Annotated in this window: 53 protein-coding genes and 1 tRNA gene; 18 read left to right on the top strand and 36 right to left on the bottom strand. The window is 45.9% G+C overall.

What is annotated here, in order from left to right; all coding sequences use genetic code 11:
* Positions 1 to 37: 37 nt before the first annotated feature.
* Positions 38 to 2,212, top strand: a complete 2,175-nt coding sequence (locus HMPREF3144_RS03545; RefSeq protein WP_070476444.1) for a malate synthase G — start codon at positions 38 to 40, stop codon at positions 2,210 to 2,212.
* Between the two features lie 678 nt (positions 2,213 to 2,890).
* Here the strand turns inward: HMPREF3144_RS03545 and phoU are convergent.
* The 11 genes from phoU to alr form a co-directional block, all read right to left on the bottom strand.
* On the bottom strand, positions 2,891 to 3,649 hold the full coding sequence (gene phoU / locus HMPREF3144_RS03540) for a phosphate signaling complex protein PhoU (protein ID WP_036558366.1): 759 nt from the start codon (positions 3,647 to 3,649) through the stop codon (positions 2,891 to 2,893).
* Positions 3,650 to 3,709: 60 nt separating this feature from the next.
* Positions 3,710 to 4,390 (bottom strand): ribose-5-phosphate isomerase RpiA, encoded by a 681-nt coding sequence (gene rpiA / locus HMPREF3144_RS03535; RefSeq protein WP_070476442.1) that lies wholly within the window; start codon positions 4,388 to 4,390, stop codon positions 3,710 to 3,712.
* Positions 4,387 to 4,734 (bottom strand): arsenate reductase family protein, encoded by a 348-nt coding sequence (locus HMPREF3144_RS03530; RefSeq protein WP_070476440.1) that lies wholly within the window; start codon positions 4,732 to 4,734, stop codon positions 4,387 to 4,389. The genes rpiA and HMPREF3144_RS03530 overlap by 4 nt, the downstream gene beginning before the upstream one ends.
* 120 nt (positions 4,735 to 4,854) lie before the next feature.
* Positions 4,855 to 5,655 carry an ABC transporter permease subunit gene (locus tag HMPREF3144_RS03525; protein WP_036558361.1) on the bottom strand — a complete coding sequence of 267 codons (801 nt, stop codon included), beginning with the start codon at positions 5,653 to 5,655 and terminating at the stop codon, positions 4,855 to 4,857.
* On the bottom strand, positions 5,655 to 6,566 hold the full coding sequence (locus HMPREF3144_RS03520) for an ABC transporter permease subunit (protein WP_018026169.1): 912 nt from the start codon (positions 6,564 to 6,566) through the stop codon (positions 5,655 to 5,657). The genes HMPREF3144_RS03525 and HMPREF3144_RS03520 overlap by 1 nt, the downstream gene beginning before the upstream one ends.
* Positions 6,563 to 7,684, bottom strand: a complete 1,122-nt coding sequence (locus HMPREF3144_RS03515; RefSeq protein ID WP_070476438.1) for an ABC transporter ATP-binding protein — start codon at positions 7,682 to 7,684, stop codon at positions 6,563 to 6,565. Before HMPREF3144_RS03515 ends, HMPREF3144_RS03520 begins: the two co-directional genes overlap by 4 nt.
* Positions 7,685 to 7,790: 106 nt before the next feature.
* Positions 7,791 to 8,888, bottom strand: coding sequence for a polyamine ABC transporter substrate-binding protein (locus HMPREF3144_RS03510; RefSeq protein ID WP_018026171.1), 1,098 nt, complete (start codon positions 8,886 to 8,888; stop codon positions 7,791 to 7,793).
* Between the two features lie 64 nt (positions 8,889 to 8,952).
* Entirely contained in the window at positions 8,953 to 9,720 is a 768-nt protein-coding gene (locus HMPREF3144_RS03505) for a 3-deoxy-D-manno-octulosonic acid kinase (protein WP_070476436.1), read from the bottom strand.
* Positions 9,721 to 9,791: 71 nt separating this feature from the next.
* A complete protein-coding gene (locus HMPREF3144_RS03500) occupies positions 9,792 to 10,562 on the bottom strand; it encodes a sulfite exporter TauE/SafE family protein (RefSeq protein WP_048767539.1) in 771 nt (256 codons plus the stop codon).
* A gap of 4 nt (positions 10,563 to 10,566) precedes the next feature.
* Positions 10,567 to 11,937: a DNA repair protein RadA gene (gene radA, locus HMPREF3144_RS03495; RefSeq protein WP_070476434.1), complete on the bottom strand. Its 1,371-nt coding sequence runs from the start codon at positions 11,935 to 11,937 to the stop codon at positions 10,567 to 10,569.
* A gap of 7 nt (positions 11,938 to 11,944) precedes the next feature.
* Positions 11,945 to 13,099: an alanine racemase gene (gene alr, locus HMPREF3144_RS03490; RefSeq protein WP_070476432.1), complete on the bottom strand. Its 1,155-nt coding sequence runs from the start codon at positions 13,097 to 13,099 to the stop codon at positions 11,945 to 11,947.
* Positions 13,100 to 13,308: 209 nt separating this feature from the next.
* Between alr and HMPREF3144_RS03485 the strand changes: the two genes are divergently transcribed.
* Positions 13,309 to 14,199 (top strand): squalene/phytoene synthase family protein, encoded by an 891-nt coding sequence (locus HMPREF3144_RS03485; RefSeq protein WP_018026176.1) that lies wholly within the window; start codon positions 13,309 to 13,311, stop codon positions 14,197 to 14,199.
* An 8-nt stretch (positions 14,200 to 14,207) separates the two neighbouring features.
* On the opposite strand, the gene HMPREF3144_RS03480 is transcribed toward HMPREF3144_RS03485, so the two are convergent.
* The 5 genes from HMPREF3144_RS03480 to alaC all read right to left on the bottom strand — a co-directional run bounded on the left by HMPREF3144_RS03480 (position 14,208) and on the right by alaC (position 19,271).
* Positions 14,208 to 14,837 (bottom strand): flavin reductase family protein, encoded by a 630-nt coding sequence (locus tag HMPREF3144_RS03480; RefSeq protein ID WP_018026177.1) that lies wholly within the window; start codon positions 14,835 to 14,837, stop codon positions 14,208 to 14,210.
* Between the two features lie 30 nt (positions 14,838 to 14,867).
* Positions 14,868 to 15,281: a hypothetical protein gene (locus HMPREF3144_RS03475; protein WP_018026178.1), complete on the bottom strand. Its 414-nt coding sequence runs from the start codon at positions 15,279 to 15,281 to the stop codon at positions 14,868 to 14,870.
* 78 nt (positions 15,282 to 15,359) lie between these two features.
* Positions 15,360 to 16,778, bottom strand: a complete 1,419-nt coding sequence (thrC, locus tag HMPREF3144_RS03470) for a threonine synthase (protein WP_070476430.1) — start codon at positions 16,776 to 16,778, stop codon at positions 15,360 to 15,362.
* The gene (locus tag HMPREF3144_RS03465; protein ID WP_026156796.1) at positions 16,775 to 18,100 is read right to left on the bottom strand and encodes a homoserine dehydrogenase; all 1,326 of its coding nucleotides are present in this window, start codon (positions 18,098 to 18,100) and stop codon (positions 16,775 to 16,777) included. Before HMPREF3144_RS03465 ends, thrC begins: the two co-directional genes overlap by 4 nt.
* On the bottom strand, positions 18,081 to 19,271 hold the full coding sequence (gene alaC / locus HMPREF3144_RS03460) for an alanine transaminase (RefSeq protein ID WP_018026181.1): 1,191 nt from the start codon (positions 19,269 to 19,271) through the stop codon (positions 18,081 to 18,083). The genes HMPREF3144_RS03465 and alaC overlap by 20 nt, the downstream gene beginning before the upstream one ends.
* Positions 19,272 to 19,458: 187 nt before the next feature.
* Here alaC and HMPREF3144_RS03455 point away from each other — a divergent pair, with 187 nt between their 5' ends.
* The 4 genes from HMPREF3144_RS03455 to HMPREF3144_RS03440 all read left to right on the top strand — a co-directional run bounded on the left by HMPREF3144_RS03455 (position 19,459) and on the right by HMPREF3144_RS03440 (position 23,271).
* Positions 19,459 to 19,905: an Mth938-like domain-containing protein gene (locus HMPREF3144_RS03455; RefSeq protein ID WP_018026182.1), complete on the top strand. Its 447-nt coding sequence runs from the start codon at positions 19,459 to 19,461 to the stop codon at positions 19,903 to 19,905.
* A gap of 57 nt (positions 19,906 to 19,962) precedes the next feature.
* Positions 19,963 to 20,433 carry a peroxiredoxin gene (locus HMPREF3144_RS03450; protein ID WP_018026183.1) on the top strand — a complete coding sequence of 157 codons (471 nt, stop codon included), beginning with the start codon at positions 19,963 to 19,965 and terminating at the stop codon, positions 20,431 to 20,433.
* A 52-nt stretch (positions 20,434 to 20,485) separates the two neighbouring features.
* Positions 20,486 to 22,198, top strand: coding sequence for a PhoH family protein (locus HMPREF3144_RS03445; RefSeq protein WP_070476428.1), 1,713 nt, complete (start codon positions 20,486 to 20,488; stop codon positions 22,196 to 22,198).
* Between the two features lie 68 nt (positions 22,199 to 22,266).
* Positions 22,267 to 23,271 (top strand): bile acid:sodium symporter family protein, encoded by a 1,005-nt coding sequence (locus tag HMPREF3144_RS03440; protein ID WP_070476426.1) that lies wholly within the window; start codon positions 22,267 to 22,269, stop codon positions 23,269 to 23,271.
* Positions 23,272 to 23,333: 62 nt separating this feature from the next.
* On the opposite strand, the gene HMPREF3144_RS03435 is transcribed toward HMPREF3144_RS03440, so the two are convergent.
* Positions 23,334 to 23,999, bottom strand: a complete 666-nt coding sequence (locus HMPREF3144_RS03435; protein WP_070476424.1) for an alpha/beta hydrolase family protein — start codon at positions 23,997 to 23,999, stop codon at positions 23,334 to 23,336.
* Positions 24,000 to 24,098: 99 nt separating this feature from the next.
* Between HMPREF3144_RS03435 and HMPREF3144_RS03430 the strand changes: the two genes are divergently transcribed.
* Entirely contained in the window at positions 24,099 to 24,560 is a 462-nt protein-coding gene (locus HMPREF3144_RS03430) for a GatB/YqeY domain-containing protein (RefSeq protein WP_070476422.1), read from the top strand.
* Positions 24,561 to 24,564: 4 nt separating this feature from the next.
* On the opposite strand, the gene dinB is transcribed toward HMPREF3144_RS03430, so the two are convergent.
* Positions 24,565 to 25,626, bottom strand: coding sequence for a DNA polymerase IV (dinB, locus tag HMPREF3144_RS03425; RefSeq protein ID WP_070476420.1), 1,062 nt, complete (start codon positions 25,624 to 25,626; stop codon positions 24,565 to 24,567).
* 79 nt (positions 25,627 to 25,705) lie between these two features.
* Here dinB and HMPREF3144_RS11655 point away from each other — a divergent pair, with 79 nt between their 5' ends.
* Both HMPREF3144_RS11655 and HMPREF3144_RS03420 read left to right on the top strand, forming a co-directional pair.
* Entirely contained in the window at positions 25,706 to 25,849 is a 144-nt protein-coding gene (locus tag HMPREF3144_RS11655; protein ID WP_168163049.1) for a hypothetical protein, read from the top strand.
* Between the two features lie 24 nt (positions 25,850 to 25,873).
* Positions 25,874 to 26,233 (top strand): hypothetical protein, encoded by a 360-nt coding sequence (locus HMPREF3144_RS03420; RefSeq protein ID WP_070476418.1) that lies wholly within the window; start codon positions 25,874 to 25,876, stop codon positions 26,231 to 26,233.
* A 61-nt stretch (positions 26,234 to 26,294) separates the two neighbouring features.
* On the opposite strand, the gene djlA is transcribed toward HMPREF3144_RS03420, so the two are convergent.
* The 3 genes from djlA to HMPREF3144_RS03405 form a co-directional block, all read right to left on the bottom strand.
* Positions 26,295 to 27,260 carry a co-chaperone DjlA gene (gene djlA, locus HMPREF3144_RS03415; protein WP_070476416.1) on the bottom strand — a complete coding sequence of 322 codons (966 nt, stop codon included), beginning with the start codon at positions 27,258 to 27,260 and terminating at the stop codon, positions 26,295 to 26,297.
* 38 nt (positions 27,261 to 27,298) lie between these two features.
* Positions 27,299 to 29,335, bottom strand: a complete 2,037-nt coding sequence (locus HMPREF3144_RS03410; protein WP_070476414.1) for a UvrD-helicase domain-containing protein — start codon at positions 29,333 to 29,335, stop codon at positions 27,299 to 27,301.
* 155 nt (positions 29,336 to 29,490) lie between these two features.
* Positions 29,491 to 29,871 (bottom strand): hypothetical protein, encoded by a 381-nt coding sequence (locus tag HMPREF3144_RS03405; RefSeq protein ID WP_070476412.1) that lies wholly within the window; start codon positions 29,869 to 29,871, stop codon positions 29,491 to 29,493.
* A 230-nt stretch (positions 29,872 to 30,101) separates the two neighbouring features.
* Here HMPREF3144_RS03405 and HMPREF3144_RS03400 point away from each other — a divergent pair, with 230 nt between their 5' ends.
* On the top strand, positions 30,102 to 30,359 hold the full coding sequence (locus HMPREF3144_RS03400) for a hypothetical protein (protein ID WP_018026194.1): 258 nt from the start codon (positions 30,102 to 30,104) through the stop codon (positions 30,357 to 30,359).
* A 107-nt stretch (positions 30,360 to 30,466) separates the two neighbouring features.
* Here HMPREF3144_RS03400 and HMPREF3144_RS03395 read toward each other — a convergent pair whose 3' ends face one another.
* The 14 genes from HMPREF3144_RS03395 to HMPREF3144_RS03330 form a co-directional block, all read right to left on the bottom strand.
* The gene (locus tag HMPREF3144_RS03395) at positions 30,467 to 31,081 is read right to left on the bottom strand and encodes an ABC-type transport auxiliary lipoprotein family protein (RefSeq protein WP_036558320.1); all 615 of its coding nucleotides are present in this window, start codon (positions 31,079 to 31,081) and stop codon (positions 30,467 to 30,469) included.
* Positions 31,075 to 32,013 carry an MlaD family protein gene (locus HMPREF3144_RS03390; RefSeq protein ID WP_018026196.1) on the bottom strand — a complete coding sequence of 313 codons (939 nt, stop codon included), beginning with the start codon at positions 32,011 to 32,013 and terminating at the stop codon, positions 31,075 to 31,077. The genes HMPREF3144_RS03395 and HMPREF3144_RS03390 overlap by 7 nt, the downstream gene beginning before the upstream one ends.
* Positions 32,014 to 32,030: 17 nt before the next feature.
* Positions 32,031 to 32,855, bottom strand: a complete 825-nt coding sequence (locus tag HMPREF3144_RS03385) for an ABC transporter ATP-binding protein (protein WP_036558315.1) — start codon at positions 32,853 to 32,855, stop codon at positions 32,031 to 32,033.
* Positions 32,856 to 32,857: 2 nt separating this feature from the next.
* A complete protein-coding gene (locus HMPREF3144_RS03380) occupies positions 32,858 to 33,988 on the bottom strand; it encodes an MlaE family lipid ABC transporter permease subunit (RefSeq protein ID WP_036558313.1) in 1,131 nt (376 codons plus the stop codon).
* A 250-nt stretch (positions 33,989 to 34,238) separates the two neighbouring features.
* Entirely contained in the window at positions 34,239 to 35,360 is a 1,122-nt protein-coding gene (locus tag HMPREF3144_RS03375; protein WP_070476410.1) for a high-affinity branched-chain amino acid ABC transporter substrate-binding protein, read from the bottom strand.
* 117 nt (positions 35,361 to 35,477) lie between these two features.
* Positions 35,478 to 36,071, bottom strand: coding sequence for a nitroreductase family protein (locus HMPREF3144_RS03370; RefSeq protein WP_070476407.1), 594 nt, complete (start codon positions 36,069 to 36,071; stop codon positions 35,478 to 35,480).
* Between the two features lie 18 nt (positions 36,072 to 36,089).
* A complete protein-coding gene (locus HMPREF3144_RS03365) occupies positions 36,090 to 36,848 on the bottom strand; it encodes a pyridoxine 5'-phosphate synthase (protein ID WP_070470550.1) in 759 nt (252 codons plus the stop codon).
* Between the two features lie 109 nt (positions 36,849 to 36,957).
* Complete coding sequence (locus tag HMPREF3144_RS03360) at positions 36,958 to 38,364, bottom strand: efflux transporter outer membrane subunit (protein ID WP_070476458.1); 1,407 nt, start codon at positions 38,362 to 38,364, stop codon at positions 36,958 to 36,960.
* 36 nt (positions 38,365 to 38,400) lie between these two features.
* Positions 38,401 to 41,676 (bottom strand): multidrug efflux RND transporter permease subunit, encoded by a 3,276-nt coding sequence (locus HMPREF3144_RS03355; protein WP_018026203.1) that lies wholly within the window; start codon positions 41,674 to 41,676, stop codon positions 38,401 to 38,403.
* Between the two features lie 11 nt (positions 41,677 to 41,687).
* Positions 41,688 to 42,950, bottom strand: coding sequence for an efflux RND transporter periplasmic adaptor subunit (locus HMPREF3144_RS03350; RefSeq protein ID WP_070476405.1), 1,263 nt, complete (start codon positions 42,948 to 42,950; stop codon positions 41,688 to 41,690).
* Positions 42,951 to 43,317: 367 nt separating this feature from the next.
* Complete coding sequence (locus tag HMPREF3144_RS03345) at positions 43,318 to 44,112, bottom strand: ABC transporter ATP-binding protein (RefSeq protein ID WP_018026205.1); 795 nt, start codon at positions 44,110 to 44,112, stop codon at positions 43,318 to 43,320.
* 7 nt (positions 44,113 to 44,119) lie between these two features.
* Positions 44,120 to 45,001, bottom strand: a complete 882-nt coding sequence (locus tag HMPREF3144_RS03340) for an ABC transporter permease (protein WP_036558293.1) — start codon at positions 44,999 to 45,001, stop codon at positions 44,120 to 44,122.
* Positions 45,002 to 45,119: 118 nt separating this feature from the next.
* The gene (locus HMPREF3144_RS03335) at positions 45,120 to 46,100 is read right to left on the bottom strand and encodes an ABC transporter substrate-binding protein (protein ID WP_018026207.1); all 981 of its coding nucleotides are present in this window, start codon (positions 46,098 to 46,100) and stop codon (positions 45,120 to 45,122) included.
* Positions 46,101 to 46,136: 36 nt separating this feature from the next.
* The gene (locus HMPREF3144_RS03330) at positions 46,137 to 46,928 is read right to left on the bottom strand and encodes a spermidine synthase (protein ID WP_070476403.1); all 792 of its coding nucleotides are present in this window, start codon (positions 46,926 to 46,928) and stop codon (positions 46,137 to 46,139) included.
* Between the two features lie 139 nt (positions 46,929 to 47,067).
* On the opposite strand from HMPREF3144_RS03330, the gene xth reads away from it, so the two are divergent.
* Positions 47,068 to 47,850 (top strand): exodeoxyribonuclease III, encoded by a 783-nt coding sequence (gene xth / locus HMPREF3144_RS03325; RefSeq protein WP_070476401.1) that lies wholly within the window; start codon positions 47,068 to 47,070, stop codon positions 47,848 to 47,850.
* Between the two features lie 44 nt (positions 47,851 to 47,894).
* Here xth and HMPREF3144_RS03320 read toward each other — a convergent pair whose 3' ends face one another.
* Positions 47,895 to 48,509, bottom strand: coding sequence for a transglycosylase SLT domain-containing protein (locus tag HMPREF3144_RS03320; RefSeq protein ID WP_070476399.1), 615 nt, complete (start codon positions 48,507 to 48,509; stop codon positions 47,895 to 47,897).
* A gap of 179 nt (positions 48,510 to 48,688) precedes the next feature.
* Here HMPREF3144_RS03320 and HMPREF3144_RS03315 point away from each other — a divergent pair, with 179 nt between their 5' ends.
* The 7 genes from HMPREF3144_RS03315 (at position 48,689) to HMPREF3144_RS03285 (ending at position 57,536) form a co-directional block, all read left to right on the top strand.
* The gene (locus HMPREF3144_RS03315) at positions 48,689 to 49,813 is read left to right on the top strand and encodes an AI-2E family transporter (protein ID WP_070476397.1); all 1,125 of its coding nucleotides are present in this window, start codon (positions 48,689 to 48,691) and stop codon (positions 49,811 to 49,813) included.
* A gap of 161 nt (positions 49,814 to 49,974) precedes the next feature.
* A tRNA-Leu gene (locus tag HMPREF3144_RS03310) sits at positions 49,975 to 50,059 on the top strand.
* 519 nt (positions 50,060 to 50,578) lie between these two features.
* Positions 50,579 to 51,499, top strand: a complete 921-nt coding sequence (prmB, locus tag HMPREF3144_RS03305; RefSeq protein ID WP_018026212.1) for a 50S ribosomal protein L3 N(5)-glutamine methyltransferase — start codon at positions 50,579 to 50,581, stop codon at positions 51,497 to 51,499.
* A gap of 215 nt (positions 51,500 to 51,714) precedes the next feature.
* Positions 51,715 to 53,649, top strand: a complete 1,935-nt coding sequence (locus HMPREF3144_RS03300) for an ABC-F family ATP-binding cassette domain-containing protein (protein ID WP_070476395.1) — start codon at positions 51,715 to 51,717, stop codon at positions 53,647 to 53,649.
* Between the two features lie 287 nt (positions 53,650 to 53,936).
* Positions 53,937 to 54,881 (top strand): TAXI family TRAP transporter solute-binding subunit, encoded by a 945-nt coding sequence (locus HMPREF3144_RS03295; protein WP_018026214.1) that lies wholly within the window; start codon positions 53,937 to 53,939, stop codon positions 54,879 to 54,881.
* A 59-nt stretch (positions 54,882 to 54,940) separates the two neighbouring features.
* The gene (locus tag HMPREF3144_RS03290) at positions 54,941 to 55,522 is read left to right on the top strand and encodes a DUF1850 domain-containing protein (RefSeq protein WP_018026215.1); all 582 of its coding nucleotides are present in this window, start codon (positions 54,941 to 54,943) and stop codon (positions 55,520 to 55,522) included.
* Entirely contained in the window at positions 55,491 to 57,536 is a 2,046-nt protein-coding gene (locus HMPREF3144_RS03285) for a TRAP transporter permease (protein WP_070476392.1), read from the top strand. Before HMPREF3144_RS03290 ends, HMPREF3144_RS03285 begins: the two co-directional genes overlap by 32 nt.
* The last annotated feature ends 135 nt before the right edge of the window (positions 57,537 to 57,671 follow it).

Here is a 57,671-nt window from a genome sequence, read left to right as displayed (position 1 = left end):
AAGCCAATTTCGTTTAACACTTTTTCTGGACGATGTTATGACTCAGTACAAGAAAATAGAATCTTTACAAGTTGAAGAGACACTTTTCAATTTGATTAATAATGATATCTTAGCCAATCACCCCCACAAGTTGGACCGTGATGAGTTTTGGAAAAACTTTTCCGATCTGGTAAAAGCACTAGCACCAAAAAACAAGGTCTTACTTGAAAAGCGTGATGCCTTACAAGCAAAAATCGATCAATGGTATCAGCAAAATCCTGGTCCTATTCAGGATATGGAGGCTTACAAAGCCTTTTTAAAAGAAATTGGCTACTTAATTGATGCACCGGCCGATTTTAAGATCAGCACAGAAAATGTTGACCGTGAAATCGCCGAACAAGCCGGTCCGCAACTCGTCGTACCCGCAACTAATGCCCGCTACTCCCTCAATGCGGCCAATGCACGCTGGGGCAGCCTGTACGATGCGCTTTACGGCACCGATGCCATTGATCAGGACGGTGAATTAGCGCCCACTGGCGAATATAATCCACAGCGCGGGGCTGAAGTCATCGCTTTCGGGCGTCGCTTCTTAGATGAGAGCATCCCGCTCGTTGAGGGTTCACACGCAGATGCCGTCGCTTACCGCATTGAAAATGGTGAGCTCAAAGTAAGACTAAACAATGACCATGAAACTACGCTAAAGCATAATGAGCTCTTCGTTGGTTTTAATGGCGATGCCGCCGCACCTAGCTCAATGGTTTTCTTACATAACGGCTTACATTTCGATATTCTCGTCGATAAAAATCACCCCATCGGCCAGCAAGATCCCGCCGGGATTAAGGATATTGTAATGGAAGCGGCACTATCCACCATTATTGACTTTGAAGATTCGGTAGCTGCTGTTGACGGTCCTGATAAAGCCTTAATTTATCGTAATTGGTTAGGCCTAATGACCGGTGAACTAAGCGAAGAAATTGCTAAAGACGGTAAAGTCTTTGTCCGTCGTTTAAACGAAGATCGCGAGTACTTATGTGCGAGCGAGCAAAAGCCTTTTAAACTACCAGGCCGCTCCCTATTGTTCTGCCGCAATGTGGGTCATTTGATGTCTACCCCTGCCGTGTTGGACGAAGCAGGCAATATGATCCCTGAGGGCATTTTAGATGCCGTCGTCACCGCCATTATTGCGGGCTACGATCAGGCACGCGATAGCAATAAAAACAGCCGCAATGGCAGTGTGTATATTGTTAAGCCTAAAATGCACGGCCCTGAGGAAGTGGCTTTTGCCAATGAGCTTTTTGCTGCGGCTGAGCGTGTAGCTAAGCTGCCTAAAAACACCCTCAAAATGGGGATTATGGATGAGGAGCGTCGCACCTCGGTTAACCTTAAAGCATGTATTTACGAGGCAAAAGAGCGTTGCGTGTTTATTAATACCGGTTTCTTAGACCGCACCGGTGACGAAATTCACACCTCAATGCTCGCTGGCCCAATGATCCGCAAAGGTGATATGAAAGCAACGCCATGGATCAAAGCCTATGAAGCCAATAACGTGCAGGTTGGTTTAGCATGCGGTCTGCAGGGCAAAGCACAAATCGGTAAGGGCATGTGGGCCATGCCTGATCTTATGAAAGCCATGCTAGCACAGAAAATCGCCCACCCACAATCTGGCGCTACCACCGCTTGGGTACCCTCACCTACCGGTGCGACTATCCACAGCTTGCATTATCACCAAGTGAATGTATTCGATGTACAAGCCGAAAAAGCAAAGGACAAGACGGACTATCTGGACGATTTATTAACGATTCCGGTCGCTACGGATACCTCATGGTCTGATGCTGAAAAGCAAGAAGAGTTGGATAACAACTGCCAAGGTATTTTAGGCTATGTGGTACGCTGGGTTGATCAGGGTGTAGGTTGCTCTAAAGTGCCTGATATTCACAATATCGGCTTGATGGAGGATCGTGCCACGCTACGCATCTCCAGTCAGCATATTTGCAACTGGTTAGCCCATGGCGTGGTCAGCAAAGCGGATGTGGACGCCGCACTTCGTCGCATGGCTAAAGTCGTTGACGAACAAAATGCTGGCGACCCTTTATATCGCCCCATGTCAGGCAATGAACAAAGTTCCGCTGCTTTCAAAGCGGCGAGTGACCTAATCTTTAAAGGTAAAGAACAGCCTAACGGCTACACTGAGCCTTTACTGCATTACTGGCGCGCTGAAGTTAAAAAGGCTTAATCACAGCATCGTTTTAACTAAGCAAGTCAATTAGCTCAAGCCCATGTGCGCAACAATGCACATGGGCTTTTTGCTGTCTTTATATCCTCTATTGAAGCTCCCAATACACTTTTCCACCAGTATCCGTTATTAACCACAAAAGTTGTGGATAACTTTGTGTATTGCTTGATGACTTCAAGCTATGTGATTGATTTATAAGCTTAAGTCACACTTGATTACATACTAAGCATGCGTACCGCTTGAGGCCGGTCGACAAGGCCAATGCGAGCCAGAGGTAAAAACAAAAAATCGTGATTAATCAATAAGCTAGCTATTTTTTGGATAACATTAAGGTGTCTAGCTAGCGCGACTGTGGTCGAGGCTCCTAAGGTTTTAAACCACGTATAAAGCGGCTAGCATGCCTTGATTTAATCACCATAGATTAACCACAAAAGCTGTGGATAACTTTGTGCATTAACTGATGAATGCGCTCTATCCCATTGATCTAGCAGCTGATATCAGCTTTGCTAAGATTTGAAGCAACACCGCGTAACTTGCTAGCGGTGAGCATAAGGCATACGCCATGGGTGTGAACTTATTTACACTCACAAAGCACATTATTAACAACAAAAAAAGACCTGGCGAAAAATTCAGCACAGGTCTTTGAGACATCAATGGAGGCCGTACGATGACGACAATTTAACTCTCAGCAGAGTCGCCCTCTTCCTCTTGCGTCTCATACGATGTATTAATACTGTCTCTACTAGCGACTTTCAGTACGTTTTTATTACCAGTGTGACGCACATCCTCACCCTGAACCGTATAAATCACACGCTCAGCCATGTTTTTAGCATGGTCGCCAATACGCTCTAAGGAACGTGCCATAAACATTAAATCGATAGCGGAGCTGATGGTACGTGGATCCTCAATCATAAAGCTACTGGTTTCACGTAACACGCTGCGCCACTCTTTATTAATCTTTTTATCACGACGCACCACTTCAGCAGCGGCGATAGGATCGAAACGAGCAAATGCATCCAGTACATCATGCAAGTTTTTGACCACCAGACTACCCATATAACTTAGGTCAACAATGGGCTCAAAACGAGCTTGTTGCTCGATCAGGCGTCTGGCCGTACGCGCCATTTTCTCGGACTCATCCCCAGAACGCTCCAAGTCGGTTAACATTTTAGTGACCGATAAAAGCAAACGTAAGTCAATCGCTGCCGGTTGTTGACGTGCAATCACCTGAGTAATCAAGGAGTCAATCTCAACTTCCAAGTTGTTTACTTCAATTTCATACTCCATGACGCGCTCAACTAATGCCGTGTTACCGGTGCTAAGCGTTTCAACTGCGTCATTAATCATGGACTCAACCAAGCCGCCCATGCGTAGAAACTGAGAACGAATTTGCTCTAAAGACTCGCCGTAACGGGTACTTGTGTGCTGTTCAATCATCTGACACTCCATATTGAAAATTATTACATTGTAATAGTAGATTATGACAACTCAATGACATTAGGCCGTGATAACTTTGACGCCCTGCGGTGCTGCCATTAAAACAACGCTGGCCGGACGCAGTGCAAATAAACCGCAAGTCACCACTCCCGGGATTTGATTAATCTGCTGCTCTAGTGCAGCCGCATCGGCTAATTGAAAGCCTGCCACATCTAAAATAGGATGGCCATTATCCGTAATGAAGCCGCTACGTTCTACCACCTCGCTCGCCCCCAAGGCTTTAAGCTGATTAGTAACGGCGTGCTTTGCCATCTGAATCACTTCTAGGGGAATCTTAAAACGACCTAAATGCGTAACCCACTTAGAATCATCTACAATACAAACAAAACGCTCGGCCACTGAGGCAACGATTTTCTCACGCGTTAGGGCACCACCACCCCCCTTAATCATCTGCAATTTGGGATTCACCTCATCCGCACCGTCCACATACACCGGCATCGAATCGATCTCATTTAACTCAAAGACCTGGATACCATGCGCTTGTAAACGTGCTGCCGTACGTTCTGAACTGGCCACGGTGCCCTTAAACTGATCCTTGTATGGTGCTAAGGCATCGATAAACTTGTCTGCGGTGGAACCGGTGCCCACACCAATCACGGCATCGGCCGTAAAAAACTCACGAATATAGGCTACGGCAGCCTCTGCTACTTGCTGCTTTAATTGATCCTGACTTAAACTCACGCCACGAACTCCTGATAAGAGGCTTCTGAAAAGCCTAATTTAAAACCACCCGGATAAATCAGTAAAGGCCGCTTCATCACGCTGGGATGGGCTTGGATTAAGGCAATGCGATCCGCCTCGCTATTCAACACTTTAGCGCTATCGTCTAATTGACGCCATGTCTGCGAGGCCTTATTAATCAGTTTATCCCAACCTAAGGCGGCTGCCCATGTTGTTAATTGTTCAGCACTCGGCACCTGCTCACGCACATCAATCATAAGCACCTCATGCCCCTGGGCTTCAAGCCACTTTTTTGCCTTAACACAGGTGCTACAACGCTTTAAACCAACTATTTGAAATGACATTCATATACCCTTGAATCTTTAATCGAATTGCCACGACTCAGACTATCTCGCTCAAACAATACCATGATCACCAGATAAACAAGTAATTAGCGGCCTGAAACGGCCGCTAATTACATCAGTTTAACTGTCAGTCTTTTTAAACTGTAAACGATTACCAATGATCACGCAAACACCAACGATAAATATCATGATCGTCGCCAAGGCATTGACCTCGGGTTTAATGCCTAAACGCACACGAGAAAACACCTCGACTGGCAAGGTGGTGTAGCCTGGTCCATTAAGGAAGGAGGCAATCACCACATCGTCCATCGATAAAGTAAAGGCCAGTAACCAAGCAGCCACCATCGCCGGTGCAATTAGGGGTAGCACAATGCTAAAAAATACCTTTAGCGGGGTCGCACCCAAATCCATCGCCGCTTCCTCAAGCGAACGATCCAGCTCCCGAATACGTGAGGCAACCACCACCGAGACATAGGCAACACACAGCACCACATGCCCAACCCAAATGGTAAACATGCCATTTTCTGCGGGGAAACCGACAATGGTTCTGAGCTCAATAATCATCAATAAAATTGACACACCCAAGATCACCTCCGGAATCACCAAGGGCGCATTCAACATACCGATAAAGAGCGGAAAACCTAAAAAAGGCCCTTTACGGACCAGGACATAAGCCGCCCAGGTGCCTACAATCACCGCTGCTGTGGCTGAAAGTACAGCAATCTTGATGGATAACCAAGCCGCTTTTAAAAGATTCGTATCCGCCATCAGGCTTTGATACCAACGCAAAGAAAAGCCCGTCCAAGTCGATTGCAGTGCGGAGTCATTAAAGGAAAAAACCACTAAAGACAGAATCGGTAAATATAAAAACCCGAAACCGACGATAAACACAAAGTATTTAAACAAGGTACTTAGTCTCATCAGTTTTGCTCCTTCAATTGCTTAGCCTGGTTAATCTGGAACAATACCAAAGGAATCAATAAAATCAATAGCATCACCACTGCAATGGCTGCTGCCATTGGCCAATTGGAGTTAGTAAAGTACTGATCCCACATTACTCGACCAATCATATAGGTATTGGTACCGCCTAATAACTCAGGAATCACATACTCACCTACTGAAGGAATAAAGACCAACATCGCACCCGCAATCACGCCAGAAATCGATAAAGGTAAGGTGATGGTAATAAATGCCTTAATCGGTCGCGCGCCCAGATCATAGGCCGCATCAATTAAACGCTGATCATGCTTTAATAGATTGGTATAGAGTGGCAAAATAAAAAACGGTAAATAGGTATAAACCAAACCGATATACACAGCAATATCCGTACGATAAAGCTCAATCGGCGTATCAATAACGCCAAGCCAAATTAAAAAGTTATTGAGCAAACCCTCATTGCGCAGAATGCCGGCCCATGCATAGACCCGCAACAGTAAGGAGGTCCAAAATGGCAAAATCACGCCCAGCAGTAATAAGTTCCGTGTTTTGGGATTGGCTTGGGCAATAAAATAAGCCATGGGATAGCCAATCAAAATACAACATAAGGTGGTGATTGCTGCCATTTTAATGGAGCGTATATACGCCTCTACAAAAATCGTATCAGTAAATAGCGTGATATAGCTTTCTAAATACAGCGAAAAGCGTAAAACAGCGGATTTATATTCAAATAATTGCGAATACGGCGGCTGCCCAAAAATAGACTCCGCAAAGCTGATTTTTAAGACAATTAAAAAAGGTATCAATAATGTCAAAATCAGCCAGACAAACGGCGGCACAATACTTAAGCGCTCACGCGTCGGCAACCAAGAAAATAAAGCAGCTAATCTCGTCATGATGATAATACCGTCCCACTATCCGGACCCCAGGTAATATACACCTCATCGTCAATGCTGGGTGCATCCTCTAAGGCCATACGCGCTGGCATACTGGCATCCACCACTTTACCAGAATCCAACTCAATTTGATAAAGCATATAGCTACCCATCCACGCTACGTGCGTCACCACACCATAGGCCACGTTAACCGAATCATCCGGTTCTTCTGTCAAGACACGAATTTGTTCAGGACGAATAGACACATAGACTTCCATTCCTAAAGGCTCATTGACCCCGTGGCTCACATAGAGCGGGCTTTCTAAATTATCGGATTCAATTAACACGTGATCCGGCTCGTCCACCACAATTCGCCCTTTGAAAATATTGGTATTACCGATAAAGCTGGCAACAAAGCGCGAGTTAGGGAAGCTATACACATCCTTTGGTGTACCCTGCTGAATAATTTCACCGGCAGTCATCACGGCTAAGCGATTGGCCATGGTCATGGCCTCTTCCTGATCGTGGGTCACCATAATACACGTAACGCCCACTTGTTCAATAATTTTAGTCAGCTCAATCTGTGTTTTTTGACGGATTTGCTTATCCAAGGCCGACATCGGCTCATCTAATAACAGTAATTTAGGACGTTTAACCAAGCTGCGCGCTAAGGCCACACGCTGTTGCTGACCACCGGAGAGTTGCGATGGTTTACGACGCGCCATCCCGGCCATTTGCACTAAATCCAAAGCCTCAAACACACGTTGATGAATTTCTTGCTTATCGACGCCCTCTTGCTTTAGTCCGAAGACGACATTAGCCTCTACCGTCATATGTGGAAATAAGGCATAGGACTGAAACATCATATTTACCGGGCGCTTATAGGCCGGCACATTGGCAATATCAACACCGTCAAGAAAAATCTGACCAGAGGTGGGCTTTTCAAAACCGGCTAACATCCTCAATAAGGTGGACTTACCACAACCCGAGCTACCTAACAGTGCAAATATCTCATTGCGCTTAACAGTTAGATCCACCCCTTTAACTGCTACTACCTCACCATAAATCTTTTTTAAATTGACCAGTTTTAAAAACTCGTCATCAGTCGTTGCTGTCGTCGCTATGCGTCCATCAGTCATAGTAATCTCAATTCCTCTTGCTAAAATTGATTAATGGCCCGTCAATTAAGAAAGTCTTAATCCTACGGGCCATTGATAAAAGCAAAGCTTATCGCTTGTTTAACAACTAGCGTCCTGCTTTTAGCTCAGCCCATAAGCGGGTTTGTAAACGAAGAATATTCATCGGCTGAGGCTTAATCACAAAGAGTGTTTTAGCCTTTTCAGCGCTCGGGTATAACTCTTCATTTTCTGCTAGCTCAGGTAAAACATGTTCACGTGCGCTTTTATTCGCATTGGTAAAGAACATTTCATTGGTAATCGCCGCATGTACTTCGGGTGTTTCAATGTAGTTAATAAACTTCATTGCATTATCAAAGTTAGGGGCATCTTTAGGTACTGCCATGGTATCAAACCATACTGGCGCACCGTCATTAGGCGTAAAGTAAGCGACCTCAAAGTCACGCTTCGCTTCTTTGGCTCGGTCAGCAGCAATCATCACATCACCATTAAAACCATAGACAAAGCATAAGTCGCCAGAAGCTAACTCATCGATATAACCAGAGGAGCTGAACTGACGCACATAAGGACGAATCTTTTTCAAAACCTCTATCGCCTCACGGTAATCCGCCTCTTCAGAACTATTAGGATCCTTGCCTAAATAATGTAGAACGGCTGGGAAAACCTGTGCCGCCTCATCCAAAATAGACACACCACAACTGCGTAGCTTTTCTACCTTGGCAGGATCGAATAAATTAGACCAGTCGCGGAAATCGTAGTCCTCACCCATGATTTCTTTGACCTTGGTCACGTTATAGCCCAGACCATTGGTGCCATAACCCCAAGGGATTAAGTATTCATTGCCCGGATCGACTTGTGCCACCACGGCCATAATATCTGGATCCAAATGCTTCCAGTTAGGGATTTTGGATTTATCTAGCTTTTGTAGTAAACCGGCCTCAATCTGACGCGCTGCATAGTGAGTGGCTGGTACAACCACATCATAGCCAGACTTACCAGTTAATAACTTCGCTTGTAAAATATCATTGGTATCGTAGGTGTCGTAACGGACTTTGATGCCGGTTTCACGTTCAAAACCAGGAATTGTATCGGGTGCAGTATATTCAGCCCAGTTATAGACATTGACGACATTATCATCTTGTGCGGTAGCAGTGCCGGCAACAAGGGTGGAAAACATTAAAGCGAGACCAATTGACTTCAGTTTCATCTGAGCAAACCCCCTTATACAAAAAAACAAAAAACTAATGATATAGCTAATTTAGCTTAAAGGGCTAATTATTTTCAATTAATTGATAATATTTTGAAATTTGTTCCATAAATACAATACTTTGTTCCCCACAAAGCTTGATTAAGGAGCGCTCTAAGCGAGCTAAATTCTGTTGCCGTTGGCGCGGAGTCACGGTGATTTTTTTGGCCTTATCAAAATCAATGATATAAGCTTGCATTGGCTCACTACCACATAAAATATTATGAGCATTTAAATCTGCATGCCATACGCCTAAATCGTGCATTTGATGAATGCTTTTTGCCGTTGCTGCGGCGTAGGCGGCTGCCATCTCTTCATCCAGCGCCTGCTGCAGATAGTGCTGACAAATCTCAGCCAGGCTTTGGCTATCCGCAATTAAACTGGTAATTAACGCCATTTCACAAAATAAACCCTGGCGCTGATAACATGCGCCTAAGGCTTTGGGCACAGCGAGCCCTGCCTGCTGCAAATAAGTCAGTATGCTGAATTCCTGAAAGGCCCGACTTTGTTCAGGACCGGTAAAAAAATACTTTGATTGATTAAATTTACCAATCAAACCACCACGCCGATACTGTCTTAACACCGCCGGACCTACTGCGGTCGGGATATACCAAGCCGCATTACGACCGCCACTACCCACCTTTACAGCCTCGCGCTGATAATGTGATGGCTGAAAGATCGCTGGGCTAAAGCAAGCCTCTAAACTAAGTCCACGACTGAGTATCGCAGCTTGCCACTCTGGATGAATTAACACTCCCCAATTCTTAGCTTGGACCGTTACTGTGATTGCCATAGACCATTATCCTAAACATTTGAATTTGCTTTGCATTGTCAACGACTTCATCATTTTATCGCTGCAGGCACTTATTTAAATAGCAGTAATAAAAAGGTCAGCAACAACACCAACACAAACAGCCTTTTTAAAAAGACTTCCGATAAATGCATCGCTAATCGGATCGCCTGTCGCACCATCAATACCCCACCAATAGCGAGCGGAATTCCAATAGACCAATCGGTATTACCATGCCAAGCATAGGTAATAAGCGCCATGGTCACGCCTGGCAAGACCAACGCTAAACCAATACCTTGGGCGACTACCTGTCGATAACCGTAAATTAAGGTTAAGACAGGCACGGCGATTAAGGAACCACCCACACCGAAAAAGCCTCCTATCAAACCGGCAGCTAAGCCTAACACCAGAAAACCCACCGTGCCCATTGCTCTATGCGGTGGGCGTGGCTTAGTTAAATCGACATTTTTACGGGGTAAAGTTTGCCATAAATATAAGCAAGCTAATAGTAAAAGCAAAAAAGCAAAGCAGCGTCTTAACAATACGGGATCGATGTGTTGAGCCCAAGTTGATGAGAGATTGGTAAAAATAATATTCACCAGAATCGCCAGGCCGACACCCTTAAAATCAATTTTATGATGCTTGTTATAACCGTACACTGCGAGCAAAACATTGCCCACAATCATCACCAGACCGGTGCCTTGAGCTAATTGCTGTGGCATATCAAAGACAATGGCCAACATCGGTATCGCCACAATACCACCGCCAATGCCGACTAAGGCACCTACAAAGCCAATGATCGCTCCGAGTGCCACAAACATGGCAAAATTTAAAACCAGCTCCAAAGCGCTACTCTCTTCTTAAATAGTCAAAAATATCAACAAGACGAGAAACTGGCCAAATAGTCAGTCCCGGCAGTGGCTGCTTCGGTGCATTATGCTTAGGGATCATGGCAATTTCAAAGCCTAATTTTGCGGCCTCTTTAAGGCGCTCCTGACCACGGGTAGCGGGTCGAATTTCACCAGCTAAACCTACCTCACCAAAAGCAAAAAAGCCCTTAGGCAGTGGTTTATCACGCAAAGAAGAAATTAACGCCAAAATCACCGGCAAGTCGGAAGCGGTTTCACTGATACGGACCCCGCCCACGGCATTAATAAACACATCCTGATTAAAGGTGGGGATACCGCCATGCCGATGTAAGACCGCCAATAGCATAGCTAAACGTCCCCCATCCAAGCCTAGACTAAGACGTCGAGGATTAGGTACATGCGCAGTATCGGCCAAGGCCTGAATCTCCACCAATAAGGGACGTGTACCCTCTTGAGTCGCCATCACACACGAACCTGCAATATCACTAGAATGCTGAGATAAGAAAATCGCCGAGGGATTATTAATACCTCGTAAGCCCTTATCCGTCATGGTAAAAACGCCTAATTCATTGACCGCGCCAAAACGGTTTTTAAAAGCACGAATCAAGCGATGCGAAGAATGACTATCGCCCTCAAAATATAACACCGTGTCAACAATATGCTCCAGCACACGCGGTCCGGCCAGACTGCCATCCTTGGTCACATGACCAATCATCACTAAGGCTATATCGTTTTGCTTTGCTAAACGCGTTAGTTGCGCAGCACATTCACGCACCTGTGAGACTGAACCGGGGGCTGCGGTCAGTTCCGAAGAAAACATGGTCTGAATGGAGTCAATCACAACCACTTTAGGACTTACCTCGGCCACCGCGCGTTGAATTGCTTCCAGTTGAATTTCCGCTAATAACTGTACTGACTCGGTATTTAATTCCAAGCGCTTGGCACGTAAGGCGACCTGCTGATCCGATTCCTCACCTGTAACATACAATACATTTTGGCTAAAGGATAAACTAGTTAATACTTGAAGTAACAGAGTCGATTTACCGATCCCTGGATCGCCACCAATGAGCACCACCGAACCAGCCACTAAGCCACCACCCAAAACACGGTCAAACTCAGTCAAGCCGGTACTCATACGCGGCGTATCCTGCATCTGTACATCAGCCAAACGACGCACCGTGCTGCTAGCTGCCAAATGCTCAAAACGATTAGCCACAGCGGCTTTGCTAAGGGGCTGTTCACGCGTTTCCTCTAAGGTATTCCACTCTCGACAATGGGGACATTGCCCTTGCCATCTCAGCGTGGTACCACCACAGGATTGACAACTGTAGATTGTTCTTGCTTTTGCCATTGACTTACTAAATTATTTCCTTGGGTACGCGTAAATTTAAATGACAGAGCGTCTCATATGAACCCATCCGCGCACATTCCGTCACCCGATCAATGGTAGGACCACCCTCACCCCAAAGGGTGACCCAATCGCCAAGCTTAGCGCTTGGCACCGGATTTAAATTAATGCTCATCATATCCATCGACACCCGTCCAGCTAGGGTCGTTTCAATGCCATTTACCACGACTGGCGTTGAGGCATCAGCCCAGCGCGGATAACCGTCGGCATAACCACATGCCACAATCGCAATACGGGTAGGCTCCTGAGCGGTAAAACGACTACCATAACCCACCGTCTCGCCTGCACGCACCTGCTGAATGGCAATAATCTGTGCCTTTAAGGTCATGGCGGGTTTTAAATTAAAATCGATAGCAGCCTCATGTTCGGCATTGCCCATAGGTGAGGCACCATATAAACAAAGGCCCGGACGAATAATATTGCGATAGCCTTCTAATAATAAATCATCGGCATAGCGTAAGCTGGCAGCTGAATTACATACACTTAAGGACTCAATCCGGAACTGCCTTAACTGCGCCTGTTGTAGCGCCTGCCGCATACGTGCCCAAGCATCATCCACGGAGTCACGATCAAAGGCATCAGCATCGGCAAAATGCATCATCATGATGACCTCTGAGACTTTAGCCTGTGACTGCAGCTGCGTCAATTGTGTCAACACCGACGACAACAGCTCTGGTCTGAAACCCAAGCGATTCATACCGGTATTCACTTTAAGCATCACCTTGAGTGCGGCACCGGCAGGCAATGAGCGCAACTCATCTAACTGCTCCTGACAATGAATGGCGGTGATGCTGCGAGTATGTTGTAAAAGCTCCAAATCTGCTTTTTCAAAAAATCCCTCAAGTAAGACTAGCTCCTTGTGCCAGCCTAATTCTCGCAGCCTTGCTAACATCTCGGTTTCGATCACTGCGATGCCGTCGGCTGCGGCAAAGCCCTGCACCGCAGCTTCAATGCCATGACCATAGCCATTCGCCTTAGCGACGGCAAATGTTTTAGTGCGCTCAAAGCGTGCCGCACCCACCTGCTGCGCAATATGCTGCTGTACCGTGCGCAAATTATGCGCCATATTAGAAGTAGAAATGGTTGCTAAAATTGGACGAGGCAAGTCAACACCCTCAAGAAAGTCTTAAAAAATTTAAGCTTAACGCATCACAAATTAAGCATAGGCTTTATTGTACGCCTTTTAATTTTTAGTGCAGCAGTAATTCCCCTAAAAAGTCATTAGCTAAACGAGCGATTGCGCGCTAAAAAACGCTTATCTCGCCAAGTCTTGTTAAAATAGTCGCTGCTTGATTATTTATCTACACGCTTGCAATGACACCTCAAGAATATTGTGCCACTAAAACAAATCGTCCGGCCAGCAGCATTTATTATGCGCTGCTCACCACAACGGTGGAGCAACGCCCACATCTGATCGCCCTACTGGCCTTACATAAAGAGATTAATGAGGTACTGAGCGAGTGTAAGGAAGCCTCTGTGGCGCGAATTAAATTAGCGTGGTGGCATGCAGAGATAGAACGTGCTTTGGCGGGTCAAGCGAGTCACCCCATTAGCCATGCCCTATCAGCCGAAGGGGCACTGCTGGCACCATCGGGTTCTGATCAAAGTCGCTTACAGCAACACCATCAACTCCTATCAGCCATGATTAAAGCCACCGAGATGGATTTAGATCAGGGGCGCTACCTGGATTGGCCTAATCTAGAACAATATCTGCAACTAAATGCTGTCGCCTTAGCCAAATTACTTGCTTGGCAACTGCTTGGCAAGGACTACCAAGCAGCAAAACACGAGCAGCCAGTCACGTTAATCGCCAAAGGCATTGGCCTCAGCATGATCATTCGTGATGTGGGCCTACACAATATACAAGGTAGAATTTATATTCCCATGTCAGATCTGCGTCGCTTTAATGTGACCGCTCACCAAATTCAACAGCGACAGCCTGGGGATAATTTTAATGCCTTAATTGCCTTTGAAATTCAGCGTGCCAGGGATTTTTTTGAGGCCGCTAACCGTGAGCTTAAGCAACTGCCTAAAGCGGATGTGCGGCGCCTACGGCCCCTGATAACCTTGGCCACCATGCATAAGCAATTACTACAAAAAATTGCTAAAGAACCGAGCCTTATTTTTAATCATCGTCTAAGCCTAAGCCCACTACGTAAGGCGTGGATCGCTCAAAAGCACCACTTTAGCGCTAATACTATCTAAGCAGACAGCTAGCCTCTGCGCGGCCGTGACATACGAAATAAGGTATCCTCAGTGATTTCATAGTAATCGGCGGGTCCTCCGGCGCGCAGCACGCGACGCAAACGCTTGGCTTGAAATACACCCGCCTCATCAATCAGCTCATGCTCAATATGTACACGCACCACCTGAGCCATGACCACCCAAGTCGGCCGCAAAACCCCATCCAGATCCCGCAACTGCTCACAGGAGAGCACTTTACACTCCATGCTAATCGGGCTTTCCGCTACGCGCGGCGCCGCCACCACCTCACCAGTTAAGGGACTTAGCTTAGCAAAAGCAAACTCATCCACCGGTTCCTCAATACAACTTAGGTTCATTTGCTCAGCGAGTTCACGAGTCACTATATTCCATGTAAACTCGCCCGTTTCGTGTACATTGACAATGGTGTCTTTTTTTGAACCAACAGCTGAAAAAATCAAAACGGGTGGCTCATAACTAAACAAATTAAAAAAAGAAAAAGGGGCTAAATTTAAAATGCCGCTAGCACTACGCGTACCAACCCAGGCAATGGGTCGGGGACCCACTATTGCATTTAATGGATCATGGGCTAAACCATGGCCCTCGGCCGGTGTGTATGAGTGAAAACGCTGTGTCTTCATCAATGGATTCCCTCCCCCTCTGTGCCAACATCACGTTGATTTACTTTCTGCACGCCAATTAAAAAACTCGCTTAATCCGATAATCGCTAAAAAGAATAGCCAAAACAAATTCGGATAGTGCTCAGATAAACTTTTAAACTCCGGTGAAAGATGACGGATTAGCACCATATGATACAAAGCAAATAGCGCAAAACTCAACACTGCCGCAATGATGCGCTGCTTATAAAAGTAGCGGTAAGCAAATGCCGCAATTAAAGCCGGTGCAGCATACAGCATCGTCATGGTGATCATGCCAAAAACGGCAAAACCGAAACTGCCCATCAGGCTTAACTGCCCACCATCACCCGTTGCAAAACCATAAAAACGACTGAAGCTAAAGACAAAGCTTAGCAGTAACATCGCTTTAATCAGTTGCAAAAAATAAAATAAATAGCTTTGCTGCATTCGCCACCTCACATAAAACAAAGGGGTTTGCTAGCAAAGCTGACAGCAAACCCCCAATCCTAATCGCTCACACAATCACTACTTATCATCAGCTTGAATATGCGCTTGCAGATAAGCGCGTACCTGCGCTACATCATTATCCATCACGGTCAGATGCTGTGGTAACTCCATCAACTCGGACAAATGCTCAGGTAATGCCAGCTCCACCCCAATCGCTTCCTTAATCGTATCAGCAAATTTTAAGGGTAAGGCAGTTTCCAATACCAACATTGGCACGCCCTCATGCAGATTTTCCAGAGCAACCTTAACACCATCAGCCGTATGCGGATCAATGATAATGCCACTTTCTTCATACACCGCCTTAATCGTATTTAAGCGATCCTGATGATTGCTGGTGCCAGAGAGAAAACCGAACTCTGGCTCAAAACGATGCTTTTCCTCGGATAAATCAAAATAACCCTTATCAGCCAGCTCATCCCATAGGGCTTTGACCTTGGCGCCATCCTGATGCATCAAGTCATACACAAAACGCTCGAAATTAGAAGCCTTGGAAATGTCCATCGAAGGGCTGGAGGTTTTATAAGTTTGCTCGGCACCACGTGGACGATAAATACCCGTACGGAAGAACTCCTCGAGTACATTATTTTCATTGGTCGCTAACACCAAACGCTTAATCGGCAAGCCCATTTGGCGGGCAATATGGCCTGCTAGAATATTACCAAAGTTACCCGTTGGTACCGTAATCGAAATACGCTGCGCACCATCCTTGGTGGCTCTTAGCCAAGCCCAGAAGTAATACACCACTTGCGCCACAATGCGAGCAAAGTTAATCGAATTCACCGCACCGAGGTGATATTTTTCCTTGAAGGCTAGATCATTGGCCAAGACCTTAACAATATCCTGACAGTCATCAAAAACACCCTTAACCGAGAGATTATGAATATTCTGATCTGCCAGAGAAAACATCTGCGCCCGCTGAAAATCACTCATGCGCCCATAGGGTGAGAGCATAAAGACCTGCACCCCTTTTTTGCCACGTAAAGCGTACTCTGCTGCCGAACCCGTATCACCGGAAGTGGCACCAAGTATGTTTAAGCTCGTGTTGCGTTTAGCCAGCACATACTCAAAGATATTACCAAGAAACTGCATGGCCATATCCTTAAACGCGAGCGTAGGCCCCTCTGACAAACCCACAAGGGTGATTTTGTCATTAATCTTTTTAAGCGGCACAATTTCTTCAGAGTTAAAATTAGCCGAGTTGTACGTCTTTTCACATAGTGCACGTATATCACTCTTAGGAATATCACTAATAAATAGACTTAAAATCTCAGTGGCTAACTCTGCATAGCTAAGGCGCCGCCATACTTCCAAGGTGGCGCTATCAATGCGTGGCAGAATCGAAGGCATACTAAGGCCACCATCAGGCGCCAAGCCCTCTAATAAGATATCGCTAAACTCAGTCGGAGTTAAACCACCACGGGTTGAAACGTATTTCATTTCTCTAGTTGCTCCAAACGGATGCGGGTCACTTTAGAATGTACAAAAGGCAATTGCTCAATCAGGCCGATCGCTTTGTCAATATCGCCCTCTCGACTCTTATGCGTTAAGAAAATAATCGTGGCTTTGCCGTCATTTACCTGCTCTTGCACCATGGAGTCAATAGAAATATTATCCTCCGCTAAGACACGTGTAATCTCAGCCATCACACCCGCACGGTCATCGACTAAGAGACGTAAATAGTAGGAAGTCTCCACCTCATCAATGGATAAAATTGGATATTCCGCCAAGGCATCGGCTTGGAAAGCCAAATGAGGCACGCGATTTTCAGGATCCGTATGATGCATGCGCGTCACATCGACTAGGTCCGCCACCACCGCGGAAGCCGTCGGTTCAGAGCCTGCGCCAGGACCGTAATAAAGTGTCTCACCCACCGCATCACCACGCACTAAAACAGCGTTCATCGAACCTTCGACATTAGCAATTAACTCATTGCGCTTAACAAAGGCTGGATGCACTCGCAACTCAATCCCCTCTTTACGGTGCTTGGCCACAGCGAGCAACTTGATACGGTAGCCTAGATTCTGTGCATGTACAAAATCCTCTTGCGCTAAATGGCTAATTCCCTCAACATACACCTTATCGAATTGAATCTGGATACCAAAGGCAATCGCCGCCAGCAGCGCCAGTTTATGCGCAGCATCCACCCCCTCAATATCAAAGGTCGGATCGGCTTCGGCATAACCAAAGTCCTGTGCCTCCTGGAGGGCAGTCGCAAAATCTAAATTACGACGACGCATCTCCGACAGAATGAAGTTCGTGGTGCCATTAATAATGCCTGCAAGCCACTGTATGCGATTAGCCGTCAAACCCTCACGAATGGATTTAATAATCGGAATACCACCCGCCACCGCCGCTTCAAAGGCAACCATCACACCCTTGGCGCTAGCCTTTTCAAAAATTTCATTGCCATGCAGTGCTAATAAGGCCTTATTGGCCGTAACCACATGCTTACCCTCGTCAATCGCCGCTAAAATCAGCTCACGTGCTAGGGTTGAACCACCAATTAATTCAACCACAATATCAATCTCAGGGTCACGCACCAAGGCCATCAAGTCATCATCCACCTGAACCTGACCTGGCACACCACTCACTTTAGAGGGGTTGCGTGTGGCAATACGGACAATCTCAATGCGGCAACCGGCACGACGAGCAATCTCGTCGGCATTGCGGTTAAGCACTGTCCACGTGCCGCTACCAACGACGCCGAAACCTAGCAAACCTACCTTGATCGGTTTTAAATCATTCACTGAATGCACCATCCTTTTTAAACATATCTCTAATGCCTCTGACCGCTTGGCGAATACGCTGCTCATTTTCAATTAAGGCAAAGCGTACGTAGTTATCACCGTGCTCACCAAAACCGATACCCGGGGATACGGCCACCTTGGCTTCAGCTAATAGCTTTTTAGAAAACTCCAAGGAACCCAATGATTTATAGAAATCTGGGATCTCTGCCCAGATATACATGGATGCCTTAGGTATCTCAACCATCCAGCCAATCTCATGTAAGCCCTTGGCTAACACATCACGACGCTTTTGATAAATCGCCACCTGCTCGGCCACCGAATCCTGTGGGCCATCAAGTGCAGCAATCGCTGCCACCTGAATCGGCGTAAACATACCGTAGTCGTGATAGCTCTTGATGCGGGCTAGGGCATTAACCACCTCTTCATTACCCACCATAAAGCCTACACGCCAACCGGCCATATTATAACTTTTACTGAGGGTAAAAAACTCAACTGCCACCTCTTTTGCGCCTGCTACTTGCATAATAGAAGGTGCGACGTAGCCATCAAAATTCATATCGGCATAGGCCAGATCATGCACCACAATCATATTGTGCGTCTTGGCCAGTGCCACAATACGCTCAAAGAACTCCAGCTCCACGCACTGCGCCGTCGGATTACTAGGGAAGCCAATAATCAACATTTTAGGCTTAGGAATGCATTCACTTACCGCCTTTTCAATCTCGGCAAAAAAGTCACCACCCGGAATCATCGGCACTGAGCGAACATTTGCCCCCGCAATCACCGCACCATAGATATGAATAGGATAACTAGGATTTGGTACTAAAACCGTATCGCCCTCGGCTAAGGTAGCCAACATCAAATGCGCCAAACCCTCTTTGGAGCCGATGGTAACAATGGTTTCCGTCTCTGGGTTTAATTGCACTTGATAACGTCGCTCATACCAATCCGCAATGGATTTTCTCAGTCTTAAAATCCCCTTGGAGACGGAATAGCCATGCGTGTGTGGCTTTTGCGCTGACTCAATAAGCTTATCCACAATATGCTGTGGTGTCGGCCCATCCGGATTACCCATTGACAGATCGATAATATCCTCACCTCGCCGACGCGCCGCCATCTTAAGCTCGCCAGTGATATTAAATACATAAGGGGGTAAACGCTCGATACGCGGAAAAGATCTCATAGCTCCACCAGTGATCACTCATTTTAATAAAGTATTGACAAACTCTTTAATCTATCCTATCTGTGATAACTGAGCAATTCATTTGGCAAAAATATCAAATTTTCCGGCGCCAAGGTGTGGTATGGACGATTTAGATTCATTAACATGTCACAATTGAACTCTAAGATTGAAATAAAAAGGAGCCATAGTGGAACTTCAGCTGCAATCAAGAACCCCTGCTAATACTGTCACCGCCTATGGTGATGATTATATTGAAATTAATGAGCAGAAATTTCATCATGCTATTTTCTTCCGCCCTGAGGGCCCTATCAGTCAATGGCAGGTGACTAGCTTAAAGGATGTCACCACAGAAGCCTTGATTGAGGCCGCCGGCTTAATTAAAAAAGAGCAAGACCCCTTTGCTTTTTTAGATGACAATGGCAATCGCCCCCACTATGATAATGCGCCTGAACTCATCATCATCGGCACCGGTCAAAAGCAACGCTTTCTCTCGCCAGCGATTTTACAACCACTACTCGCCCAGGGAATCGGTGTTGAGTGCATGGATACCCGAGCCGCTGCACGCACCTACAATGTATTGATGAATGAAAATCGCATCGTGGTGGCAGCACTCTTATTAGATGGCTTAGATTAACCCTGCTTAAGCAAGCATTGCTATCTCAGCAGATAACTATGTAAGGAGATTAATACGATGAGCAACACCGTTGAACTCGATAAAAAGGTCAGCGACTTTAGTGCAGAAACCAATGAAGGCACGATTCATCTCAAGGACTTTGCCGGTAAGTACTTGGTGCTTTATTTTTACCCTAAAGACAATACACCAGGCTGCACCAATGAATCCAAAGATTTTCGTGATCATTACGACGCCTTTACAGCGCTTAATGCTGAGATCGTTGGCGTTTCTCGCGACTCGTTAAAATCGCACCAAAATTTTATTGATAAGCATAATTTGCCTTTTGAATTAATTGCGGACACTGAAGAAACGCTCTGCCAGCAATTTGATGTAATTAAAGAAAAAAATATGTTCGGCAAGATTGGACGCGGGATTGAACGCAGCACCTTCTTAATTAACCCTAAGGGCGTCTTAATTGCCGAATGGCGCAAGGTCAAAGTAGCTGGTCATGTGGCCGAGGTGCTACAAACCTTAAAAGCATCACAATAAGCTCGCGCTGAGCCCTGTGCCCTTTTATTATTAATTTTTTGGTAGATAAACTATGGCCCTTCCTAAACCACCCCTAAAACCTGCTACTCGTTTAGATATGAGTGATATTCCAACGCCCAAAGTTCGTCGTGCGACAAAAAAAGCAGCGAAGAAAGCGGCCCCTGTCGCCACAGAAACAACGGTCGATCAGGCTTTAATTAGGGAGGATCATAGCTCGATCACCAAAGCGGCCGAGATGGTTAAGGCCGATAGAGCCAGCAGTCCACACAAAAAAGCAAGTACGGAGGTAACAACGCCCGTCCCGACAAAAGTCGCCGTTAGAAAGGCCTCCAGCAGTGTCGCTCAAAAGCAAAGCAAAACAGCTACCAAGCAGAAAAGCGAGGGGCATAAGCTCTTTATTTTAGATACCAATGTGCTACTCCATGATCCGACCTGCTTATTCCGCTTTGAGGAACATGATATTTTCTTGCCGATGATGGCGCTAGAGGAGCTTGATCACAATAAAAAAGGCTTAACCGAGGTCGCCCGTAATGCCCGCCAAGTGAGCCGTACACTGGATTCCTTGGTTGCTGATCATGAAGATCTCAATCAAGGCGTTCCACTCAATAGCCTTGGCAATAAGGAGGCCACCGGACAACTCTTTTTTGAAACGCAGAAGTTTGAGCAATTACATCAGCAAGAATTAGCCGCCGATAAGCCGGACAATATTATTCTGAATGTGGTGCAAAGTCTTAAACAAACTGAAACCCAACGTGAAGTGATTTTAGTTTCTAAAGACATCAATATGCGCCTCAAAGCCAAAGCACTGGGTCTGGCTTCCGAGGATTATCTAAACGATCATTCGCTTGAGGACTCGGACTTAGTCTATGACGGCGTATTGCAACTACCAAATGATTTTTGGCAGCGCCACGGCAAGGATATGGAGTCATGGATACAGGGCGGCACCACCTTTTATAAAATCAAAGGACCGCTATGTGCTGAGTTTTTGGTCAATCAATTTGTGTATCTGGAGGGTGATTCACCGCTCTATGCGCAGGTTAAGGAAGTTACTGGCAAAACCGCAGTCCTTGCCACGGTGCGCGACTATACTCACAAGAAAAACAATGTGTGGGGCGTGACAGCACGTAATCGCGAACAAAACTTCGCACTTAATCTCTTAATGAGTCCAGAGGTAGACTTTGTCTCCCTACTCGGTCAAGCCGGAACCGGTAAAACACTATTGGCCTTGGCGGCAGGGCTCACGCAAGTGTTAGAAACCAAGCGCTACACCGAAATCATTATGACCCGCGTAACGGTACCAGTGGGTGAGGATATCGGCTTTTTACCCGGTACCGAAGAGGAAAAAATGCAACCCTGGATGGGTGCCTTAGAGGATAATCTCGAATTCTTGCATTCTGGCAATAACAGTGAAAATCTCCAGGAGTGGGATCGCAGTGCCAGCAAGGAACTTATCCACTCGCATATCAAGGTACGTTCATTAAACTTTATGCGCGGACGCACCTTTTTAAATAAATTCGTGATCATTGATGAGGCCCAAAACCTCACCCCTAAACAAATGAAAACCCTCATCACCCGGGCCGGTCCAGGTACCAAAATTATTTGTTTGGGTAATATCGCACAGATTGATACACCCTACCTCACGGAGGGTAGCTCAGGTCTCACCTATGTGGTGGATCGCTTTAAGCACTGGCCACACTCAGGCCATGTGACCTTACAAAAGGGTGAACGTTCAAGACTGGCGGATTACGCTTCGGATGTACTGTAAAAGCGAATCTAAGGCGCTAAGAAAATGCTAAGCTATAGGATCCTAATTAATAAGCAAATCCTAGCGCCATGAATTTCAACTTTAAACGCTTAGTTCCTGATCAGTTCACCGTCTTATTGACCCTCGTTGTGATTATCGCGACTATCTTACCCGCTCATGGGCAGGGTGAGATAGCCGTTGATTGGCTTAGCAAACTCGCCATTGGACTATTGTTTTTCTTGCATGGTGCCCGTCTCTCACGGCAAGCAATTTATCAAGGCATCATGCATTGGCGCATCCATATCGTGATTTTCTGCATCACCTTTGTGGTCTTTCCACTGATTGGCATCGTCCTGCGACCGCTGCTCGAACCCTTAATGACACCCACCCTCTACTTGGGCTTCTTATACCTCTGCATGCTGCCTGGCACAGTGCAATCGGCCATTGCCTTTACCTCCATGGCGCGCGGTAACTTAGCTGCTGCCATTTGTAATGCCTCTGCTTCTAGTATTGTGGGCATTTTTGTGACTCCCATGTTGGTAGCCTTGATCTTGACGGATTTTAGCGATCAGGTACCGAGCATTCACTTCATGTCGGTCGTTAAAATCATTTTCCAATTATTTGTGCCCTTTGCTATAGGTCACTTTTTGAGACCCTATTTAGGTGAGTTTTTACTGAGAAATAAGCGCTTAGTTAAAGTAGTCGATCAAGGTTCAATCTTATTGGTGGTATATGCTGCTTTCTCACACGCAGTCAATGAGGGCTTATGGCATCAAACACCGATTTCAGCGCTGATTGCAGTGTTACTTGTGAGTGCCTTGATCTTAGCCTTAAGTTTGGGCGCCAGTCACTTGATCGGCAAAAGCTTAGGGTTTAATTTAGCCGACCGTATTACCATCCTCTTTTGCGGTTCTAAAAAGAGTCTTGCCAGTGGATTGCCCATGGCACAAATTATTTTTGCCGGGATGCCGATTGGCGCCATTGTTTTACCATTGATGATATTTCACCAACTACAGTTGATGGTGTGTGCCGTGATTGCAAACCGACTGGGTAAACGTCCACTCAGCCCAGAGGAGCAAATGAACGAGGCATAACTCGAGTTTTTAAATAGTAAGGGGCCTTAGCGCCCCTTAATCAGTTAATAACAAGTCACGCCCTATGCACCGGTGGTGGCCTGTATCTCTTTTAAAATCCTTAAGGGGATGCAGGTTTCAAGACGTACTCGCAGCTGTGTAATGAGCGCAGGGTCAAGCGAATCCTCAATGCCCTGTAACACATCCAGGGTTGAGTCAGCTGCCAGGTTTTGAATGGCCAGGTGCGCAATCTGACTATGCTTAGCAGCTACCTCGGCATCGTTAGCCGCATGTAATAAATGTAGGGTTTGAGCCAGTGAAAGCGGTTGCTCAGGTAAGCGAATAAAGCGCGCACCAAAACTGATCAAACGACCAGCGACTGGCTGCTCAAGCTTGGCCAATTCTAACACCAAGGCGCCTAAGGTACCCACGCCCACAATGGCTGTTGCCGCAGGCTCAACGCCATATTGACGCTGCTGCTCAGTAATAAAACTCAACCACTGTGGCTGTATACGCTCTAACCAAGCACCTTCTTCGGCTTCAGATAGCCCAGGTGGCAAGGCATCTGCCTCACTCAAGCTAATACTTAATAACACAGCCGATGGAAAGCGTGCCGATAACACCTTTAACACCCCATCAGCCGCCGCAATATCCTCTGCTTGGGCTGAACGTGTCAAAACCATAAATAATTGCGCTACATCCGTCTGCGCTTTAGGGATGTAGCTCTTCTGAATAATAAATGCTGCCATTCGCTTAAACTCAATTCCTACGTGATTCTATTTTTCTAGCATAAGCGTAATATAATAAAGGCATTCAAACAAAATTCAACCAATGATTTAGGATAAATAATGTCTCAAAGCTTAAAAGATAAAATTTCCAGCGCCACTAAAGATGCGATGCGAGCCCGTGATAGCGCACGCCTAGGTACTTTACGTTTATTACAGGCAGCCATCAAGCAACGTGAGGTCGATGAGCGTATTGAGTTGACTGACGACGATATTATCAGCATTATCGATAAGCAGATTAAGCAGCGTCGCGAATCCATTCAGGCCTATGAAAAAGCAGGTCGTACCGATACAGCGGCCGCCGAGCAGGCAGAAATTGATGTATTAAGTGAGTTTATGCCAGCTCAAGCAGATGCCGCAGAAATCAATGCCTTAATTGATGAGGTTTTAGCTCAGTTACAGGCTGAGGGTGTGAGCGGGGGTGCTGCCATGGGTAAAGCCATGGCTCTGATTAAACCGAAGCTTGCCGGACGTGCCGATATGTCTGAGGTTTCTAAAAACCTTCGCCAAAAGCTAAACCCATAAGCATTTAAAATAAACTCAGCTGAGATTCTACTGCTTCCCTGCTTAGGAATTGGCTAATGCCAATTCCTGCTAAGCGATAGCGTTGTGCTTTCTCTTCGGGGCTTAACTGCTCTAATAAATGCAAGGCTTGCTGCAAAATTTCATCCGCTTGATGCAACACATGGGAAAGCGTGATGGAGCGGGTCATCACTCTAAAATCAGCGGTTTTTAGGCGTAGGGTCACGCAATAGCCAAACTGCCCCTTACGTTGTGCGACTGCTGCTACTTTTTCTGCAATTGGCGCCAGCGCTTCGGCAATCTCCGCCACCTGTAAATCACGCATAAAGGTATTTTCTGCGGATATTTGTTTTGGTTCACGCTGAGCCTTCACTGGACGACGATCAATGCCTTTAGCGAGTTGATACAAGCGATAGCCATAACTACCAAAATGATGCACTAATTCACCCAAGCTAAAAGCGCTCATATCCTCCACCGTATAAATTTTAAGACGATGCATTTTTGCTAGGGTCACCCGTCCCACCCCAGGAATTTTCTGCACCGGTAAGGGCAATAGGAATTCCATCATCCTTTGCGGTGAAACCACCTTGATCCCGTTCGGCTTATTCCAATCGGAAGCAATTTTTGCAATAAATTTATTTGGGGCCACACCTGCTGAAGCAGTTAAACCCGTTGTTTCAAAAATATCACGACGAATCAACTGCGCTATCTCCGTGGCAATGGGGATATTCAACTTATTCTCAGTCACATCCAAATACGCTTCATCCAGTGAAATGGGCTCAATTAAATCCGTATGCTGCCTGAAAATCGCATGAATTTGCTGAGACACGGCACGATACTTTGAAAAATCAGGACTAATGTAAATCGCTTGTGGACAGAGCTGCTTTGCCCGCGCCACCGAAATAGCAGAATGCACGCCATACTGTCTAACCTCATAAGAAGCCGCACACACCACCGAACGCGCGCCATCCCAAGCCACTATCACCGGCTGCCCCCGAAGCTCCGGTCTATCGCGCAACTCAACGGACACATAAAATGCATCCATATCAATATGAATAATTTTGCGCATTACGTACAATAGACCTCGACAGTGAAATGGATTAAAAAATACACTACAATAAATGATTAACTACGTTGGAGCACAGCATATGGATAAAATCAAAAAACTACTGTTTATTTTAACAGCTTCAAGCTTTTTAGCGGCGTGTGCCCAACATCCCGCTTCTTACCAAGGATCTGCTGCGCCTAAACCCCAAGATTTACCGCCACCGACCAATCTCATGACTGAGTAGTGACTAGAGCACAGCGACTAGATTATGCAAGACTATTTAAGCACAACATTCCATCGTCATATCAGTGCCCACCAGGGCGACACGCTTGAGGATATCGGCCTAGAGTTACGCGCCAATATCGAGGGCAGCCAGCTCTTTTTATGCTTTGTGATCGCCGCTACTGATTATGAGCTGATCCCTCAGATACTGCCGGAGGAGCGATTTGAAATGGGCTCTGTACATGTGGCTGAGCTACATGAACTAAACGATCCCGAGGATGAGATCAGCAGCATACTGGATAATGCAAATGACGGGGATACGCTGGTGTTTTTCTGCGCCTCCGGCGAGATACTCGCAGCGGCCTTAGCGGCACTCGCCTACAACGAAGAGTCATCAGCATTTTAATCCAAAGCCACCTGATTAGCTGTCGCTGAGGCAATTTTAGCAGCGACGAGTACATACTGCCTTAACGCGACCAGCCCTTATACTCCATAATGTAGTTATAGGATGAGATAATCTGCTGCGTTTTTTCCTTGGCCATCTCAACTAAGCCCTCAGGTAAGTTTTGACCAGCCAATTTATCTGGATGATATTGATTAATTAAGCGACGATACACACGCTTTAATTCATCCTGCTGCACATCTTCCGTCACCCCTAAGGTTGCCAAGGCCTCTGCCAATTTTGATTTGGTCGCACGCCCCCAACCTTGGTCCTGTGATGAGCGACCCTGTGATTGCCCATGATCGCCATAGCCTGTATGAGCACGCTCTTGACCAAAGGCTGCGCCTTGTTCAAACTGCCCAATAAAATCATCAAACAGCTCCGGACGCGCCCCGGTTAAAGGGAATAAATCTCGAATAATGCTTTTTTCCGAAGCGATGATACGCCCATCCAAAATCGCCGCACTCAAACAAATATCAAAAAACATACGTTGGAAGTTTGGAAAAGCAATAAACTGCTTTTTTACCTCCAGCACCAGATCCGAGACGGAAAAACTTGAGCCCTTACCCTGATTAAAATACTTTCTGGCCTCACTCCGCAAAGCCTCAGGTAAGCGCAATTGGTTCATCACCCGATTGGCTAAATCAATATCCCTTTCGTGTACTACCCCTTTTGCCTTAGCAATACGTCCTAAACACAAAAACAAAGCAGCCACATAAAATGAAATTGGCGTAAATACCTCGTTTGGGAAAATAGCTGAACGTATATGACCCCGACCAAAATCATAGGAAGCAGCGCCTCGTGTGGACTGCTTACCCCATGTATTTTCACCCCAAGAGCGAGCGCCTGCTGTAGGCTCAGAGGCTTGCATGCGATTTTTTAAGTAGCGCCAACCATAAGCTGTGCCAATAGCGGCTAATAGGCCGATAAAAAAACTGTCATAGTTACTAGAAAAATAGACAAAAATCAGAAAATAAATAATAAATCGCATGGCAGAGAAGCGGCTCCAAAAGAAGTATGGGCTCTATTTTACCTAACTTTGAAAATATTAAGCCGCTGCCATGCCTTTTTTTGAGGCTTTTTAAGTAATCCTGCTTGCTGCATTAACTCTTTTAAGTGTAAAACAGGGTAATCTCTTTTGAGCTCCTCAATAAACACCGAGGCATTATCCTCATCATAAATTAAATAAACCTGCTCCCTTGCTCTGGTCAAAGCCACATAAAATAAGCGCCGTTCCTCTGCATAAGGAAAGTCCTCAGGCGGAGGCAAATGGTACTCAACTAATGCATCGCTCTGCTTTGTCGAAGGAAAGCCAAACTCCCCCTGATTCATCGCTAATAACACCACGTAATCCGCTTCATTGCCCTTGACCCCGTGCACCGTGCCCTGCAACAACGCCAACTTGGGGAATTGCCGCGACCACGCTTGCATGGTCTTGGCGGCGGGTAAAAAATGATGAAAACGTGATAACAATAACACCGTGGAGCGCTCTTGGGCACCCCCAGTTAAACGCCCCGCCGCATCCCGTTGAATCAACTCATAAATCGTTGCTAGCAAAGCCCCCTCAGTCAGTTCCTTGGTGCAACATAAGACCAAGGGCTGCTGATGCCCTGCTTGCCCATATAGGGCCTTACGACTTTGGAGCGGATTCTGTAGCACAAAACGGCTGGACTCTCGACTTAAACACTCACCAAAGCGAAAGGTCTGACTTAGCGCATAGCGTTGCACCTCACCGAAATAATGCTCAAAGTCGGTGGTAAAGCGTAAGTTTGAGCCAGCAAAGCGGTAAATTGCTTGCCAATCATCACCCACGCAAAATAAGCGCAGCGAGGGCTTTTGCTCACGCATGGCTTGAATTAACGCAGCCCGCTCAGCCGAAATATCTTGAAACTCGTCAATCATCACCTCACTCCAAGGTACCTTAAAAGCCCCGGAGCGCACATAATCGCTCGCCAAGCTAATCATTTTTTCATAATCAATCGTGCCAGTGTCAGCTAAATGTGCTTGATAACGCTGCCATAAGGGTGCCAATAAGGCATTTAATAAATGCCCATCAGCTAATGGGCTTTGACTCAAATCTGGCCAACTCTGCTGATGCTTAAACAAAGGCAACCAACGACAGAGCTGCGCCACTAAGTGCTCATAATGATAAGCTGAACGACCCAGTCGTAATGACTTAGCTCGTGGCCTGCGTTGGTGCCTGGCAGGCTTTTTAAGACGACTCAGTAGCCTTAGGCAATGCGCATAAAAATCTGCTAAGGACTCATCCACAAACAATTCAATTAGGGTGCTACCTTGGGCTGCATGAAGCGTACTCACCCGCTGGCGATGGGCTAGCTGCGATGCACTAAGCGCCTGCTCCGCCACCTCATAGACCTCAAGATAAATACCCTCATTGACTAAATAAAAGCTCGGCCGATAGCATTGATACTTGGTCCAGTGATGGGGACGGGCATACAGTGGCTGATAAAAATAGTCGATATTTAATTGATAAAGCACATTGGCGCATATCCACTCACCGCGATGACGTGTGTATTCATCATTCAGCGTACGCAATGACTGAGCGGCAAGATTATCAAGACTGGATAGATTAAGCCACTTGTAATATGCCTTTAAATACGCTGAGTCCCTTGCACATAGCTCAAAAAAACCTTGACGAATAAAGTGTGACAACGCATCTGCCTCGCTTAGCTCAGTTAAGCGTGGCATACGCCCTGTGACCCTGGCTACGATTTGCAAGCCTAAACTGTGAAAGGTACTCACATCGACTGCCTCACTCACGCTGGGAAGCAACTGCTCAATACGCTCCGCCATCTCTTGTGCGGCTTTTTTAGCAAAGGCTAACATCAAGACCCTTGCCTCATTAAAATAGCCAATGCTATGCAAATAGCCTAAGCGAGCAATTAAGGTGCGTGTCTTGCCAGTACCTGCACCAGCCAACACGAGCGTAGCAGCAGCCTCACTGGTCGCAGCTGCATATTGCTCCTCGCTCAGCTCGTGGAGCAACTCAAGATGCGCACTCTCGCCCTGCTGCGCAACGCTATCGGTGGCTACACTTTCTGTCATAGCATCAACTACCGCTCTTTGCCTCAACATGAGGAGTTTAGCTTATGCGCAGAGTAATATGCGAAGGCTGGCTAATTTTAGCCAGCCACAAAAAAGCCTGTTGATCATATCAACAGGCTCCGTGTGGCTATGGCTGCGACTTAGTTGCTTAAGACCTATTTAACCTGTCTAGATAAGTCCTCTACCGGCGCACCCTGTTGCTGCATAGGCGTAACGGCAGGCTCAACCACTGCAGGCGCAGCTACACCGCTCGCAGGCTCCGTTTTTTGTCCAACAACCTGACCATCGGGATTAACCACGGTGGTCGTGCTTTGCGCAGTCGCCGTACCCGCAGGTACTTCACGCACATTTAAATTTTGTTGAGCTGCTTGCTCAGCCGTCACAGGAATTGTGGTTTCCGTAATACGTAGCGTAGGCTCAACATACATATCTTGAGATTTGGCCCAAGCAGAGCGATTATCAGGACCCTCATCCTGAGCCACAGCAACACCACTTAACATCAAGGCAGATAAAACTGGGAGTAATACTTTCTTCATCAGATAGCTCCTTAAAAGGATAAGAAAAGATAACAACAATTTATTGTATAGTTTATCTTAGCAGTGATTCAGCAACAGATTAGCAAGCAAATGTAACCTCTTCTTGCGAGTGCCATCAGCCCAATGGTAAAAAGGCTTATTCGGCGCTTTCAGCGTGTATCACTAGGATTTGAGCTAAACTATTGATAAAATCCAATTGTTTAGAAAAGAAGAGGCTCGGAGTTTTACTTATGAAATTAAAAAAATTACTCTTAATCGCGGTCCCTGTCATATTATCAGCCTGCGCCAGCAAAATCGATTTGAGCGATAATAACTCTTATGGTCTTCAATGCTCAGATAATGCGACCTCAGCACCGGACTGGGCCACCTGCCAAAGCAATGCAAATCGTGTATGCTCCCCACTACAAGCGACCAATATTCAGCAGCACGCACCGACCGGTTCTGGCTCAGTGGGTGATGCCTACTACATTAGCTTTAAGTGTCAATAGTCTGAGTTTGTTCTTTTAAAGCATCAGATGATTAAGGCGGTGCTTGCTTCATCAGCACCGCCTTTAATCTGTTGCCACAGGCTATCCCCCGCCATCATTCGACAAACTTATCTGGCGCTTGGTTGACTGCTTAACCACTCAATGATCTGCGTCTGAATTTGCTGATTCGCATCAGCAAAGGCTTCAATCACCGCTTCATCCGATGCCGCCGCTAAAGCTGCACGCGCAGTAAAGCTGCGGGTATTCGTCGGCTCGTTCGGGTTTTTAAGATTAGTCAAATTGACATCCAAGCTAATCACGACGGTCGCCGGTTGCACGCTATGGTCTACCTGAAAATCTTGCAAATCACTGCGTAATGCATAATCCCCTGAGGGCGTATCATCATTAATCACCGCTCGATAAATACCTGCACTGCGAAGTGCACGAATTAAACTATCTCTAAAGACAATTGGCCCTAAATCCTCCCAACGAATACCGTCCATCACAGCCATATGATGTTCAGGCGTCACCGCTACAATACGCGAGGTATCTAAATAGTTACGGCTATAAGGAATGGCCACACGCAATACCTTATTAAGCGTTGTTGATGATTGAACTGCCTGCGCCCGTTGAGGCAATTGATAGACCGTGAGCTTCGGACTTTTAGGAATAATTGAACAAGCCGAGACTAAGGTCGCCAAGGCACCTAACAACATGATTCGACCTATTGATTGTTTTACCATGGTTTGTACTCCTTAAGCTGTTCGCCCTCTAGAATAAAGCGACCCGGACTTTCTGAAAAATCTCTTAATAAATTATTAAAGGTACTCATACCACGCTTAAACTCATTTAGAGCCGGGCCGACCTGCTCTAAACCCTCTAAGCTATTGGATAGTTTGCCTTGTGAGTTAATCACTAACTTTTTAATATTTTCCGAGGCTTGCTTCACAGAATCAATGGCTGTGGTCATTGACTCCATCGCCTTAGCACCCTGTTCATTTAATAGATGATTTACACTTGAATTAAACTCTTTAAATAAAGCCACTGCTTCATTAGCATTAGCCATGAGCTCATCTGCCTCACGAATTGCTGATTGCAGCGAATCCCCTTCTGCGGCAAGCGAACCCGTAAAACTCTCCACATTCGCCAAAATACCTGCAAAGTGATTGATATTATCATCACTTAATAACTTCTTGAAGCGAATCAAGCTTTCACTTAAGCTGGAAGCTAAACCCTCACCACTGGAAAAGAGCTTAGACAGCGGTGATGGTGTCGCATAGAGAATCGGACGATCATCACGATCACCCTCTAACAGCATGCCCTCAGGGCTACCGCCGGACATTGAAATCACCGACTGACCCGTCACCCCCACGAGCGATAACATCACCACCACATCGGAGCGTACCTTAACATCCTCGTTTAATTTGACATAGGCATTCACCAGATTAGGATTAGCCTGTAGCTCCAGTCGTTCTACCTCGCCGATTTTAAGACCGCTATATTCAACGGCACTGCCGTTAGACAGACCGCTCACACTTTCATTGAACTGGATAATAAAATACTGCCACTTCTGAGAAGTGGTGATTTTACCTAAGATAGAAACCGCAGTCACAATACCCACGGTAATCAGTACGGTGAAAAAACCGATTAAAATATGCCTTGCTTTTGGCTCCATAGCTTACCTTTAAAAAACTATTCTTCTTGCTGATGAGATGAGTAGGCGGCACGACCACGCGGGCCGTTAAAGTACTCCTGAATCCACTCATTATCAACTTTTTTTACTTCTTCAATGGGTGCAGAAATTAACACCTTCTTGTCTGAGAGTACGGCAATCTTATCGCATGCCGTATACAAAGTATCCATATCATGTGTCACTAAAAAGATGGTTAAACCAAGTGCATCTCTAAGTGTCATGATCAATTCATCAAAATTAGCGGCACTAATAGGATCTAAACCGGCCGTCGGCTCATCTAAAAACAAGATGGCCGGATCCAGGGCTAATGAGCGAGCCAAAGCCGCTCGTTTAATCATACCGCCCGATAACTCCGAGGGGTAGCGATCGGCAGCTACCGCTGATAGCCCCACTAAAAAAATCTTCATCAAGGCCAAATCCTCAGCCTCAGGGCGTGACATCCCTAACTGCTCAATCAAGGGAAAGGCAATATTTTCCTTGACCGTTAAGGAGGAGTAAAGGGCGCCTTGTTGAAACAGTACACCCATCTGTCGATCAACGCTATCACGCTCTTTATCCGAGAGTTCACTTAAGGTTTTACCAAAGACCGTGACCTCACCGGCAGCCGGTGTGATTAGGCCGACAATGGAGCGCAGCAACACTGATTTACCCGTACCGGATCCTCCCACCACGCCAAGAATATCGCCCTTGTAAACGTCTAAATCCAAGTTATCGTGAACCACATGTGAACCAAATTGATTGCGTAAACCGCGCACCCTAATGACGATCTCGGGCTCATCATTAGACTGCTTAGGGTCTGGCTTGGGTACTTGAGACTGCTGCATCACTACCACCCCATTTCCATAAAGAACATCGCCATTAAGGCATCAATCAAGATCACCAGGAAAATACACTTGACCACGCTATTGGTTGTTTGTCGACCTAAGGACTCAGCACTACCCCTAACCTTAAAGCCCTCTAAACAACCGGTGGTGGCAATCACTAAGGCAAAGATAGGGGCTTTGGACATACCCACTAAAAAATGCCTCAAACCGACTTTATCAACCAAAATCTCAACAAATAAGGTGGGTGAAATACCGAGCATAAAGATGGATACTGTCATCCCGCCTAAAATACCTGCACCAATCGCAATAAAGGTCAATAAAGGCAGACTCACCAATAAGGCAGTTACTCTCGGCAATACCAACACATGAATAGGATTCACCCCGCTGACTTTGAGCGCATCAATTTCCTCGTGTAAGCGCATCGAACCGATATGTGCAGTAAAGGCACTGGCGGTCCGTCCTGCCATTAAAATGGCGGTTAAGAGCACGCCAAATTCACGCATAAAGGCAAAGCCAACCAAATGCACGGTAAAAATCGTCGCCCCAAACTGCTCCAACACGGTGGCGCCCAAAAAAGCCACCACCGCACCAATCAAATAATTCAATAGAAAAATAATCGGTACCGCTTGATAGCCACTGGCATCAATATGAGCGATGACCGAGGTCAAACGCCACTTATGAGGCTGTAAAAAGTTAAGGCACATACCCTCTAGCACCATGCCAAAAAAAGCGAACCAACGTACCGCCTCGTTCTTAGCATCAAGGGTGCGTCGACCCATACGATCTAACCATAAGGCGATGGCACTGTGCTGTTTGAGTTCGGGCTGGTGCTCGCCTGCCTCAGTGATACTTTGCTGAACCACCGCTAATAAAGCGCGAAATGCCGGCGCAAGTGAAGCATCATCCAACGCGCTTTTGATACGCTCTGCGCCTAAATACTTCACCAGTAGATAGGCACCATTCGTATCTAACTGCTGCAGTTCGGAAAAATCGATGGTCTCAGCGTCGTCCAAGGCCTGACGCAGCTCCGACTTTAACTGCTTTAGCTCGCCGAAATTTGCCAATACCCATTCACCAGTAATTGACAAATGCCCTTGAGAGGCTTGCTTAAAATATGAAGAAACTGTATCCAATCCCTTATCGCCTTAATAATTTAATAGCTCATTTTATATTAAAACCCGTGCATTAAAAATGCTTTGAGCGGCGCATTACAAAATAGATGCCTATGCAGTCAATTGAGCTAAAGGGATGGGCGATGGCTAACAATACTTAGATAATCGATTGCAAGCAGACGACATCCTATGTCGATGCCACATAAAAAAGCACTTGGACAGCAAAACCACCCAAGTGCCTTGATACTACTAAATGCTGCGTTCTAATAAATTATTTAGCTAAAGACTTAGAACCGTCAGCATGCCATTTAAACACATCGAACACGAACTCCGTTAAGTCACCCTGCTCGTTCCAGCTAATATCACCTAATACAGTGGATACCTTGTTGGCGTGTAACCAATCAGCGACTTTCTCAGGATCGGTGGATTTAGTTTCTTCGATACCCTTAAGAATAGCTTGGGTAGCCGCATAAGCAGTCAACTGGAAAGCGCCAGAAGGATTACGGTTTTTGGCTTTGAAAGCCTCAACAATCTCAGCGTTTTCAGGGCGAGCCGAGTAGTCTGCTGGTAAGGTTAAGAGCATACCCTCAACCGCATCACCGGCGATCGCATTTACGTCAGGGTTACCTACACCCTCAGGACCCATAAACGGTGCCTCAAAGCCAAGCTCTTTGGCCTGACGAAGTAATAAACCCATCTCAGGGTGATAGCCACCGAAATACACAAAATCAACGTCATTTGAACGCATACTGGTTAAGATCGCAGAGTAATCAGACTCACCGGCATTAATACCCTCAAACATCACCACATTGATACCTGCATTTTTTGCTTCATCACGCACAGAAGCGGCAATACCCTGACCATAAGACTGCTTATCGTGCAATACCGCTAAACGCTGAGGCTTAGCAACATTGATGATGTACTCGGCCGCCGCAGGACCCTGCTGGTCATCACGACCGATGGAACGGAAAATAAAGTGGAAATTCTTATCATCGGTAATCACTGGACCCGTACCGGACGGCGTAATCGTAACCACGCCCTGCTCATCTAGAATGCTCGCCGCAGCAACGGTGGCACCGGTACACACTGGACCGACCACAAAACCAATTTTTTGGTTGATGATGTTATTCGCTGCGATTGGACCTTGTTTAGGCTCACATGCGTCATCTACCCGCACGATTTCGAAAGTATTACCATCAATACCGCCAGCATCATTCACTGCCTCAATCGCAGTATTCATACCCTCAAGTACCATATCACCATATTGCGTCAAAGGACCAGTGATAGGACCTACAAAGCCGATTTTGACCACTTCAGCATGAGCGGAAGCGGCCAAACCGAATGATAAAGCGGTCGCTGCAAAAAGTGCTGATAAACGGAAAGGTTTCTTCATAATATGTCGTCCTCCAACAAAACTACTTAAGATCTAAACTATAGATTGTTAAAATAACTTGTAGCATAACGACAAATTAGAAAAAATGCAGTCAGTAATTACCATTAAAGACTACGCTTAATTCCCTGAGCCAGTCCACAGCGTCGTAAAGTCCTGGTAGTTTGGACGCTCTTTTTGAGGAATCGCCATTTTGGGGGTACCAATCGCAATAAAGCCCATAAAGCGATAGTCCAAGGGATCAAAACCAATCGCTGTCTGAAAATCCTCGATATAGGTCGCAATACCCGTACTCCAAAAGGCGCCATAGCCTAGGAAATGACACGCATTAAGAATTTGTGTCATGGCCGCCCCTGTCGCCAATAATTGCTCCGTTTCGTCGATTTTCTCAATCACTTGATGATTAATTTGGGCCGCAACGGCAATGATCAAAGGCACATCAGCAAGCCAAGCTTTACTAGAGGCTAACTTTTCTTCAGTAAAGGGCATTGCTGAGGCTTGACGATGCTTAAAAGAAAGCTCTGCAAACTGCTGCACCGCTTCCTCACCGCGAATCACTTTAAAACGCCACGGACGCAAGGCCCCATGATCAGGGGCCGTCATGGCGGCCTGCAGGATCGTCGCCAGTTCCTCGTCCGAAGGGCCCGGCGCCTGCACTAACTTCATCGAATTGCGCTTAAGTAGCAAATCAATAGCTGCTGTCTGATCGACCATCTTAATCTCCCTATCAAATTAAACACAGGCCGTGCTTCTAAGTAACGCCTTCATATCGCGCACGGCCTTTTCCCACCCATCAAAAATGGCTTGAGCAACAATGGCGTGACCAATATTTAATTCATTAAAACCACCCAAGGCAACGATATTCTGCACATTGCTATAGTGTAAGCCATGACCGGCATTTACCTTAAGACCCAAGCCCAGACCTGCTACCATTCCCAGACGTACACGCTCTAATTCCTTGGCAACGATCTCGTCCTTAGCCGCCGCCTGCTCACTCTCGGCAGGAATTTCCGTGGCTTGTGAATAATTGCCGGTATGAATTTCAATCACAGTCGCACCGGTACGGGCCGCCGCTTCAATTTGGCGCTCCTCTGGGTCAATAAAGAGTGACACGCGAATACCGGCATCCTGTAGGCGTGCGACCGCATGCTTTACCTCATCAAAACGAGTCACCACATCCAAGCCACCCTCAGTGGTTAACTCCTCTGCTCGTTCAGGCACTAAGCACACATCATGCGGCCTTACGTCAAGCGCAATATCCAACATCTCATCGGTAATAGCACATTCTAAATTCATGCGCGTACGCAGTAATGGACGCATTTTATATAAATCCGCATCTTGAATATGACGACGGTCAAAGCGCAAATGCAGCGTAATGGCATCGGCGCCAGCCTCTTCGGCTAATAAGGCTGCTCGAATCGGATCGGGATAAGCGACATTGCGCTGTTGACGAAGTGTCGCAACGTGATCAATATTAACACCTAAATCCATGAAGACTCCACAATAGTTATAACCACACAAAGGCTAAATCCAAACACATGCTTGGATTTAGCCAGTTATTTTAGACATTAAAAACGCACTTTTTTTAATGTGCCGGCTTTTACTCAGCCTCAGCCGTCGGCACTGCTAAGCGAGTAACCGTAGTAGCAGTCCAACCACCACCCAAGGCCTTATATAGCTCTAAACGATTCATCAATGAAGCCAAACCAAGCTGTAAAAAGTTCTGTTGCGTATTAAATAGCGTAATTTGCGCTTGTTGCACCTGTAAAAAGCTATCCACACCGGCTTGGTAACGTTGCTCAGATAAATTCAGACTCTGATAAGCTGCCGCTTGCTGCTCTCGCAAGGCATCCAACTGCTCTTTATAAGTGGCTTCACCTGCTAGTGCATCAGAGACCTCACGAAAGGCGTTTTGAATGGCTTTTTCATAATTGAGAATGGCAATTTCTTTGCGCACCTCGGCTAAGTTTAAATTATTGCGTAATGCGCCAGCGGTGAAAATTGGTAAATTAATACTCGGATTAAATGACCAAGTCTCAGTTTGGCGATCAAACAGCCCACTTAGCTGCGGACTGATGGTGCCTAATAAACCGGTTAAGGAAATGCTAGGGAAAAACGCTGCCCGTGCTGCACCAATTTGAGCATTCGCTGCTTTTAGTTGATGCTCGGCGGCAATAATATCAGGACGTCTTATTAAGAGAGTGGAAGACACGCCTGCCGGAATCTCAGCAATTAAATTATCCGCAGCAAAAGGCACCGCTGCCGGTAGGCCAGCTGGCTGCGGCTGTCCAATCAAGAGATCGAGGGCATTTGACGCCACTTGCACCTGACGATTAGCAGCGGCTAGGGCAGCTTTGGCAGCTTGCAAGGTAGTGAGCGCCTGATTTCTTTCTAAACCAGAAGCCACCCCTGCCTTAAAGCGACGATTCACCAAATCATAACTCGCTTGATAGGCATCAATGGTACGACGCGCCAGATCCTGCTGACTTTGCGCAGTGCGCCAAGTAAAATAGGTAGAGGCAACTTGAGAAATCAGACTCAACTGCACATTTTTTCTCGCTTCATCAGTCGCTAAATACTGCTCAAAGGCCGACTCACTTAAACTACGCTTTCTACCCCAAAAATCCAGCTCAAAGGCGGTGATTCCCAAACCCGCGCTATAGGTACGACTAATACTATCCTGTCCAGGCATACGCATATCTGGGGGCAGACGCTGCGCGCTTTCTTGAGCGGTTGCACCAATGTGCGGCAGCAAGTCACTACGCTGAACACCATACAGCGCACGCGCCTCCTCAACCCGTTGAATCGCAATCAACATATCACGATTATTTGCCAGCGCCAATTCAATCAATGCCCGCAAACGAGGCTCACGGATGACTTCTTGCCAGCCCAGATCGGCACCACTAAGCATACCAGCCGGCAGCGCCGCCGAGGCGCCAGGATACGCTGACGGAACGGGTGCCTGCGGTTGCTCATACTTAGGATTCAATGAGCAAGCTGCCAACATCAGACTGACACTGAGTATTGATAATTTTTTCACAAACTATTCCTCACGCGTTTGATTCGTGTCATCACCAGGCTTAGCACCATCACTCTTTGAATGATTAGTATCGTCGGATCCGACACGATAAGGATCTAACTCAGGATAGGCCTCGGAGTAAATAAAATCTTTTTCCTCGCGACTCTGCATCTCGCTTTGCTGCTCAACCACTTGCGCACCTAAAAGCTTAGGCTTAGTTTTAAAGATCTTCAAGACCACCGAGAAGAAAATCGGTACCATGAAAATCGAGAACACAGTCGCAGCAATCATACCACCCACAACCCCAGTACCTAAGGTTCTTTGACCTGCAGCACCGGCACCTGTTGCGATCATTAATGGGGTCACACCTAAAATAAAGGCAAATGAGGTCATCAAAATCGGTCGCAAACGTAGACGAGCGGCACGCACTGTTGACTCAAATAACGGTTGACCCGTAGCCACGGCATCCTTAGCAAACTCAACAATTAGAATGGCGTTTTTCGTTGCTAAACCAATCACCGTCACTACCCCGACTTGGAAGTAAATATCATTGGACAGGTTAAAGAGATACGCAAACGCAACCGAGCCCAACAAACCTAAGGGCACAATCATCACCGCCGATAGTGGGATACTCCAACTCTCATAAAGCGCAGCCAGCACCAAGAATACCACGAACAGCGACAGTATCATCAAAATCGAGCCTTGGTTACCCGCCTCAATCTCTTGATACGATAAACCAGTCCATTCAAAACCGATATCGGCCGAAAGATTATCCCTAATCAGACGCTCCATCTCTGCCATGGCCTCACCATTCGCCACACCGGGCGCTGCGGAACCACTGATATTAACCGCAAAATAGCTGTTATAGCGTTGTACTAAGCTTTGTGCCAGGCTCCAGCGCACCTCAATAAAGTTGGATAATTCCACTAAATCACCTGTGGCATTACGCACTTTTAGACGTAATAAATCATCCGGTGAACGGCGATAAGGATTATCTGCCTGTACCCAAATATCCTGCATCCGACCCATATTTGGGAATTTACCTAAATAGGCACCACCGAGCGAAGAGGAGAGTACTTGCGCCAAATCCGGGAAGCTAACCCCATAAGTCATTGCTTTAGCGCGATCAATCTTAATCTCCAAGGATGGACCGGCACCTAGGCTAGCAATACGCACACTATTAAGTTTAGGGTTCTGTGAAGCCAAAGCAACTAATTGATCGGCCTGAGCGCGTAGCTCATTAACACCTAAGGTCCCACGGTCTTGTAAATACATATCAAAACCTGAGGCATTACCTAAAGAAGGAATCGGTGGCGGCATCACACTAAACATCGTGGCATCAGGCACCCCGAATAATAAGGCACCGGTGGCGCGACCAGCAATTTCCTGCGCTGTTGCGGTACGATCCTTAAAGTCCTTAAGCGGAGTAAAGATAATACCGGCATTAATCCCTGTACCATTAAAACTAAAACCACGAATGGATACCACGTGCTCCACCGCCTCTTCTTTTTCAAAAAATGCACGCGCCTGGTCGAGCACCGCTTCTGTACGCTCTGCCGTCGAACCCGAAGCTAACTCCACGTTCGTAATAACCACCCCTTGGTCCTCATCCGGCATAAAGGAGCCTGGCATCCGCACAAAAAACCATAAGGCACCGATGGTTAAAGCCAGATAAATAAACATCATCCGACCACCACGTTTAACTAGCTTGGCAACCCACGAGGTATAACCCTCGGTCATGCGATCGAAATTACGGTTAAACCAACCAAAGAAACCGCGACGCTCATGCGCACCAACGGTAACCGGTTTCAGGAAAGTGGCGCAAAGTGCCGGCGTAAAGGTCAAGGCAAAAAAGCCTGAGAACGCAATAGACACCGCCATAGCCACAGCAAACTGGCGGTAAATCACACCCGAGGAGCCGCTCATAAAGGCCAATGGGAAGAACACGGTCACCAACACCAGCGTAATACCGACAATCGCTCCACCAATTTGTGGCATGGCTTTAATGGTGGCTTGGAGCGGCGGAATCCGCTCTTCCATCATGATCCGCTCCACGTTTTCCACCACCACAATGGCATCATCCACCAAAATACCGATAGAAAGCACCATTGCGAACATGGTCATGGTATTGACCGACATACCGACCATCCAGAGGATCGCGAGCGTACCCAATAAGGCAATAGGCACGACTAGCGCAGGAATCACGGTATAACGGACATTTTGTAAAAACAAAAACATCACAACAAATACCAACACCACCGCTTCAAGCAAGGTATGCACTACCTTCAGAATGGATTCCTTAACATAGGGCGCCGTATCATAAGGAATGGCATAGCTGATACCATCTGGGAAATACTGTGACAGTGACTCCATCTCTGCGCGCACCAGTGCAGCAGTTTCCAAGGCATTGGCGCCGGCCGCCAGATTAATGGCAAAGGTAGCAACTGGTCTACCGTCCAATTTACCATTAAAGCTATAGGAGCTTAAACCGACTTCAACCCGTGCCACGTCCTGAACTCTGACTAACGAACCATCAGCATTGGCACGTAAAACTACGTTTTTAAATTCGTCGATATTGGTCAATTCACCATTAACTGAGGTAATGGCTGTTGTCATCAAGTCAGCATCAGTCGGCGGACCACCTAAAATACCTGCTGCGACGGGGATATTTTGTGAGCGCAAGGCGGCCGTTACATCCGTCATGGTTAAACCATAGCCACTCAACTTCTCAGGATCGACCCAGATACGCATTGCCCGCGGTGCGGAGAAAAGCTGAAAATTACCCACCCCATCCAAACGGGAAATACTGTTTTTAACGTTACGAGTGATGTAGTCAGCCACACTTGCCGCATCAATATCCGGATTATCCGAATACATTGATACAATCATCAAGAAACTGGTTAAGCCCTTAGAGTAGCGTACTCCCTGCTCCAACACGGCTTGCGGCAAGGAGGATTGAATATTAGAAACGCGGTTTTGTACGTCCACCTGCGCTAAATCCTGATCGGTCCCCGGTTCAAAGGTGACGACAATACTGGCACGACCACTCGCATCAGCGGTTGAAGAATAATACAGTAGCCCATCGGCACCATTGAGCTCATCTTCAATCAAACTGACCACCGAACGTGACACCTCCTCGGCAGAAGCGCCAGGATAGGTTGCACTAATGGTAATGGCGGGCGGTGCCACATCAGGATATTGTTCCACCGACATATTTGGGATCGCCAGCAAACCAGCAAAGGAGATAAGAATAGCCAGCACCCAGGCAAAAATCGGGCGATGAATAAAGAAATTAGACATTAATCAAGCTCCTACTGCGCTACTGCAGCCGCTTCAGTATCGGCACCCTGTTCAGACTGCTCGGCAGGGGCCTGACTTGCCGCTGTTTCAGCCGGTTGAGCCTGCTGCTCTTGTTGAGCTTGTTGGGCAGCGCCTTTAAGCTGTGGTCTTACCGTTTGACCAGTACGGATCTTAGTAAAGCCTTCCGTAATTACCTTATCACCGACCTTGACACCGCTTAATACTAGGGTACGCCCGCCAAACTCCTGACCTAATACCACCGGGCTGTCACGTACCACATTTTCCTCATCAACCAACATCACTTTACTACCGCCTTCAGAGGTACGCTGAATGGCTTGATTAGGGACAAAAATCGCATCATCTACCGAAGCCCGCGCTAAACGCACTTGCAAATACATCCCTGGTAATAGGTAATGATCAGGGTTTGGAAAGGTGGCGCGCAACTGAACCTGACCCGTGCCGGGATTGACCTGCACGCCGGTAAATAAGAGCTGACCCTTGTTTGGATAGAGGCTGCCGTCATCCATCACCAACTCAACTTCAGCCACCCCGTCACCTAGGGTTTTGAGCTTACCCTCACTTAGATCGCGACGTAATTGGCTCAGCTCATTAACGGTCTGATTAAAATCGACATACACCTTATCAAGCTGCTGTACGACAGCTAATGGACTGCCACTGCTCTCACTGACCAATGCCCCTTCCGTCACCAATGCGGGGCCTACAATACCATCGATCGGTGATTCAACCTTGGTATAGCCGAGTTTAATTTCTGCATTATTTAAGGCTGCCTGAGCCTGCTCAACAGAAGCATTAGCCAGACCGGCTTTAGCCATCGCATCATCATATTCCTGGCGGCTAATGGCTGATGAGTTTACTAAACCGCGGTAACGCTTGGCTAAGGCATTCGCACTACGGGCCGTCGCTTGCGCCTGCTTTAAGCTCGCCGCTGCTTGATTATAAGCCGCCTGATAAGGTTTAGGATCGATCTTAAATAGCAGTTGCCCCGCATTCACGCGGCCACCCTGTTCAAACTCAATGGATTCAATATTACCGGTAACACGTGCCAAAATCTGCGCATCTTTCAGTGCATTGACTCGAGCCGGCAAGGTAGTATAAACCTTAGTAGATTCAGTTTTAGCCTCAACCACACTAACAGCCATGGGCGGCGGTGCTTGCTGCTCTGAAGCATCCTCTGAGCAGGCGCTCAACGTCAAAAATGCAGTGTAGCTTAATGCCACCATAAGGCCACGTGTGGCAGCTTGATTTATCTTCATGAATGACCTATTTACTTATCTATATGCTCTCAACTCGGCGCTAGCCAATAGCTCACCGAGTAGCAGTCTGGAAAGAATAATTAAACAATGAGATGGGGTGTATTCGGAGCGCCGAAGCTAATCATTGATTAGCTCCTGACAACCACGCACTCACCACAGTTACAACTATTTTATGAGAATTATGTGCTTCGACACCGAATTACTCATGTAAAAAAGCAAAAAAACATTATATCGTAAATCTAATTGCCTAGGCAATCATTTTTGCATTTTTTAAGCTTATCGAATATCATTCTCAACCATAAATAAAACAAAAGCCCTAAAGCACGCAATCACTTTAGGGCCAATTGACATAAACGAACTTACTCGCTTAATCGAGTAACAAGGCATCGTCTTCGACCACCTCACCTCGCACCTTTTCAAACATTTCCAATAAGTCGCTCACATTCATTTGGGCGCGCTTTTCACCACTCACATCCAACACAACTTTGCCCTGATGCAACATCACCGTACGATCACCATGCTCCAAGGCCTGCTTCATACTATGGGTTACCATCATCGTGGTTAGCCCCTGCTCTTCGACAATCTTCTCGGTCAAGCCCAGAATAAAAGCGGCCGTACGCGGATCGAGGGCAGCGGTATGCTCATCCAATAACAAAATCCGACTAGGCTGCAAGGTCGCCATTAATAAACTAATGGCCTGACGCTGTCCGCCAGACAATAAACCGATACGATCGCTTAAACGATGCTCCAGTCCTAATCCTAAAATGGCCAAGCGCTCTTGGAAAAACTCACGCATTGCTGGCTTAATGGCCGCTCTTAAGCCCCGTTTTTGACCTCGGCTGTAGGCTAGCGCCAAATTCTCCTCAATCGTCAAATCCTCACAGGTACCCGCCATCGGATCCTGAAACACTCGTGCCACCTGCTTGGCCCGGTCCCATACGGGCAAACGAGTCACATCCTTTTGATTAACTAAGATTTGCCCTTTATCCACCCGCAGCTCACCAGCCACTGCATTTAATAAGGTACTTTTACCTGCACCATTTGAACCGATCACCGAGACAAATTCACCCTCGGCAATCGCAAGCGAGGCACCGCGTAAGGCTTTAGTTTCAATTGGCGTGTTTGGATTAAACGTAATATGAATATTTTTAATATCAAGCATCACGCACTCACTTTTTGAGCAATAGTTTTTTAAGTTTAGGCAAAATCAACGCAATGGTAACTAACAAGGCCGTCACTAAATTCAAGTCTTGCGCTTTTAAGCCGATGACATCACTATTTAGGGCAAAGGCGATAAAGAATCGATAAACAATCGCACCAAAAATCACCGATAGCAACACAAACAAAAAACGACGCGCGTGAATCACGCTCTGACCTAAAATAACCGCCGCTAAACCAATCACGATGGTACCGATACCCATTGAAATATCCGACCCACCCTGGGATTGTGCAAATAAGGCACCCGCCAACGCAACCATGGCATTAGACAACGCCATACCGCCGATAATGGAGCGGTCAGTTGCAACGCCCTGTGAACGCGCCATCCGCAAATTAGCACCCGTAGCCCGCATGGCCAAACCAGAACGAGTGGAGAAATATAGATTTAACAATAGCAAAACGCTAATTAAAATCAAGGTCAACAAAATAGGACGCCATAGATAATCACTGATTGCGGCCGGCACGGTGCTAGTAAACACAGTCTCATCAAAAATCAATGGAATATTCGGCCCACTCATAATGCGCAAATTAATCGAATACAGTGCCGTCATCATCAAAATACTGGCGAGCAAATCCATAATGCCCAACTTGGTATTTAACCAACCGGTAATGGAACCCGCCACCGCACCCGCCAAGGCCGCACAGAGCGACACCATAAAAGGCTCATAGCCTTGACTAATCATCAAGGCAGCAACCGCCCCACCCGTAGCAAAGGTACCATCAACCGTTAAATCAGGGAAACGCAGAATTCTGAACGAAATAAAAACGCCCAGAGCAACAAGGCTATAAATTAAACCCAGCTCTAAAGCGCCTAATGAAGCTAATAAGGACATGGCTAAAAAACCTAATCAGGCAATTCCGAAGTCATATAAAAATAAGCGCTAAGTAATCAATGACTGCCATCGAGACAATATTGATTCACTTAGCGCATAAATTATAACCAATTGTAAATTACTCGATCACTTTCTCAGCAGATTTTAGTAATTCATCACTCAACTTAACGCCGATTTGATCAGCCATTTTTTTATTTAAATGAATCGCAAGCTCATTTGAGGTTTCCCAACTGATATCACCTGGCTTTTCACCATTTAAGATACGCGCCACCATATGACCAGTTTGTACACCCAACTGCTTATAATTCAGACCTAAAGCTGCAATCGCACCGCGCGGTACGCTATCGGTATCCGATGCAATTAACGGTATTTTTGAATCTAAAGAAACCTTGGTCAAGGATTCATAAGTGGCTATCACGTTATTATCCGTGGTGGAGAAAATCAGATCTGCCTTGGATACTAAGCTACGCGCTGCTGAGCCAACATCCACCGTACGTGGGGCGGAAGCTTCAACCAAGCTCAGGCCATGCTGAGGCATCAATTCCTTTAAGCGATCAACCACAATTTTAGAGTTAACCTCACCAGGGTTATACACCATACCTACGCGTTTAGCCTCAGGCAGGGCCTTTTTGATCAACTCAATCGAAGACTCCAACGGTAATTCATCCGACATACCGGTGACATTGGTGCCGGAGGGTCCGCGCTCCTTAACCAACTGGGCCGCAATCGGATCCGTGATCGCACCGAACACGACTGGAATGCTCTTGGTAGCTGCCACTACCGCCTGCGCAGAAGGTGTGCCAATCGCCACAATCACGTCTGGGTTTTCACCTACGTATTGACGAGCAATTTGAGCCGCTGTGCCGGTATTACCCTGAGCAGTCTGGAACTTAACACGGAGATTATCGCCCTCTTTAAAGCCCTCGGCACCTAAGCCCTCGACCACACCGTCCTTAAACGCATCTAGGGCCGGATGCTCAACGATGGAGGTAATGGCAACGAACTTATCCTTGGCCATCACTGCTGTGGGTGCAGCTAATCCCAAACCTAAACTAAGACCTAATACCAGACCTAGGTGCTTTTTATTAAAACGACTCATTAATGCCTCTCCTTTTATGAGAATATTCAAGAAATACTAAATAATAATTTTATTATCGCGAATCACAAAATGATTTGCAGGCTCTTGTAACAAACTATCTAAAAACTCCGCACCCGGCAAACCGTAAATCAGCTGCATATGTTGTGCCCTCAGCGCTAGCTCCTCACGACCATAGACCCTGTTCGCCCCCTTAAAGGCTAGCACCACGCGATTACCATCCACCGTTTCGGGAAACATCACCACACGCCCATCAAAGGCAGCACGAATATTAGCCAAATTCTTAGGGAAACTTGGATGATGCCCAAAAAGATTAAAACTCGCAATCCCGTCTTTCCCTAAGATATTGGCACAACCCTTATAAAACTTTTTGGAGCTACAAACCGGTCCCTCGGCCGTGTAATCATAGAGATCCACCATTAAAAAACGATATTGCCCCTGCACTGAGGTCTCATGCACCCACTTATCTGCATTCGCCTCCACGATCTGACAGCGCTCATCTGTTGTCACGTGAAAATGGTCCTCTACACACATAATCACCAGTTCATTCCACTCCACCGCCAACACGGGTGAGTTCGTATGCTTTTGTAAAAAGCGAAAATGGCTCCCCGCCCCCAAGCCCAGCAAAGCAATCGCCGACTCACTATCGGCTGCTTCAAACAGCAGCCAAGCGCACATTTGCTGCGTATATAAAAACACCAATGAGTTCGGATCTGACAAGGACATCGCCCCTTGCGCCCAAGGACTGTCAAAATGCAAATACAATACCCCACCTTGTTCAACCATCATGGGCACATCAAATTCAGGATCGGGAACATGCTTAGTGCGCATTAATTACCCCTAAAAATCGATTAAAAATAACTCTATCTTAGTGAAGTTTGGTAGTAATTTGCGCTGTTATGACGACAAATAGCAAAATTGCTGCCTTGATTGTTAATATAGAGTCTTTGAATTTAATTTAAAAAAAACGATGATTGCCACTTGGAATGTCAATTCTTTAAAAATACGTCTACCCCAAGTTATTGACTGGTTAAAAGCAAACCCCGTCGATATCTTGTGCATACAAGAGTTAAAACAGGATAATGAGTTCTTTGATTTAGCCGCTTTTGAGGAGATAGGCTATCAGGCTTGTTGGTCAGGTCAAAAAACCTATAACGGGGTAGCGATTATCAGTCGCCATAAAGCCCATGATGTTGTGCGCAACAACCCCTATTATGAAGATGCTCAGCAACGCTTAATTGCTGCCACCTTTGATTCGGCGCAGGGTCCAATCCGTATTATCAATGTCTATTGCCCTAATGGTAGCGCCGTCGGTAGCGATAAATATGAGTATAAACTCGCTTGGTTTGAGCAACTGCACCGCTTCCTCGAGGAGGAAATGGCTAGCTATCAACAACTACTCATTACCGGCGACTTTAATATTGCCCCCGAAAATAGGGATGTACACGATGGCTACAAAGGTGACATCTTAATTTCAGCGCCAGAGCGTGCTGCCTTACAAAAACTGATGGACTTAGGTCTGCATGATGCCTTTAGGCTATTTGAACAAGAGGAAAAAAGTTTTTCCTGGTGGGATTATCGCATGATGGGCTTTAGACGCAATGCCGGTCTACGTATTGATCATATTCTGATTAGCGATGCCCTCAAAGCGCTCTGCAAGGCCTGCTGGATTGACAAGGAGCCGCGTCGTTTAGAACGTCCCTCCGATCACGCCCCAGTGGTCGCAGATATTCAATGGCAGCTAATTAAATAGCTAGTTACCACGACTGAAGCCCTTAAGACTCAACGTAGCTGAGCTTAAGGGCGACATTGGGCATATTGGGCACCATAACGCTCACTTCTGTCTTGTACTGTACGCGCCACTCGCAATAACCAGCCTTTATTTTTATAAGTGCCACGTCTATAACCGCCCCACCCCTCATGATAATTTAGATAAAGCGCATAAGGGTCCCATTTAGAAACGCCATTCAGTTGCTGGGCTTTATCAGCATACCAACCAATAAAGTCCAAGGCGTCGCTCATATTAGAGCGGCTAGCAAAGGCACTATTTTCACGCTTATAATCGCCCCACACCTCATCTTTAGCTTGTGGATAGCCATAAGCGGAACTGGCTCTAGTGCCGGGAATAATACCCAAAAACCACCGTCTAGGAGGTCGTGCATCATGCCTATAACCCGACTCCTGATACACGATCGCCATTAAAATTTGCGGTGGCACACGCCACTTTTGATGACTTTTGATAGCAGCACGATGCCAATCCGGCTTTTCATTAAAAATGGCACAGATATTTTCAGGTTGCGAGGGCGGTGTCTTATTCGTTGCACAGGCTGATAGCAGTAGACAGACACCCACCAACATCAGATACTTAAGTAATACATTATTACTTCTAAAGTTAAGGCTTTGTTTTAACATACAGCAATTCCAATGACTAAAGTAGTAATGCGCAATCAAGCTAAGCGGCATCACTGGCTGAAATACAGCTCTGCGCAATCGCTATTTTCAGCATTTTTGTGATTAAATTCCAGCCATCACGCAATTGATGAATAGCATATATAATAAGCTATTCAACGCAAGCAATCCGAGGAGATTTGATGTCTACAGCCAAAGCCAATCTCAGCTTTTTTGTTTTGTTACTGATTCTGGTAACCATTGGCTTTATTGCCACTATTATGCCTTGGTTCGGCTCAATTTTTTGGGCGGTAATTTTTGCCGTTATTTTTTGGCCGTTGCACACCTGGATTCAGCGCAAAATGCCACGATTCCGTAACTTAGCGGCATTAATCACGCTCATTTTATGGATTTTTTTGGCACTGATTCCCTTATTACTGATTACTGGCGCCTTGATAAGAGAGATTAATATCTTCTACGAGTTAGTGCGAGACGGTAAATTTAACATCGTCACCTACTCTAATGCCATTCTTGAGCGCATGCCCTCATGGCTAGATAATGCCTTGGGTTATTTTGAAATCACCGATTTAGCTGATATCCAGACAAAAATACAGGCCTCACTTGCCAACATCAGCCGCACCGCAGCCAACCAAGCCGTCTCTGTCGGGCAGAACACGCTTTGGTTCTTTGCGGCCCTCGGTGTGATGCTGTATGCCATGTTCTTTTTCTTTAGGGATGGACCAAAATTAGTTGATCGAATTAAATACACCATCCCTTTAACCAACGAATATCGCAATGCCTTATTTGAGCGCTTTACCACAGTAGTTAAAGCCACGGTTAAGGGCAATATCTTGGTTGCCATAGTACAGGGGACCTTGGGTGGTATTATTTTTGCCTTTTTAGGGGTGCAGGGGGCGATTCTTTGGGGCGTTATCATGGCTTTCTTATCGCTCTTACCTGCTGTAGGCAGTGCCTTAATCTGGTTCCCGGTGGCTGTCTACTTTCTTGCCAGCGCTGCGATTTTTAAAGGGGTAGTGCTGTTACTCTTTGGCTTTTTTGTGATTGGCTTAACGGATAATGTACTCCGCCCTATCTTAGTAGGTAAGTCCACCAAACTACCAGACTGGTTGATTTTAATTTCTACCTTGGGCGGTTTAAGTGTGTTTGGGATTAATGGCTTTGTGATTGGCCCTCTTCTCACAGCCTTATTTATTGTGTCTTGGCAACTTTTTGCTGAGACCATGATTGAGCATGATGCCAATATGCTCAGGCTTAAGAAAACAGAGGCTTTAGAAAAGCTTAAAGGCCCTAAAGCCACTGGCAAATAGCTGCATAGTGTCGCTTTTTTGCAGCAATTGTAGGGGCAAATTGATTACAACAACAAAAGCGAGAAAAACACTTGACGTGGTAGCGTTTATCCCCTATAATTAAATGCTTAGTTAGTCGATACGTGATGATATCTCAAATCACACTAACTACTCAACTAAGTGCGAGCGTGGCGGAATTGGTAGACGCACTGGATTTAGGTTCCAGCGCCGTGAGGTGTGAGAGTTCAAGTCTCTCCGCTCGCACCACAAAAAGCATGAATCATGCACCTCTTAAGAGATTGTGAGTAATTTAAAATTACAACGAGCAATCCAAAATTCTTTCATCATCAAGCTTTATACTTCAAGTATCGGCCAATTTCGGCATCTGTGAAACGACATTCTGAGTAGCTTTCTCTAACCTGTGCTTCGCTTTCAGCGAAAGTAACTGTTTTTTATCTTCTAGCATAATGACGGGCTTGATTAAAGTAGCTAATTAGCAGCTACAAATTAGGTTAAACCTAAAATGATCGGACAACGAGTGTGACATAGGGGCTACATAAGTAATTATCATTCCATAACTAAAGCGCCAAGTCATTGGCCACCATTACACCCTGCTTTTCACTAATCACTCCATTCATTCGCCACTCAGGATTGATAGCTGTGATTTTGCATTGCAAAAATCAAACTTCCTTTCAGTCCTAGGCTCCGCTCTTTGATGCTAAAATAGCTTTTTTTCAAATGTACTAAATTCGACTAGGCGCCTTATCTGCAGAGGTATTTTTTACGATGAGCACCAAAAGCTATAAAGAACTTAAAACAATTCGTGACTTAATTCGCTATGCCGTATCATCTTTTAATCAAGCAGACTTAAGCTTCGGTCATGGTAATGACAATGCCTGGGATGAAGCGGTTTATTTGGTGCTAGAGCGCTTGAATTTACCACTGGATCAATTGGAGCCCTATATTGATGCGCGCATACTTGAAAGTGAAAAAAAATTAATATTAGACCTGATTCATCAGCGCGTCACCACCCGCATGCCCTTAGCGCATCTTACCGGTGTAGCTTGGCTGCAAGGACATCGCTTTTTAACCGATAAGCGCGTGATCGTCCCCCGTTCCCCGATTGCCGAGCTGATTGTACAAGATGAGTTAGCACCATGGGTAGAAGACGTTGAAAAGCCCATGAGCATGCTGGATATGTGCACCGGCTCAGCTTGTTTAGCCATCTTACTAGCACTGACTTTCCCTAATAGTACAGTCGATGCGGCTGATATTTCCGAATATGCGATTTTATTAGCGCAGCGCAACGTAAACATGTACAAACTCGAGGATCGAGTGCGTATTATTGAAAGTGATTTATTTAAATCACTCGATAGTAATCATAAGTACGATGTGATTATCTGCAACCCGCCCTATGTGACAACACAAAGCATGCGTAGATTACCGGATGAGTATCGACATGAGCCGGTATTGGCACTGCATGGGGGAGATGATGGCATGGATGTGGTGCGTAAATTCCTCAAGCAAGCCCCTAAATACTTAAATGAAGATGGCTTTGTGGTCTTAGAAATCGGCTTTAATATGGAGCATTTTTATCGTGCCTTCCCGCAGTTAGAGCCTATCTTTTTAGAAACTGAATTTGACCCAAGTATTATCTTAATGTTAACTAAAACTGAGTTACTCAAGTTAAGCGATAGTACTAAATAGTATTGATAACACTTACCTTATTCAAGCCTCGGCACCGACCGAGGCTTTTGCTTTTACACTCACAGTCTCTGATAAATAAAGCGCTTAAGCGGACACTTCAAAAGTTCAGACTACAGCAAATTTGACTAGCGGATTTTGGGCTGCTGCTTTGATGCTAAAATAAATACCCATCAATTCACTCGCATCTCAAACATCATAAAGGACTTTGCAAAGCAATGATCAAAGCCCAAGGCTTAACCCTTCGTCGTGGCACCAAACTGTTATTAGATGAGGCAGAATTCACTATCAACCCCGGTGAGCGCGTCGGTATTGTCGGTAAAAACGGTGCCGGCAAATCCACCCTGTTCGCCTTAATTCAAGGACATATCGAACAGGATGCAGGCACCTTAACGATCCCACAAGGCTGGGAAATTGCTGCTGTTAGTCAGGACGTGTACGGTCAGGAAAAAATTGCTAGAGACTTTGTCATTGATGGCGACAGCCGTTTACGCGCTTTACAAAAAGCACGAGCCGAGGTGTCAGAAGATGACGGTATGGCCATTGCCGAATTAGAAACCGCCTTAAACGATGCTGGTCATTGGTCTGCTGAGTCGCGTGCAGAACAGCTGTTAGCAGGTTTAGGCTTTGCACCTGAGACATGGGATAAAGCCGTCAGTGAGTTTTCCGGAGGTTGGCAGGTCAGACTGTCGATTGCTCGTGCGTTGATGAAGCCCTCCGATTTACTACTCTTGGATGAGCCGACCAACCACTTGGACTTAGATGCCATGGCTTGGTTGGAGCAATGGCTTGCCGCCTATCAGGGCACGGTACTGCTAATCTCCCACGATACCGAGTTTTTAAATAATGTGGCGCGTGTTATTTTGCATTTTGAACAGCATAAATTGCAACGCTACCGCGGCAATTATGAGTCCTTTATTGAGCAGCAGGCTGAACGCATGGCTCAGCATGAGCAGGCGTATGAAAAGCAACAAAAAGAGATTCAACATATGCAGTCTTTTATTGACCGCTTTAAAGCCAAGGCGACAAAGGCCAAACAAGCACAAAGCCGAGTAAAGGCTCTTAATCGCATGCAAAAGCTCGCACCGCTGCAACTAAGCTCAGGGATTAGTTTTAGCCTTCCACAGCCCGAACAAATGCCCGATCCGCTAATTATCATTGATAAAATAGACCTTGGATATGAGCCCACTCAGCCAATTTTAAAAAACGTCAGCATGATGATTAGAGCGGGAGCTCGTATTGGCATGCTAGGGGTCAACGGTGCAGGAAAATCTACTTTTATTAAATCGCTTGTGGGTGAATTAGAACCATTAAGTGGCACCATCAAGACTGCCAAAGGCGTTAATATCGCCTATTTTGCTCAGCAGCAACTGGACATGCTGGACCCACAAGCCACTCCCCTGTTGCATATGATTCGCATTGCTCCCAATGAACGCGAGCAAAGCTTACGCGACTACCTCGGTGGCTTTGGCTTTATTGGTGAGCAAGCCCTCGCTAAGGTCGAACCTTTTTCCGGTGGTGAAAAAGCTCGTTTAGCCCTTGCTCTTCTGGTTTGGAAAAAGCCCAACCTCCTACTACTCGATGAACCGAGCAACCACTTGGATGTTGATATGCGTGAAGCCTTAGCAAGGGCACTAACCCAATTTGAAGGCAGCATCCTACTTGTATCACATGATCGGCACTTACTCCGTAGCACCACTGATGAGTTGATGATCGTCGCCGATGGCAGCATCAGCGAGTTTGATGGCGACTTAGATGATTATCAGCAATGGCTTACGGACAAAAAGGCGACTGAACGCCAAGAATCAACCCTTGCCAAGCAACAAGATCGTTTAGCCACCACAGACGAGATTACACCTCTCGACCGCCGAGCCCGAAGACGCCAAGAAGCTGAAGAAAGACAACGTTTAGGTATTCTCAAAAAGCCGCTGATTCAGGAACTGAAGCAGATTGAAAGCAAACTGGAGAAAGCGTTAGAAAGACTTGAAGAACTGCAAAAGGCTATGAGTGATGAAAACTTCTATAGCGATGAGAATCGAGACAATCGCATAGCGCAATTAAGTGAGCATGGGCAATTGGAAGCGCAGAAAAACCAACTGGAAGAACGCTGGCTCGAACTCACTGAAGCAATCGAACAAATCGATAAAAGCTAACAAAAACACTTCATATTGCATAAAAACACCTTTAATAAAACACGCACTCAAGATGATTTGAAAATTTTTGTTTTACAAACCCAGTAAATATGGTATCGTTCATGTGAATAAAGTATTTAAGATTAAAGGTTAGCAAATCAATCTTTCATCCTTTTATTTTTAGCTGACAGCCGTTTTTCTAAAAAACGTTGTAAAAGCTGATAAATACTAACTAGTGAAAGTCATAATAGCCAAAGTGCTCAACGCTTGGTAAATTAACATGACTTATATTTTTGGAGGAAACCCTTATGTATAAAAAACTTCTACTTACAGCGACATTAGCCGTGTCTTCCATATTTGCCACAGCGCAAGCAGAAAACCCTAAGTTTTTAAGTATGTTAACCGGTGGTACAGGCGGCACCTATTATCCCTTAGGTGGTGCAATCGCTAAGATTATTAGCGACGAAACCGGCATCAAAACCGATGCTTTGTCTTCTAACGCTTCTGCGGATAACATCATTGCTGTAAATAACGGCGAAGCTGAAATCGCTTTCACACAGACTGACGTAGCAGCTTATGCGATTGATGGTGTAAATAACTTTGAAGGTAAGAAAGTCGAAGGCATCCAAGCTCTTGGCTCTCTTTACCCGGAAACCGTTCAAATCGTTACAACGGATAAGTCCGGCATTAAAACAGTCAATGACTTAAAAGGTAAAAAGGTCTCTGTGGGTGCGCCGGGTTCCGGTACCTATGTGAGTGCAGAGCAAATTCTTGAGGTTTACGGCCTAAACATGAATGATATCCGAGCACAGCACTTAGATTTCGGTGAGTCTGTGGGTGGTATTCAAGATGGCAATATTGATGCAGCCTTTATTACTGCAGGTACACCAACCGGTGCCGTTGAGCAATTAACAGCCACTGCAAAAGTCAATGTACTACCTATCGACGGCGAAGAAGCTAAGAAGCTTATCGATAAGTACCCTTTCTATGGTGTTAATACGATCAAACAAGGTACTTATGGTCTAGCCAACGACGTTAACACTGTTGCCGTGTTAGCGATGTTAGTAGTAAAAAAAGATCTTCCTGAAGATGCTGTCTACAACATCACTAAAGCAATTTATGAAAACGTAGATAAAATTTCACATGCTAAAGCAAAAGAAATTTCTTTAAACAAAGCATTAGATGGTGTTGGTTTCGACTTACATCCCGGTGCTAAAAAGTATTATGAAGAAAAAGGTTTAGAAGTTAAATAATAAAACATCTATTCCAATTAAAAAGTCGATAACATTAGTTATCGACTTTTTTAAATACTATGCAACAAATCGTTTTTAGAAAAAAACAAACTTTTATCGGGATAGTAATTATCCTACTTGTTATTTTTACTGCATTAGTAATAATAAGAGCATTATCTCACCAACTCGTCTTAGTTTTTTCAGACCGCAAGACACAAAAAATAGAAGCTCTTTTACCTATTGAACCGGGCAATCGATTCAGTATTATTTTTGTTCATTCGATACACCATAAAGATGTTGTTGAAATATACCGCGTCAATGAACAAAATGAGATTGAACAAACAGACATTATTTTTGAAGAGTTTGGCATAGGCATGCCGTCAAATGCACCACCCGGTGCGCTATTTGTCACTGAAAATGGCAAATACCACATCAAAAACCTAAACTTAATAATGCCTTCTATGATTATCCGAAACGGCAAAACAGTATCTAAGCATCGTCTTTTGTGGTTCGATAAAAATGACAAAGCGCACCAAGTATATTTTAATCAATACTTTAAACCCGGCGCTTGGTTAGAAATCAAGGTTAAAAACTTACCACGTTATTATTTATGGAAGGAGCCATTAATTCATGACTCAAAAGTATCCAAACAAACCCACTGATCCTGATAAGGCACGAGACGTTGACATTGCTGAAGAGAAAGAGTTAACCCCTGAAGAGCATGCAGCGTTATTAGAGAAGTTTGATGTCGAATCACGTACCCGCCACCTAACCGGAATCATGGCAAGTATTGTCTTTGTCGCGTTAATCAGCTTCTCATTATTCCAAATTTACACTGGCGTCTTTGGGCAGTTTACAGCATACATCCAACGTACAGTGCATTTAGGCTTTGCATTATCGCTCATTTTCTTCTTGTTCCCGGCCAAACGCGGGACAGCAAAAAATCACGTCCCTTGGTACGATTTAATTTTAATTTTACTGGCGATTTTGGTTTGTGGCTATTGGCCAATGTACTACGAGACACTCGTTCGACACGTCGGCACCATTACAGGCGCACAGCTTGTGATTGGTTCGCTGGCTATTTTGCTGACACTCGAAGCCACCCGCCGTGCCGTAGGACTGCCTATTGTCATTATTTCAGTTGCGTTCTTGTTATATGCCTACTTCGGTCAATCGATGCCCGGCATGTTTGCCCACCGTGGTCTAACAGAGCACCAATTGGTTAAAGCCATGTTCTTTACCACAGAAGGTATTTTAGGCACCCCGTTACAAGTATCCTCTACCTACATCTTCTTATTCTTACTCTTCGGATCATTTTTAGTGCAGACCGGGGTAGGAAATTACTTTAACGACTTAGCAGTGGCTATTGCAGGTAAGCGAGTTGGTGGACCAGCAAAAGTCGCCGTATTCTCGAGCGCCTTACAAGGTACTATCTCAGGTAGTTCGGTCGCTAACGTAGTCACTACAGGTTCCTACACCATACCTATGATGAAAAAGCTTGGGTATAACAAAAACTTTGCAGGTGCAGTCGAGGCTGCAGCGTCTACCGGTGGACAAATTATGCCACCTATTATGGGGGCAGCTGCATTCCTGATGATCGAGTTTGCCGGCGTTCCCTATTGGGATATTGCTAAGGCAGCCACTATTCCGGCCATACTATATTTTTCAGGGATTTGGATCATGACCCACCTCGAGGCAAAACGTACCGGGTTACTTGGACTTCCTGACGATCAGATCCCTAAAATGAAGTTCGTTTTAAAACGCCTGCATTTACTTTTCCCGATCCTTATTATTGTCCTACTGCTTTTTAAAGGCTTTAGTATTGAAAGAACGGCATTGTTAGGGATTGTTTCGGCGATTGTTGTCTCTTTATTCCTCAAAGACACACGCATTACTCTTCCGAAAATCATTGAAGCACTCACCTCCGGAGCCCGTACAGCACTGGGTGTAGCGGCTGCGTGTGCGTGCGCGGGGATCATTGTCGGTGTCGTCACAAAAACAGGCTTGGGCTTAAAAATGGGTAATGGCTTGCTGGATATGGCCGGCGCACTGGCATCCGGCAATTTGCAGCTGCAAATTTTACTCACCCTAATGTTTACGATGGTGACGTCTTTAATTATCGGGATGGGTTCACCCACAACGGCTAACTATATCATTACATCAACCATTGCCTTACCTGCCGCTGTTGCCATTAATCATATATTGCCTGCTAACGAAGCAGTTCCTATTTTAGCGGCGCATATGTTTGTATTTTATTTCGGTATTGTCGCAGATATTACACCACCTGTGGCTTTGGCAGCATTCGCCTCGACAGGGGTTTCAGGCGGTGCTCCTATTCGCACAGCGGTTAACGCGACCAAACTGGCGATTGCGGCATTTATTATTCCGTACATGTTCGTCTTCCAACCACAGCTATTATTAATTGACACTAACTTTGTTGAAGTGATCATCATGTTAATAACAGCGATTACGGGAATGATTGCCATCGGTGCCGGATTAATCGGTTATTGGTTTTTTAAATTGAATCCAATCCTGCGACTTATTTCTTTGGTTACCGGTATTTGCTTAATGTATCCCGGTGGTAATACAGATATTATTGGCGCAATTATCTTTGTGATGCTGGTTGCTTATCAACTGGTACGCATCAAGGCTAATCCGGCACTTAAAAACAGTTAGAAATCATTTAATAACTTAGCTACGCTCTACATAAAATAACCCCAGGAAAATTAACTTTCCGGGGGTTATTTTATGCAGAAAAACGACCGCGTTAAGATCAGACTGAGACTTTTGCATAAAAACGGTTAAATAGCG

It is taken from the genome of Oligella sp. HMSC05A10 (genome assembly GCF_001808335.1).
Taxonomy (GTDB): Bacteria; Pseudomonadota; Gammaproteobacteria; order Burkholderiales; family Burkholderiaceae_B; genus Oligella; species Oligella urethralis.
The sequence above is the reverse complement of the archived record's forward strand: the minus strand, read 5'-3'. Positions and strand labels throughout refer to the sequence as shown.

What these genes read in the sequence shown, in the direction of transcription:
- HMPREF3144_RS03545 (WP_070476444.1), top strand. Translation starts at nt 38, where the DNA reads ATGACTCAGTACAAGAAAATAGAATCTTTACAAGTTGAAGAGACACTT.
- phoU (WP_036558366.1), bottom strand. Translation starts at nt 3,649, where the DNA reads ATGATTGAACAGCACACAAGTACCCGTTACGGCGAGTCTTTAGAGCAA.
- HMPREF3144_RS03530 (WP_070476440.1), bottom strand. Translation starts at nt 4,734, where the DNA reads ATGTCATTTCAAATAGTTGGTTTAAAGCGTTGTAGCACCTGTGTTAAG.
- HMPREF3144_RS03525 (WP_036558361.1), bottom strand. Translation starts at nt 5,655, where the DNA reads ATGAGACTAAGTACCTTGTTTAAATACTTTGTGTTTATCGTCGGTTTC.
- HMPREF3144_RS03520 (WP_018026169.1), bottom strand. Translation starts at nt 6,566, where the DNA reads ATGACGAGATTAGCTGCTTTATTTTCTTGGTTGCCGACGCGTGAGCGC.
- HMPREF3144_RS03515 (WP_070476438.1), bottom strand. Translation starts at nt 7,684, where the DNA reads ATGACTGATGGACGCATAGCGACGACAGCAACGACTGATGACGAGTTT.
- HMPREF3144_RS03510 (WP_018026171.1), bottom strand. Translation starts at nt 8,888, where the DNA reads ATGAAACTGAAGTCAATTGGTCTCGCTTTAATGTTTTCCACCCTTGTT.
- HMPREF3144_RS03505 (WP_070476436.1), bottom strand. Translation starts at nt 9,720, where the DNA reads ATGGCAATCACAGTAACGGTCCAAGCTAAGAATTGGGGAGTGTTAATT.
- radA (WP_070476434.1), bottom strand. Translation starts at nt 11,937, where the DNA reads ATGGCAAAAGCAAGAACAATCTACAGTTGTCAATCCTGTGGTGGTACC.
- HMPREF3144_RS03485 (WP_018026176.1), top strand. Translation starts at nt 13,309, where the DNA reads ATGACACCTCAAGAATATTGTGCCACTAAAACAAATCGTCCGGCCAGC.
- HMPREF3144_RS03480 (WP_018026177.1), bottom strand. Translation starts at nt 14,837, where the DNA reads ATGAAGACACAGCGTTTTCACTCATACACACCGGCCGAGGGCCATGGT.
- HMPREF3144_RS03475 (WP_018026178.1), bottom strand. Translation starts at nt 15,281, where the DNA reads ATGCAGCAAAGCTATTTATTTTATTTTTTGCAACTGATTAAAGCGATG.
- thrC (WP_070476430.1), bottom strand. Translation starts at nt 16,778, where the DNA reads ATGAAATACGTTTCAACCCGTGGTGGTTTAACTCCGACTGAGTTTAGC.
- HMPREF3144_RS03465 (WP_026156796.1), bottom strand. Translation starts at nt 18,100, where the DNA reads ATGGTGCATTCAGTGAATGATTTAAAACCGATCAAGGTAGGTTTGCTA.
- alaC (WP_018026181.1), bottom strand. Translation starts at nt 19,271, where the DNA reads ATGAGATCTTTTCCGCGTATCGAGCGTTTACCCCCTTATGTATTTAAT.
- HMPREF3144_RS03450 (WP_018026183.1), top strand. Translation starts at nt 19,963, where the DNA reads ATGAGCAACACCGTTGAACTCGATAAAAAGGTCAGCGACTTTAGTGCA.
- HMPREF3144_RS03445 (WP_070476428.1), top strand. Translation starts at nt 20,486, where the DNA reads ATGGCCCTTCCTAAACCACCCCTAAAACCTGCTACTCGTTTAGATATG.
- HMPREF3144_RS03440 (WP_070476426.1), top strand. Translation starts at nt 22,267, where the DNA reads ATGAATTTCAACTTTAAACGCTTAGTTCCTGATCAGTTCACCGTCTTA.
- HMPREF3144_RS03435 (WP_070476424.1), bottom strand. Translation starts at nt 23,999, where the DNA reads ATGGCAGCATTTATTATTCAGAAGAGCTACATCCCTAAAGCGCAGACG.
- HMPREF3144_RS03430 (WP_070476422.1), top strand. Translation starts at nt 24,099, where the DNA reads ATGTCTCAAAGCTTAAAAGATAAAATTTCCAGCGCCACTAAAGATGCG.
- dinB (WP_070476420.1), bottom strand. Translation starts at nt 25,626, where the DNA reads ATGCGCAAAATTATTCATATTGATATGGATGCATTTTATGTGTCCGTT.
- HMPREF3144_RS11655 (WP_168163049.1), top strand. Translation starts at nt 25,706, where the DNA reads ATGGATAAAATCAAAAAACTACTGTTTATTTTAACAGCTTCAAGCTTT.
- HMPREF3144_RS03420 (WP_070476418.1), top strand. Translation starts at nt 25,874, where the DNA reads ATGCAAGACTATTTAAGCACAACATTCCATCGTCATATCAGTGCCCAC.
- djlA (WP_070476416.1), bottom strand. Translation starts at nt 27,260, where the DNA reads ATGCGATTTATTATTTATTTTCTGATTTTTGTCTATTTTTCTAGTAAC.
- HMPREF3144_RS03410 (WP_070476414.1), bottom strand. Translation starts at nt 29,335, where the DNA reads ATGACAGAAAGTGTAGCCACCGATAGCGTTGCGCAGCAGGGCGAGAGT.
- HMPREF3144_RS03405 (WP_070476412.1), bottom strand. Translation starts at nt 29,871, where the DNA reads ATGAAGAAAGTATTACTCCCAGTTTTATCTGCCTTGATGTTAAGTGGT.
- HMPREF3144_RS03400 (WP_018026194.1), top strand. Translation starts at nt 30,102, where the DNA reads ATGAAATTAAAAAAATTACTCTTAATCGCGGTCCCTGTCATATTATCA.
- HMPREF3144_RS03395 (WP_036558320.1), bottom strand. Translation starts at nt 31,081, where the DNA reads ATGGTAAAACAATCAATAGGTCGAATCATGTTGTTAGGTGCCTTGGCG.
- HMPREF3144_RS03390 (WP_018026196.1), bottom strand. Translation starts at nt 32,013, where the DNA reads ATGGAGCCAAAAGCAAGGCATATTTTAATCGGTTTTTTCACCGTACTG.
- HMPREF3144_RS03385 (WP_036558315.1), bottom strand. Translation starts at nt 32,855, where the DNA reads ATGCAGCAGTCTCAAGTACCCAAGCCAGACCCTAAGCAGTCTAATGAT.
- HMPREF3144_RS03375 (WP_070476410.1), bottom strand. Translation starts at nt 35,360, where the DNA reads ATGAAGAAACCTTTCCGTTTATCAGCACTTTTTGCAGCGACCGCTTTA.
- HMPREF3144_RS03370 (WP_070476407.1), bottom strand. Translation starts at nt 36,071, where the DNA reads ATGGTCGATCAGACAGCAGCTATTGATTTGCTACTTAAGCGCAATTCG.
- HMPREF3144_RS03365 (WP_070470550.1), bottom strand. Translation starts at nt 36,848, where the DNA reads ATGGATTTAGGTGTTAATATTGATCACGTTGCGACACTTCGTCAACAG.
- HMPREF3144_RS03360 (WP_070476458.1), bottom strand. Translation starts at nt 38,364, where the DNA reads ATGTTGGCAGCTTGCTCATTGAATCCTAAGTATGAGCAACCGCAGGCA.
- HMPREF3144_RS03355 (WP_018026203.1), bottom strand. Translation starts at nt 41,676, where the DNA reads ATGTCTAATTTCTTTATTCATCGCCCGATTTTTGCCTGGGTGCTGGCT.
- HMPREF3144_RS03350 (WP_070476405.1), bottom strand. Translation starts at nt 42,950, where the DNA reads ATGAAGATAAATCAAGCTGCCACACGTGGCCTTATGGTGGCATTAAGC.
- HMPREF3144_RS03345 (WP_018026205.1), bottom strand. Translation starts at nt 44,112, where the DNA reads ATGCTTGATATTAAAAATATTCATATTACGTTTAATCCAAACACGCCA.
- HMPREF3144_RS03340 (WP_036558293.1), bottom strand. Translation starts at nt 45,001, where the DNA reads ATGTCCTTATTAGCTTCATTAGGCGCTTTAGAGCTGGGTTTAATTTAT.
- HMPREF3144_RS03335 (WP_018026207.1), bottom strand. Translation starts at nt 46,100, where the DNA reads ATGAGTCGTTTTAATAAAAAGCACCTAGGTCTGGTATTAGGTCTTAGT.
- HMPREF3144_RS03330 (WP_070476403.1), bottom strand. Translation starts at nt 46,928, where the DNA reads ATGCGCACTAAGCATGTTCCCGATCCTGAATTTGATGTGCCCATGATG.
- xth (WP_070476401.1), top strand. Translation starts at nt 47,068, where the DNA reads ATGATTGCCACTTGGAATGTCAATTCTTTAAAAATACGTCTACCCCAA.
- HMPREF3144_RS03320 (WP_070476399.1), bottom strand. Translation starts at nt 48,509, where the DNA reads ATGTTAAAACAAAGCCTTAACTTTAGAAGTAATAATGTATTACTTAAG.
- HMPREF3144_RS03315 (WP_070476397.1), top strand. Translation starts at nt 48,689, where the DNA reads ATGTCTACAGCCAAAGCCAATCTCAGCTTTTTTGTTTTGTTACTGATT.
- prmB (WP_018026212.1), top strand. Translation starts at nt 50,579, where the DNA reads ATGAGCACCAAAAGCTATAAAGAACTTAAAACAATTCGTGACTTAATT.
- HMPREF3144_RS03300 (WP_070476395.1), top strand. Translation starts at nt 51,715, where the DNA reads ATGATCAAAGCCCAAGGCTTAACCCTTCGTCGTGGCACCAAACTGTTA.
- HMPREF3144_RS03295 (WP_018026214.1), top strand. Translation starts at nt 53,937, where the DNA reads ATGTATAAAAAACTTCTACTTACAGCGACATTAGCCGTGTCTTCCATA.
- HMPREF3144_RS03290 (WP_018026215.1), top strand. Translation starts at nt 54,941, where the DNA reads ATGCAACAAATCGTTTTTAGAAAAAAACAAACTTTTATCGGGATAGTA.
- HMPREF3144_RS03285 (WP_070476392.1), top strand. Translation starts at nt 55,491, where the DNA reads ATGACTCAAAAGTATCCAAACAAACCCACTGATCCTGATAAGGCACGA.